This is a genomic window from Faecalibacter bovis, assembly GCF_017948305.1.
In the GTDB taxonomy this organism is placed as follows: domain Bacteria; phylum Bacteroidota; class Bacteroidia; order Flavobacteriales; family Weeksellaceae; genus Empedobacter; species Empedobacter bovis.
In genome coordinates this window covers 1,481,785-1,539,455 of record NZ_CP072842.1, presented here as the reverse complement: position 1 = coordinate 1,539,455, position 57,671 = coordinate 1,481,785, and the positions used below count along the sequence as shown (strand labels likewise).

General features: G+C 31.7%; 62 protein-coding genes and 1 other RNA gene (1 of these 63 running past the window's edge). 19 read left to right on the top strand and 44 right to left on the bottom strand.

Features of this window, described 5'->3' with window-relative positions:
• The first annotated feature begins 239 nt into the window (after positions 1 to 239).
• From J9309_RS07425 to J9309_RS07390, 8 genes are all read left to right on the top strand, one after another.
• On the top strand, positions 240 to 566 hold the full coding sequence (locus tag J9309_RS07425; protein ID WP_394369297.1) for a tRNA-binding protein: 327 nt from the start codon (positions 240 to 242) through the stop codon (positions 564 to 566).
• Between the two features lie 217 nt (positions 567 to 783).
• Positions 784 to 2,670: a molecular chaperone DnaK gene (gene dnaK / locus J9309_RS07420; protein WP_230475264.1), complete on the top strand. Its 1,887-nt coding sequence runs from the start codon at positions 784 to 786 to the stop codon at positions 2,668 to 2,670.
• A 99-nt stretch (positions 2,671 to 2,769) separates the two neighbouring features.
• Entirely contained in the window at positions 2,770 to 8,784 is a 6,015-nt protein-coding gene (locus J9309_RS07415; RefSeq protein WP_230475263.1) for an alpha-2-macroglobulin family protein, read from the top strand.
• 157 nt (positions 8,785 to 8,941) lie between these two features.
• A complete protein-coding gene (locus tag J9309_RS07410; protein ID WP_230475262.1) occupies positions 8,942 to 10,015 on the top strand; it encodes a DUF6263 family protein in 1,074 nt (357 codons plus the stop codon).
• Between the two features lie 4 nt (positions 10,016 to 10,019).
• Entirely contained in the window at positions 10,020 to 10,286 is a 267-nt protein-coding gene (locus J9309_RS07405; RefSeq protein WP_230475261.1) for a hypothetical protein, read from the top strand.
• On the top strand, positions 10,276 to 12,918 hold the full coding sequence (locus tag J9309_RS07400; RefSeq protein ID WP_230475260.1) for a YfhO family protein: 2,643 nt from the start codon (positions 10,276 to 10,278) through the stop codon (positions 12,916 to 12,918). The genes J9309_RS07405 and J9309_RS07400 overlap by 11 nt, the downstream gene beginning before the upstream one ends.
• 15 nt (positions 12,919 to 12,933) lie before the next feature.
• Positions 12,934 to 14,226, top strand: coding sequence for a glycosyltransferase (locus J9309_RS07395; protein ID WP_230475259.1), 1,293 nt, complete (start codon positions 12,934 to 12,936; stop codon positions 14,224 to 14,226).
• Between the two features lie 75 nt (positions 14,227 to 14,301).
• Entirely contained in the window at positions 14,302 to 15,219 is a 918-nt protein-coding gene (locus J9309_RS07390; RefSeq protein ID WP_230475258.1) for a T9SS type A sorting domain-containing protein, read from the top strand.
• A 65-nt stretch (positions 15,220 to 15,284) separates the two neighbouring features.
• Here the strand turns inward: J9309_RS07390 and rplQ are convergent, their stop codons facing one another.
• The 32 genes from rplQ to rpsL form a co-directional block, all read right to left on the bottom strand.
• Positions 15,285 to 15,758, bottom strand: a complete 474-nt coding sequence (gene rplQ, locus J9309_RS07385; RefSeq protein ID WP_230475257.1) for a 50S ribosomal protein L17 — start codon at positions 15,756 to 15,758, stop codon at positions 15,285 to 15,287.
• A 10-nt stretch (positions 15,759 to 15,768) separates the two neighbouring features.
• Positions 15,769 to 16,761 (bottom strand): DNA-directed RNA polymerase subunit alpha, encoded by a 993-nt coding sequence (locus J9309_RS07380; RefSeq protein WP_230475256.1) that lies wholly within the window; start codon positions 16,759 to 16,761, stop codon positions 15,769 to 15,771.
• Positions 16,762 to 16,783: 22 nt separating this feature from the next.
• Positions 16,784 to 17,386 carry a 30S ribosomal protein S4 gene (gene rpsD, locus J9309_RS07375; RefSeq protein ID WP_230475255.1) on the bottom strand — a complete coding sequence of 201 codons (603 nt, stop codon included), beginning with the start codon at positions 17,384 to 17,386 and terminating at the stop codon, positions 16,784 to 16,786.
• A 45-nt stretch (positions 17,387 to 17,431) separates the two neighbouring features.
• Positions 17,432 to 17,821 (bottom strand): 30S ribosomal protein S11, encoded by a 390-nt coding sequence (rpsK, locus tag J9309_RS07370; protein WP_072928707.1) that lies wholly within the window; start codon positions 17,819 to 17,821, stop codon positions 17,432 to 17,434.
• Positions 17,822 to 17,831: 10 nt separating this feature from the next.
• Positions 17,832 to 18,209 carry a 30S ribosomal protein S13 gene (gene rpsM, locus J9309_RS07365; RefSeq protein WP_230475254.1) on the bottom strand — a complete coding sequence of 126 codons (378 nt, stop codon included), beginning with the start codon at positions 18,207 to 18,209 and terminating at the stop codon, positions 17,832 to 17,834.
• A gap of 12 nt (positions 18,210 to 18,221) precedes the next feature.
• The gene (gene ykgO, locus J9309_RS07360; protein ID WP_013598490.1) at positions 18,222 to 18,338 is read right to left on the bottom strand and encodes a type B 50S ribosomal protein L36; all 117 of its coding nucleotides are present in this window, start codon (positions 18,336 to 18,338) and stop codon (positions 18,222 to 18,224) included.
• Positions 18,339 to 18,421: 83 nt separating this feature from the next.
• Complete coding sequence (gene infA, locus J9309_RS07355; RefSeq protein ID WP_121933354.1) at positions 18,422 to 18,637, bottom strand: translation initiation factor IF-1; 216 nt, start codon at positions 18,635 to 18,637, stop codon at positions 18,422 to 18,424.
• A 12-nt stretch (positions 18,638 to 18,649) separates the two neighbouring features.
• A complete protein-coding gene (gene secY, locus J9309_RS07350) occupies positions 18,650 to 20,023 on the bottom strand; it encodes a preprotein translocase subunit SecY (protein WP_230475253.1) in 1,374 nt (457 codons plus the stop codon).
• Between the two features lie 13 nt (positions 20,024 to 20,036).
• On the bottom strand, positions 20,037 to 20,495 hold the full coding sequence (gene rplO / locus J9309_RS07345; RefSeq protein ID WP_230475252.1) for a 50S ribosomal protein L15: 459 nt from the start codon (positions 20,493 to 20,495) through the stop codon (positions 20,037 to 20,039).
• 30 nt (positions 20,496 to 20,525) lie between these two features.
• On the bottom strand, positions 20,526 to 20,702 hold the full coding sequence (rpmD, locus tag J9309_RS07340) for a 50S ribosomal protein L30 (RefSeq protein ID WP_394338556.1): 177 nt from the start codon (positions 20,700 to 20,702) through the stop codon (positions 20,526 to 20,528).
• An 8-nt stretch (positions 20,703 to 20,710) separates the two neighbouring features.
• Complete coding sequence (rpsE, locus tag J9309_RS07335; protein WP_394369278.1) at positions 20,711 to 21,235, bottom strand: 30S ribosomal protein S5; 525 nt, start codon at positions 21,233 to 21,235, stop codon at positions 20,711 to 20,713.
• Positions 21,236 to 21,251: 16 nt separating this feature from the next.
• On the bottom strand, positions 21,252 to 21,599 hold the full coding sequence (rplR, locus tag J9309_RS07330) for a 50S ribosomal protein L18 (protein WP_230475251.1): 348 nt from the start codon (positions 21,597 to 21,599) through the stop codon (positions 21,252 to 21,254).
• Positions 21,600 to 21,612: 13 nt separating this feature from the next.
• Positions 21,613 to 22,158 carry a 50S ribosomal protein L6 gene (gene rplF, locus J9309_RS07325; RefSeq protein WP_230475250.1) on the bottom strand — a complete coding sequence of 182 codons (546 nt, stop codon included), beginning with the start codon at positions 22,156 to 22,158 and terminating at the stop codon, positions 21,613 to 21,615.
• A 19-nt stretch (positions 22,159 to 22,177) separates the two neighbouring features.
• A complete protein-coding gene (gene rpsH / locus J9309_RS07320; protein WP_230475249.1) occupies positions 22,178 to 22,579 on the bottom strand; it encodes a 30S ribosomal protein S8 in 402 nt (133 codons plus the stop codon).
• 239 nt (positions 22,580 to 22,818) lie between these two features.
• The gene (rpsN, locus tag J9309_RS07315; RefSeq protein ID WP_121933346.1) at positions 22,819 to 23,088 is read right to left on the bottom strand and encodes a 30S ribosomal protein S14; all 270 of its coding nucleotides are present in this window, start codon (positions 23,086 to 23,088) and stop codon (positions 22,819 to 22,821) included.
• 3 nt (positions 23,089 to 23,091) lie between these two features.
• Entirely contained in the window at positions 23,092 to 23,655 is a 564-nt protein-coding gene (gene rplE, locus J9309_RS07310) for a 50S ribosomal protein L5 (protein ID WP_230475248.1), read from the bottom strand.
• Between the two features lie 2 nt (positions 23,656 to 23,657).
• Positions 23,658 to 23,972, bottom strand: coding sequence for a 50S ribosomal protein L24 (gene rplX, locus J9309_RS07305; RefSeq protein WP_230475247.1), 315 nt, complete (start codon positions 23,970 to 23,972; stop codon positions 23,658 to 23,660).
• Between the two features lie 9 nt (positions 23,973 to 23,981).
• Positions 23,982 to 24,350: a 50S ribosomal protein L14 gene (gene rplN, locus J9309_RS07300; RefSeq protein WP_092907634.1), complete on the bottom strand. Its 369-nt coding sequence runs from the start codon at positions 24,348 to 24,350 to the stop codon at positions 23,982 to 23,984.
• Between the two features lie 8 nt (positions 24,351 to 24,358).
• Positions 24,359 to 24,613 carry a 30S ribosomal protein S17 gene (rpsQ, locus tag J9309_RS07295; protein ID WP_121933343.1) on the bottom strand — a complete coding sequence of 85 codons (255 nt, stop codon included), beginning with the start codon at positions 24,611 to 24,613 and terminating at the stop codon, positions 24,359 to 24,361.
• Between the two features lie 16 nt (positions 24,614 to 24,629).
• On the bottom strand, positions 24,630 to 24,818 hold the full coding sequence (gene rpmC / locus J9309_RS07290; protein ID WP_230475246.1) for a 50S ribosomal protein L29: 189 nt from the start codon (positions 24,816 to 24,818) through the stop codon (positions 24,630 to 24,632).
• A gap of 24 nt (positions 24,819 to 24,842) precedes the next feature.
• Positions 24,843 to 25,262 carry a 50S ribosomal protein L16 gene (gene rplP / locus J9309_RS07285; RefSeq protein WP_230475245.1) on the bottom strand — a complete coding sequence of 140 codons (420 nt, stop codon included), beginning with the start codon at positions 25,260 to 25,262 and terminating at the stop codon, positions 24,843 to 24,845.
• A 35-nt stretch (positions 25,263 to 25,297) separates the two neighbouring features.
• Positions 25,298 to 26,017, bottom strand: a complete 720-nt coding sequence (gene rpsC, locus J9309_RS07280; RefSeq protein ID WP_230475244.1) for a 30S ribosomal protein S3 — start codon at positions 26,015 to 26,017, stop codon at positions 25,298 to 25,300.
• A gap of 4 nt (positions 26,018 to 26,021) precedes the next feature.
• A complete protein-coding gene (rplV, locus tag J9309_RS07275; RefSeq protein ID WP_230475243.1) occupies positions 26,022 to 26,438 on the bottom strand; it encodes a 50S ribosomal protein L22 in 417 nt (138 codons plus the stop codon).
• 9 nt (positions 26,439 to 26,447) lie between these two features.
• A complete protein-coding gene (rpsS, locus tag J9309_RS07270; protein ID WP_121933338.1) occupies positions 26,448 to 26,726 on the bottom strand; it encodes a 30S ribosomal protein S19 in 279 nt (92 codons plus the stop codon).
• 3 nt (positions 26,727 to 26,729) lie between these two features.
• Positions 26,730 to 27,554: a 50S ribosomal protein L2 gene (gene rplB / locus J9309_RS07265; RefSeq protein ID WP_230475242.1), complete on the bottom strand. Its 825-nt coding sequence runs from the start codon at positions 27,552 to 27,554 to the stop codon at positions 26,730 to 26,732.
• Positions 27,555 to 27,569: 15 nt separating this feature from the next.
• Positions 27,570 to 27,854, bottom strand: a complete 285-nt coding sequence (rplW, locus tag J9309_RS07260) for a 50S ribosomal protein L23 (protein ID WP_177707791.1) — start codon at positions 27,852 to 27,854, stop codon at positions 27,570 to 27,572.
• A gap of 8 nt (positions 27,855 to 27,862) precedes the next feature.
• Positions 27,863 to 28,492, bottom strand: coding sequence for a 50S ribosomal protein L4 (gene rplD / locus J9309_RS07255; protein ID WP_230475241.1), 630 nt, complete (start codon positions 28,490 to 28,492; stop codon positions 27,863 to 27,865).
• Positions 28,492 to 29,121 carry a 50S ribosomal protein L3 gene (gene rplC, locus J9309_RS07250; protein WP_230475240.1) on the bottom strand — a complete coding sequence of 210 codons (630 nt, stop codon included), beginning with the start codon at positions 29,119 to 29,121 and terminating at the stop codon, positions 28,492 to 28,494. The genes rplD and rplC overlap by 1 nt, the downstream gene beginning before the upstream one ends.
• A 242-nt stretch (positions 29,122 to 29,363) precedes the next feature.
• Positions 29,364 to 29,669, bottom strand: coding sequence for a 30S ribosomal protein S10 (rpsJ, locus tag J9309_RS07245; protein ID WP_121933333.1), 306 nt, complete (start codon positions 29,667 to 29,669; stop codon positions 29,364 to 29,366).
• A 12-nt stretch (positions 29,670 to 29,681) separates the two neighbouring features.
• Positions 29,682 to 31,805 carry an elongation factor G gene (gene fusA / locus J9309_RS07240; RefSeq protein WP_230475239.1) on the bottom strand — a complete coding sequence of 708 codons (2,124 nt, stop codon included), beginning with the start codon at positions 31,803 to 31,805 and terminating at the stop codon, positions 29,682 to 29,684.
• Positions 31,806 to 31,811: 6 nt separating this feature from the next.
• Complete coding sequence (rpsG, locus tag J9309_RS07235) at positions 31,812 to 32,288, bottom strand: 30S ribosomal protein S7 (RefSeq protein ID WP_121933331.1); 477 nt, start codon at positions 32,286 to 32,288, stop codon at positions 31,812 to 31,814.
• An 8-nt stretch (positions 32,289 to 32,296) separates the two neighbouring features.
• Complete coding sequence (gene rpsL, locus J9309_RS07230) at positions 32,297 to 32,680, bottom strand: 30S ribosomal protein S12 (RefSeq protein ID WP_019974211.1); 384 nt, start codon at positions 32,678 to 32,680, stop codon at positions 32,297 to 32,299.
• A gap of 336 nt (positions 32,681 to 33,016) precedes the next feature.
• On the opposite strand from rpsL, the gene J9309_RS07225 reads away from it, so the two are divergent.
• The 3 genes from J9309_RS07225 (at position 33,017) to J9309_RS07215 (ending at position 35,996) form a co-directional block, all read left to right on the top strand.
• Positions 33,017 to 33,661 carry a DUF47 domain-containing protein gene (locus tag J9309_RS07225; RefSeq protein ID WP_230475238.1) on the top strand — a complete coding sequence of 215 codons (645 nt, stop codon included), beginning with the start codon at positions 33,017 to 33,019 and terminating at the stop codon, positions 33,659 to 33,661.
• A 26-nt stretch (positions 33,662 to 33,687) separates the two neighbouring features.
• Positions 33,688 to 34,800, top strand: a complete 1,113-nt coding sequence (locus tag J9309_RS07220) for an inorganic phosphate transporter (RefSeq protein WP_230477851.1) — start codon at positions 33,688 to 33,690, stop codon at positions 34,798 to 34,800.
• A gap of 98 nt (positions 34,801 to 34,898) precedes the next feature.
• Positions 34,899 to 35,996, top strand: a complete 1,098-nt coding sequence (locus J9309_RS07215; protein WP_230475237.1) for an inorganic phosphate transporter — start codon at positions 34,899 to 34,901, stop codon at positions 35,994 to 35,996.
• Positions 35,997 to 36,121: 125 nt separating this feature from the next.
• Here J9309_RS07215 and J9309_RS07210 read toward each other — a convergent pair whose 3' ends face one another.
• From J9309_RS07210 to J9309_RS07195, 4 genes are read right to left on the bottom strand one after another with little or no spacing between them, the layout of a single operon-like run.
• Entirely contained in the window at positions 36,122 to 37,837 is a 1,716-nt protein-coding gene (locus J9309_RS07210; RefSeq protein ID WP_230475236.1) for a phospho-sugar mutase, read from the bottom strand.
• An 8-nt stretch (positions 37,838 to 37,845) separates the two neighbouring features.
• A complete protein-coding gene (locus tag J9309_RS07205) occupies positions 37,846 to 38,550 on the bottom strand; it encodes a GIN domain-containing protein (RefSeq protein ID WP_230475235.1) in 705 nt (234 codons plus the stop codon).
• 24 nt (positions 38,551 to 38,574) lie between these two features.
• Positions 38,575 to 39,537: a glycosyltransferase family 2 protein gene (locus J9309_RS07200; RefSeq protein ID WP_230475234.1), complete on the bottom strand. Its 963-nt coding sequence runs from the start codon at positions 39,535 to 39,537 to the stop codon at positions 38,575 to 38,577.
• Positions 39,538 to 39,541: 4 nt separating this feature from the next.
• Positions 39,542 to 40,108: a DUF4199 domain-containing protein gene (locus J9309_RS07195; RefSeq protein ID WP_230475233.1), complete on the bottom strand. Its 567-nt coding sequence runs from the start codon at positions 40,106 to 40,108 to the stop codon at positions 39,542 to 39,544.
• Positions 40,109 to 40,357: 249 nt separating this feature from the next.
• On the opposite strand from J9309_RS07195, the gene ffs reads away from it, so the two are divergent.
• The 4 genes from ffs to J9309_RS07175 all read left to right on the top strand — a co-directional run bounded on the left by ffs (position 40,358) and on the right by J9309_RS07175 (position 44,851).
• An RNA gene (gene ffs, locus J9309_RS07190) (signal recognition particle sRNA small type) lies at positions 40,358 to 40,456 on the top strand.
• A 79-nt stretch (positions 40,457 to 40,535) separates the two neighbouring features.
• A complete protein-coding gene (locus J9309_RS07185; protein ID WP_230475232.1) occupies positions 40,536 to 42,188 on the top strand; it encodes a CTP synthase in 1,653 nt (550 codons plus the stop codon).
• Positions 42,166 to 44,007 carry a membrane protein insertase YidC gene (gene yidC / locus J9309_RS07180; RefSeq protein WP_230475231.1) on the top strand — a complete coding sequence of 614 codons (1,842 nt, stop codon included), beginning with the start codon at positions 42,166 to 42,168 and terminating at the stop codon, positions 44,005 to 44,007. The genes J9309_RS07185 and yidC overlap by 23 nt, the downstream gene beginning before the upstream one ends.
• Positions 44,008 to 44,281: 274 nt before the next feature.
• Entirely contained in the window at positions 44,282 to 44,851 is a 570-nt protein-coding gene (locus J9309_RS07175; RefSeq protein WP_230475230.1) for an acetate uptake transporter, read from the top strand.
• 63 nt (positions 44,852 to 44,914) lie between these two features.
• Here the strand turns inward: J9309_RS07175 and J9309_RS07170 are convergent, their stop codons facing one another.
• The gene (locus J9309_RS07170; protein ID WP_230475229.1) at positions 44,915 to 45,199 is read right to left on the bottom strand and encodes a GlsB/YeaQ/YmgE family stress response membrane protein; all 285 of its coding nucleotides are present in this window, start codon (positions 45,197 to 45,199) and stop codon (positions 44,915 to 44,917) included.
• Positions 45,200 to 45,326: 127 nt separating this feature from the next.
• Here J9309_RS07170 and glmM point away from each other — a divergent pair, with 127 nt between their 5' ends.
• The 4 genes from glmM (at position 45,327) to J9309_RS07150 (ending at position 50,489) form a co-directional block, all read left to right on the top strand.
• Positions 45,327 to 46,709, top strand: a complete 1,383-nt coding sequence (glmM, locus tag J9309_RS07165; protein ID WP_230475228.1) for a phosphoglucosamine mutase — start codon at positions 45,327 to 45,329, stop codon at positions 46,707 to 46,709.
• 86 nt (positions 46,710 to 46,795) lie between these two features.
• On the top strand, positions 46,796 to 48,160 hold the full coding sequence (locus J9309_RS07160) for a tetratricopeptide repeat protein (RefSeq protein WP_230475227.1): 1,365 nt from the start codon (positions 46,796 to 46,798) through the stop codon (positions 48,158 to 48,160).
• A gap of 59 nt (positions 48,161 to 48,219) precedes the next feature.
• Positions 48,220 to 48,804 carry an acyl carrier protein phosphodiesterase gene (locus J9309_RS07155; RefSeq protein ID WP_230475226.1) on the top strand — a complete coding sequence of 195 codons (585 nt, stop codon included), beginning with the start codon at positions 48,220 to 48,222 and terminating at the stop codon, positions 48,802 to 48,804.
• Between the two features lie 56 nt (positions 48,805 to 48,860).
• Positions 48,861 to 50,489: an acyl-CoA carboxylase subunit beta gene (locus tag J9309_RS07150; RefSeq protein ID WP_230475225.1), complete on the top strand. Its 1,629-nt coding sequence runs from the start codon at positions 48,861 to 48,863 to the stop codon at positions 50,487 to 50,489.
• Positions 50,490 to 50,523: 34 nt separating this feature from the next.
• Here J9309_RS07150 and J9309_RS07145 read toward each other — a convergent pair whose 3' ends face one another.
• The 7 genes in view from J9309_RS07145 to J9309_RS07115 are tightly spaced (at most 6 nt apart) and all read right to left on the bottom strand, a layout consistent with a single transcriptional unit that may run on beyond the window.
• Complete coding sequence (locus J9309_RS07145; RefSeq protein ID WP_230475224.1) at positions 50,524 to 51,093, bottom strand: sugar transferase; 570 nt, start codon at positions 51,091 to 51,093, stop codon at positions 50,524 to 50,526.
• A 1-nt stretch (position 51,094) separates the two neighbouring features.
• Positions 51,095 to 53,536 carry an exopolysaccharide transport family protein gene (locus J9309_RS07140; protein WP_230475223.1) on the bottom strand — a complete coding sequence of 814 codons (2,442 nt, stop codon included), beginning with the start codon at positions 53,534 to 53,536 and terminating at the stop codon, positions 51,095 to 51,097.
• Positions 53,536 to 54,321: a polysaccharide biosynthesis/export family protein gene (locus J9309_RS07135; protein ID WP_230475222.1), complete on the bottom strand. Its 786-nt coding sequence runs from the start codon at positions 54,319 to 54,321 to the stop codon at positions 53,536 to 53,538. Before J9309_RS07135 ends, J9309_RS07140 begins: the two co-directional genes overlap by 1 nt.
• A gap of 2 nt (positions 54,322 to 54,323) precedes the next feature.
• Positions 54,324 to 55,424 (bottom strand): glycosyltransferase family 4 protein, encoded by a 1,101-nt coding sequence (locus J9309_RS07130; RefSeq protein ID WP_230475221.1) that lies wholly within the window; start codon positions 55,422 to 55,424, stop codon positions 54,324 to 54,326.
• Positions 55,411 to 56,160 carry a glycosyltransferase family 2 protein gene (locus J9309_RS07125; protein WP_230475220.1) on the bottom strand — a complete coding sequence of 250 codons (750 nt, stop codon included), beginning with the start codon at positions 56,158 to 56,160 and terminating at the stop codon, positions 55,411 to 55,413. Before J9309_RS07125 ends, J9309_RS07130 begins: the two co-directional genes overlap by 14 nt.
• The gene (locus tag J9309_RS07120; RefSeq protein WP_230475219.1) at positions 56,148 to 57,263 is read right to left on the bottom strand and encodes an EpsG family protein; all 1,116 of its coding nucleotides are present in this window, start codon (positions 57,261 to 57,263) and stop codon (positions 56,148 to 56,150) included. Before J9309_RS07120 ends, J9309_RS07125 begins: the two co-directional genes overlap by 13 nt.
• A 6-nt stretch (positions 57,264 to 57,269) precedes the next feature.
• On the bottom strand, positions 57,270 to 57,671 hold the 3' portion of the coding sequence (locus tag J9309_RS07115) for a glycosyltransferase family 2 protein (protein ID WP_230475218.1). 588 nt of this gene lie beyond the right edge of the window; only the last 402 of its 990 coding nucleotides appear in the window; its start codon lies beyond the right edge, outside the window; its stop codon occupies positions 57,270 to 57,272.

Below are 57,671 nucleotides of genomic sequence, written 5' to 3'. Positions count from 1 at the left end.
TGCGAGATGAACGCGAATGGCAAGCTTATCATGAAATGATTTTCCACGAGAAATTTCCTCAGATTCCAGTTTTGAGTAATTTTTATATCAAGCAATTCGGTACAAAAGCAATAACTTATTATGACCGCATGTCCGATGATTTAAAATCGAAATATCAACATCAAAAAGAAAATATTGAGCAACTTTTAAAGGAAATTGAAAACAAAGAAATTACAAAAGATGTAAAAAACGATGCTACAATTTCTTGGCAAGATTTTGAGAAAATTGATATGCGTGTCGGTACAATTATAAAAGTGGAAGATTTTCCTGAAGCTCGAAATCCAGCTTACCAATTAACAATAGATTTTGGACCATTAGGTTTAAAAAAGAGTTCGGCACAAATTACTTCACTTTACACCAAAGAAGAATTAATCAATCAACAAATCATCGCGGTGGTTAATTTCCCACCCAAACAAATCGGAAAATTTATGAGCGAATGTTTGGTAATGGGTGTTTATGGTAATGACAAAGATGTAATTCTTTTAAACCCTCAACGTAAAGTAGAAAATGGTTGGAAGATTGGATAAACTTTCAAAAACACACCTTGTCAGTTATATCGTAAAAGCTGACTATTTAGCAACGAATTATTTAAGAAAATTATAGTTTTATGACAAGATGACATTTGATATTTATCTCATGTCATTTTTTTTGCCTTGGCACAAAGATTGTCTATATAGACACGAATTGTGCATACAATCATATAAAAGTAACTATCAAATTTAATTAAAGAAATAAAAAAATAATATGAGCAAAATTATTGGAATTGACTTAGGAACAACGAACTCTTGTGTATCTGTAATGGAAGGTAGCGAGCCAGTAGTTATCCCTAATGCAGAAGGTAAAAGAACTACTCCATCTATCGTAGCTTTCGTTGAAGGAGGTGAAAGAAAAGTTGGAGATTCAGCTAAACGTCAAGCAGTAACTAACCCTACAAAAACTATTTACTCTGTAAAACGTTTTATGGGTGCTAAATATGACGCTTCAGATGCAGAAGCAATGCCATATAAAGTAGTAAAAGGAGACAATGATACACCTCGTGTTGAAATCGATGGTCGTTTATACACTCCACAAGAAATCTCAGCAATGACATTACAAAAAATGAAAAAAACTGCTGAAGATTATTTAGGTCAAGAAGTAACAAGAGCCGTAATTACAGTTCCTGCTTACTTTAATGACGCACAACGTCAAGCAACTAAAGAAGCTGGTGAAATTGCAGGTTTAAAAGTTGAGCGTATCATCAATGAGCCAACTGCTGCTGCATTAGCATACGGATTAGATAAAGCTGATTCTGACAAAAAAATCGCAGTTTACGATTTAGGAGGAGGAACATTCGATATCTCTATCTTAGAATTAGGTGATGGTGTATTTGAAGTATTAGCAACTAACGGAGATACTCGTTTAGGAGGTGATGACTTTGATGATGCTATTATTGATTGGTTAGCTGACGAATTTAAAGCTGCTGAAAACGTAGATTTAAAGAAAGATCCTATGGCTTTACAACGTTTACGTGAGGCTGCTGAAAAAGCTAAAATTGAGTTATCTTCTTCTGCACAAACAGAAATTAACTTACCATATATTACAGCAAACGAAACAGGACCAAAACACTTAGTTCAGTCTTTATCTCGTGCAAAATTTGATCAATTAACTGCTGATTTAGTACGTCGTTCTATGGAACCATGTAAAAAAGCGTTAAGCGATGCTGGTTTATCAATTTCTGATATCGATGAAGTTATCTTAGTTGGTGGATCTACTCGTATCCCAAAAATCCAAGAAGAAGTAGAAAGTTTCTTCGGTAAAAAACCTTCTAAAGGTGTTAACCCAGACGAGGTTGTTGCTGTAGGAGCTGCTATCCAAGGAGGTGTATTAACAGGTGATGTAAAAGACGTATTATTATTAGACGTTACACCATTATCTTTAGGTATCGAAACTTTAGGTGGAGTTTTCACTAAATTAATCGAAGCTAATACAACTATCCCAACTAAAAAGTCTGAGGTTTTCTCTACAGCTGTAGATAATCAACCAGCAGTAACTTTAAGAATTGGTCAAGGAGAGCGTCCATTATTCAACGATAACAAAGAAATCGGACGTTTCGACTTAGTTGATATCCCACCAGCACAAAGAGGTGTTCCACAAATCGAGGTTACATTTGATATTGATGCGAATGGTATCTTAAATGTATCTGCTAAAGATAAAGGAACTGGAAAAGAGCAATCGATCAAAATCGAAGCATCTTCAGGTTTGTCTGACGCTGACATCGAAAGAATGAAAAAAGAAGCTCAGGAAAATGCTGCAAAAGACGAAGAAGCTAAAAATAAAATTGAGAAAATCAATGCTGCTGACTCTTTAATTTTCCAAACTGAAAAACAATTATCTGAGTACGGAGATAAAATTCCAGCTGAGAAAAAACAACCAATCGAAGAAGCATTAACTGAAGTTAAAGCTGCTCACCAAGCACAAGACGTTGCTGCTATTGACGCATCAATGGAAAAATTAAACAACGCTTGGAATGCTGCATCTGAAGAAATGTACGCTGCTATGAACCAAGGGCAACAAGGTGGTGCACAAGCACAACCTGGAGCTGACGCGAAAGCAGATGGTGTTGAAGATGTAGACTTCGAAGAAGTTAAATAATTAGATACATTCTTTTAAATATTATAAAAGCTGTCCAAATTTGGGCAGCTTTTTTTTGTATCGTTTAATTTCTTATTTTTAAGCAATTAAACACTACTAATGAAATTTAAAGCGCTCTTTTTTCTAATCTTATCGTTCTATACATTTGGGCAAAACTTTGACTACAAATCAAATTTTGATTCAATAAATTCAAACATCGCGAAAAAAAATTATGATAATGCCAATCGTTTTATACAACAAACAAAATCGATTGCTTTAAAAGAAAATAAACAACCTGAGTATTTATTAGCTTTTTTTAGAGAAATACATCTCTTAAGATTTAAACAAACTAATCAAGAATTCTTTATCAACAAGGTTTCTGAAACTTTAAACAACGAAATAAAAAAAGCTAATAAAATAGAAAAAGCTATACTTCATCAGTATTATGCAAATTTCTTATTTGATAGAATATATAGTAAACCAATTAAAGAAAATGATCAATCCAATTCGTATACGGATTGGTCAACCGTAAAAAAAATAAAATATATTGATTCGCTGCTGGTAGAATCTATCAAAGATTATAAAACTTTACAAAAAGAACCATCTGAAAAATGGAAGCTGCTTTTTACATCAAATGCTATCGATCAACCTCAACTTGAGGATGTAAAAACAAGTTTTGCTCACTACAATTCATTTACGATTGCTCCAACTTTGTTTCATATTTTGGGTAATATGTATTTAAATGGAATTGACAATCTTTATTCTAATAATATAAATGATGTAGAAAAAAGAAATCAAATCATCAACCATCGCATTACTACTATACAAAATGAACTTGAAATAATTAACCAAAAATCCCCTGAAGCCAAAGCGTATCAATATTATACGAATTTTGGACGAAAAAGAGATGAACTAAATTTTGATGACTTAATTCAAAATCTAAAGAAAATTCCAGCTGATTTTAATGCTCAGATTCTATATCGTACGATTAATAATATCAATTATACGTACAATTATAATCGTGATAAAATTCCAACTGCAATTAAGCAGCTTAATCAAGCAATAGAATTATATCCAAATACAATTTGGACTAAGAATTTAATCGAACTTAAAAAGAAAATTAGCAAACCATCTTTCAATCTTGATTTCCCAACCTCATATACTAAGAATGAATATATTCCTATCACAATTACTTCCGTAAAAACAGATCAACTTTACATCAGAATTTATAAAAACAGTCATCCTTTTGATAAAAAACAAGTTAATTTTTCATACGATACAATAGCTAATCGCTATGAAACTGATGCAAAATTGGTGTATGAAGAAAAGATCAAATTAAAACATTTTGAAGACTATTTAGATCATTCGACTTTATATAAAATTAATCCTTTGGAAGCTGGCGAATATTTTATCGTTGCTAGTAATCATCCTGACTTTGTAAATGATGATGAGACTAAAATTGTAAAAAGTTCAACGATTACTATTTCAGATTGGATTGTAAAAATGTTTGAAATTGATGAAACGAATAATGGTTACAAATACAAAGCTCAAATCATAAATCGAAACACAGGATTACCTTTATTAAATACTAGAATCCAACTCTATAATGATGGCGAGAAAAAGGATTATGATAAAATTAAATCATTAACGACCAATGAAGCGGGAGAATTTTTCTATCAATCAAACGATAATAGCGACAAATATGAGGATTTAGATTATTTGTACTTATATATTCCGAGTTCAAAAGAATTTATTGAATTAATGAATTTGGATGTTGATAATTATAACTACAATTTAGAAAACAATGCTTCTAAAATAAAAAACGCTGTGATATTAACCGATCGAGCGATTTATCGACCAAATCAAGAAGTATTTTTTAAAGCAATTGTATACGAAAAGAATCAAAAAACTGGTAATGTATTAGCTGGTATCGAATTGAAATCAATCTTATTTGATGCCAATCATCAAAAAATTGATAGTATAATTCTTAAAACAAATGAATTTGGTTCTATTAACGGAAAATTCAAGTTACCAGAAGAAACTTTAAATGGAAACTTTAGAATTTCAGTTTTTCATAAAAAAGAAAACATCGGGTATCAATATTTCCAAGTTGAAGAATACAAACGCCCGACTTTTAGAGTGAAATTGAATCAACCCAAAGAAAATTATCAATTGGGTGACACTGCTATTTTTAAAGGTTTTGTAGAATCACTTTCTGGTGCGAGATTAACTAATGTAAAAATTGAGTATGAAATAAAAAGTTCTTTAAGCAACATTAATTTTACCGATCATACCACTACAGATGAAAATGGTGAATTTACAATTACTCAAAAATTAGTAGGAAACCAAAAGTATAACGATCTAAATTTTTACATCAAAGCGATTAATGAAACTGGCGAATCTCAAATCACTTCGTTAAAATATTATTTCAGCGAAAATCCATACCAAATTAACCTTGCTCCAAGTAAATATTACATCAATAAAGATTGGAAAGATATTAACATCAACACTGAGAATTTGAATAAACAATTTACTCCATTAAAGGGACAAATTACAATTTATCAAATTCCTGAACCTGCTGGAATTTATGGAGAACATGAATACGATTTTGATTCGGATTATCATATTTTATCATCAGAAGCAAAGCATAAATATTTCGGGAAATATAATTTAAATGATGAAAATTTAGAGGAAGAAAAACGTTATTGGAAAAATTATAAAATTGTTCAAACCTCATCTTTTGATACTAACGAAAAGAAATTTGTAACTGTCAATCAACCTGAAAAATTATCTAAAGGAAAATATTTAGTTGAAGCAATTTCTATTATAAAAAATGATACAATTAGCGATTTTAAGGTTGTACATATTGCCGAAGATGAATCTTATCGTACGTCATCTAAAGAATTTTTAACCGTTAAATTTTCTAAAAATGATTATAACGTTGGAGATGAATTTAAGTTAGAATTTGAGACCGATTTTAAAGAAAAATCGAATATCTTCTTGTATTTGCAAGAAGAAAATAAATTCATAAAAACTATTGCACTTCCTTTCAAAAATGGTAAAGCAATTTATACAACAAAAATTACAAAGGAACTTGTAAATAATAATTTCAAAATAGATTATTTATTCATCAAAAACAACCAATACAAATCGGGAAATTTAAAAATTCCGATGCAAGTTGCTACGAAAGAACTTGAAATTAAAACAGCAGTTTTTAGAGATAAAATTCAACCCGGAAATCAAGAAACTTGGTCTTTAAAAATTGTTAATCCAAATCAGAAAAATGCAGATGCAGAAGTATTAGCTTCTATGTACGATGCCTCTTTGGATCAATTTAGAAATCATTCATTTTATAAAATCAATTGGAATCGTTGGGCTCAATATCCTTTCCAAGTAAATAATTTTATGACTGATTTATATGACACAAGTAACCTGATTTCAAAATACAAATCAAAATCTTACATTCCTTTACAATTTAATTATCCAGAATTTAAATGGGTAACTTATGAACCATTTCAAGAATTTGGAACAAATTACGATGTTGTAAAACAATCTATTTCTGTTGGTGCAAATACAAAATATGAAGAAAATTTTGAAACTTCAGTTGATCAAATGTTATCAGGTAAAGTTCCTGGAATTGATTTATCAGAAGTTGTCGGTATGGGATATGCTGTTGGAGCAACAAATTCAGTTACCATCCGTGGTGTTTCTTCGATTACTGCCAAAAATCCTTTAATTGTTGTAGATGGCGTAATACAAGAAGATACATTTGATGTATCTAAACTAAATATCACTTCCACAACTTTATTAAAAGATCAATCTGCGACTGCATTATATGGTAGCCGTGGAGCAAATGGTGTTATTGTAATTACAACTGACGGAAAAGCAAATTATAAAATTGATTTATCAACCGTAAAAACTCGAACTAACTTGCAAGAAACCGCTTTCTTCTATCCTACTTTACGTACAGATAAAGCTGGTTTAATTACGTTTGAATTTACTTCTCCTGAAGCGTTGTCCGAATGGAAATTATTAGTTTTTGCACATGACAAAGAATTAAATTCTGGAGTTGGAACTTTTACTACAAAAACGCAAAAAGATTTGATGGTTTCTCCGCATTTGCCTCGATTTTTAAGATCAGGCGACGAGATGGTTATTTCTGCACAAATTCAGAACATTAGCGAAAATGATATTAGTGGTTTAGCTAAAATAGAATTGATCAATCCACAAACAAATGAAGTTATTAACAATTTGTTCAATATTGTGAATAACAAAAAAACATTTGATACAAAATCAAAACAAAATTCTTTGATTGAATGGTCAATTAAAGTTCCTGATAATTTGGAGGATGTTATAATAAAAATTGTTGTGGGAAATAATCAATTTTCTGATGGTGAACAACAAGTTTTACCAATTCTTCCGAATAAAATCGAAATTTCAGAAGCGAATTCCTTCGTGGTTTTGCCAAACGAAGAGAAAGAAATTACGATCAATAATCAGAAAAATAATTTCAAACAAATTAAAATTGATATTGAATCAAATCAGTTGGTACAAGTTTTATCAATTCTTAACAATTTAGCTTTTTATCCTTACGAATGTACAGAGCAAACTACAAGTAAATGGTATGCTTATAAATTGTTAGAACAAATAAAAGCAACGCATCCAGAAGTTGTTACTTATTTACAAGAATTGTTGAAAACTGAAAAAATTGAAACATCATTTGATAATGAAATCAATAAAATAAAATCAAATTGGGTAAATAAAGCGAATTCTCAAAAAGAACAATTAATTCAGATTGCGAAACTATTTGAAGGAAAAAACATTTCGAAAGAAATTAAATCATTGGAAAGTAAAATTGTTAGTAGTCAATTAAAAGATGGAAGTTTCCCTTGGTTTGAAGGTGGTAAAACGAATCACGAAATCACGAAACAAATTTTAATTTACATGGGTCGAATGATTAAAAGTCAACCGAACGAAGTTTCAGATGGATTAAAAAACAGTTTCCAAAAAGGTGTAGAATATTTGATTCAATATAATTTAGATTTACAAAAATCAACAGAAAAAATTAAAAATATTAATCTTTCAAATTATATTGATCTGATTTATATCTATCAATTCAATCCTATTGAAAATCCTAAAATTGCAGAGGTTAAAAAATTATATCAAAAACAATATAATAACATTGAAACTGAAGTTGCTAAAAGTAATTTATCGTTACGAGCAAAAGCAGCAATCGTTACAAAATTTTTAGGTTCTGAAGTGTATGCGAAAAACATTCTTAAAAGTTTGGATGATGAAATGATTGTTGAAAAAGAAAATGGTTCTTATTGGAACGATCCACAACATTATTTTTTAGAAACTCCACTTTCTACACAAGCTGTTTTGGTAGAAGCTTTCTTAGCAAACGGAAAAGAAACACAGAATTTGGTGCAATGGATGTTGTTAAAGCACAAACAGAATGCATGGAACAATACTTTAAGTAACAATTATACCGTTTCAAGTTTATTAAACACTTTAAAATCTGATCAAAAAACTGAACCAAAAGTTGAAATTAAAGGTTTGGAAAACTTAGAAACAACTAAAGTTTTTGGACAAGAAATACTTCAATCAAAAAATATCAACCAAATTCCGGATTCATTCAAAGTAAAAAATAATCAAACGTTCAATTTGTATGGAACTGTTATTACAACACATCAAGTACCTTTTGAAGATGTAAAATCGCATCAAAGTAAATTAAGAATCGAACGAGAGATTTTAATCAAAGAGAAAGAGGTTTGGGTTCCGTTAAATCGAGATATTCGATTAGGTGAAAATTTAAAAATTAAATTAACATTGATTTCAGAAGAAGATGTAAGTTATATTCATCTAAAAGACAATCGTGCAGCAGGATTCGAGCCTGTTTACAAACCCTCTGGATACAAATGGATTGGTGGTACACCACATTATTTTGAAACAAAAGATACTGAAACTAATTTCTTTATCGACTATTTACCAAAAGGATTTCACGTTTTTGAATATGAAGTAAAAGCAAATAATTTAGGCACATATAATGCTGGTATTTCCCAAGCAGAAAGCATGTATAACACAAGTTATAAAACGCATTCAAAAAGTTCTAAAATTACAATTGTAAAATAACTTAAGCGACTCAAGATAGAGTCGCTTATTTTTTACATAATTATTCGATTCATAATCAATACATTTAAAATATCATCTTGTAATACCATCTAAAATCGTTATTTTTGGATTGATTTTAGTATGAATACTAAAACTCAAAACCGTATTTATAAAACATATGAAAAAAATATTCTTAGCAGTTGCTATAATTACAACAATCGTAGCTTGTAAAAATGATAGTAAAGACGAAAAAGTAGTTGGAACAAATGAAGCAGGACAAGAATTAATTATTGATAAAAAAGGCGATACAATTGTAAAAGTAGATGCTGCTGACACTATTGCTAAACCTTTGGAAATAACTGAAAATACTGCAATTCAAAAAAATGAAGATAATACATTTGATTTCAGATATAATTTAGAAAAAGGTAAAACTTACCCGATTACTTTAGCTGTAAAATCTGTAAACACAGCAACTGATGGAACTAAAAGCATCAAGATGACAAACGAAAGTAAAAAAACTATTCAATATACAGTAAAAGATGTAAAAGATGGTATTTATACTTTAGAAGTTGTTTCTAAACAATACAGCGAAAAAATGACTGATCCGGAAGGAAAAACAATGTCTTATGATACAAATGGAGCTAAACCAACAAACAAAGACATTGCATTTTCTTGGAGTATTTACAAAGGAATGATTGGAAAACCTTATACCATGAAGGTGGATCAAAAAGGTAAAGTAATTTCTGTAACTGGATTAGAAAAAATTAGACAGCAAATTGAAGCTTCAGTTAAAAGTCAATTATCTGCTGAAGAGCAAAAATTTATCAGCGAAATGTTGAAAAATTCTTTAAACGATAAAGCTATTTCAGCTCAATTCGAAGAAACGATGAACATTTACCCTGACAAAAAATTAAAATTAAATGAATCTTGGTCTGATACTCAAAACATCAACGAAGGTGGACTGAAAGGTAATTCGAACTTAACTCGTACATTAACAAATGTGGATTCTAAGAACACAAAAATCGCTGTAAAAGGTGGTCAAAAATTAAGTGGATCAGATGCACAACAAGGTATGAAAATGAGTGTGAATATGGATGCAGATGTAACGGGTTCAATCGTGTTAGATACACAATCTGGTTGGATCAATAATGTAAGTTTAACTAAAAAAGAAACGTCGAAACGTACAATGGAAATGAATGGTCAAAAACAAACCATGACTGAAACTGCTATGACAACGACAACCGTAAATTAATAACATGAAAACTATAGTTTGGATCATAATTTTAGGTATTATTTTCCTTTTTGTTTTTCGCTTTGTTCGTAAAATTTTAATGATAAAAAAAGCATTTAAAGATGCGATCAATCAAAGTCAACAATTTGGTGGACAATATCAACAAAATAATACTTACGATACAGGAAACTCAAATCAAAGAAAATCCAATACACCTATTGAACAATCTAAATATAACATTGAGGCAGAAACTGTTGATTTCGAAATAATCGAAGAAAAGAATGAAAAATAATAAGAATTTACTCTACATCTTAGGCTCTTTAATTTTCTTTGCTCTTGTAGCATTGTTTTATTGTGCGCCTGTACTTTCAGGAAAAGCAATTATTCAACCCGACATTATCAACTATCGTGGTAGTGCCGAAGAAATGCTAACTTATCAAGAACAATCAAATGAACATGTGTATTGGTCGAATGCAATGTTTGGTGGTATGCCAACTTACCAAACGGGTGCGCAATACGATTTTGATTTAATCAAAGGCATTGACAAAGTCATTCGATTTTTACCAAGACCTGCAGATTATATTTTCTTATTATTTTCTGGATTTTTTATCCTTGGATTAACTTTGTTCAAGAAATGGAAATACGCTCTAACAGGATCAATTTTCTTTGCTGTAGGTGCATATTTCTTTATCATTATCGCTGCTGGACACAACGCCAAAGTGCATACCATTGCTTACTTTGCGCCTTTAGTGGCTGGTATTTTATTACTTTATAGAAAAAAATACATCGCTGGTTTTGTTTTAACTACCCTATTCATGGGATTACAGTTACAAGCGAACCATATCCAGATGACTTTTTATCTATTCTTAGCAATGATGATTTTTGCAATCGTACAATTTATTTATGATTTCAAAGCAAAAGAATTACCATCTTTTTTCAAGGCGTCTGGTTTAGTAGTTGTTGCAACAATTATTGCTTTGGGATTAAATGCATCACGATTATTAGCTACTTACGAATATTCGAAAGAAACTACGCGTGGAAAATCTGAAATGTCTTTATTAAAATCTAATACAGATGGTTTAGACCACGATTATATTACACAATGGAGTTATGGTAAATTAGAAACCTTAAACTTATTTATTCCAAACTTAATGGGTGGATCATCAATGAGTGCGGAAGACGATTTACAAAACTACTTTGGACAATTACAAACTACTGCGACTGCAGTTGGTGAAGACGAGTTTAATCAACAAGTTTTCCAAGCATTAGCACAACAACCTCGTTCTACATATTGGGGTGAACAACCAGGAACTTCTGGTCCTGCATACCAAGGAGCAATTGTCGTGTTTTTATTTATCCTTGGATTATTTTTAGTTCGTGGTAAATATGCTCAGTACAAATGGTGGTTATTAGGAGCTACAATTTTAAGTATTGTATTAGCTTGGGGTAAAAACTTACAATGGTTAACAGATTTATTTGTTGATTACTTCCCAATGTACGACAAATTCCGAGCTGTATCTTCTATCTTAGTAATTGCAGAATTCACAATGCCTTTACTTGCAATTATTACTTTATATTATTTTATAAAAGACGAAGAATCTGAAGCATTCAAGACAAAAACATTAACTTATGTAGGTGGAGCAACTGTTGCAATTTTAGCAATTTTATATGTTGGAGCTGGATCTATTTTCTCTTTCCAATCCTCATCAGATGCATACACAACAACAGAGTTTTTAAAATTAATTGGAGAAGCTAATCCAAATGCTATTGGTTTTTGGGAATCTATGTTAAGAGATTTAGATCAAGCTTTAATTCAGGATCGTATCGACATGTTCAAAGGTGATACAATCCGTACATTAATTTTCGTATTAGCTACAATTTGTTTATTATATGCATATCAAAAGAAATTCATTAAAAACTCAACTGTAATTGTTTTAGCAATCGGAGCGTTAGCTTTAATTGATGGTTTAACAGTAAACAAACGTTATTTTAATGATGATAATTTTGTTTCGGATTATATCGTAGAAAATCCATTCCCTACAGAATTGTCTGTTAAATTAGAATCTGAAGCTAATACAAATAACAACGTAGCTCAAATTGCATATAAAGTTCCAATGAATTTTGCTTTATCTGAATTAGCGAAACAAGATAAATCACAATACAGAGTTTACAATACAACTCAAAGTACATTTAACGAGGCCGGAACTTCTTTCTTTGTAAATTCTATTGGAGGATATCACGCGGCCAAATTAGGTAAATACCAAGATGTAATTGATTTATATTTCTCTGGAAATCCAGCAGCGAAGCAATACGGAATTAAAGACGAAAGCGGAATGATCAATGTATTAAACATGTTAAACACGAAATACATCGTTCATGGTTCTATGCAAGAACCAAAAATTGAAATGAATCCTACTGCTTTTGGTAATGCATGGTTTGTTGGTGATGTAAAAGTTGTTAATAACGCAAATGAAGAAATTTTAGCTTTAAACGATACATTTTTAGAAGATCAAGTTATCCTAAGAAATGAAGTAGTAAAAACGCTACCTAAAACTATTGCTCAAGATTCTACAGCTGTAATCAAATTAGAGTCGTATACACCAACTAAAATGGTTTACAAAGCTTCTACTAATACAGATCAAATTGCAGTTTTCTCAGAAATTTATTATCCACATGGATGGAAAGCTACAGTTGATGGTAAAGATGTTGAAATTTTAAAAGCAAATTATATTTTACGCGCTTTACCAATTTCCAAAGGAAATCACGAAATTGTATTTACATACGAACCTCAAGTAATTGAAACTGGAAAAACAGTCATGATTGCATCTAATATAATCCTGATCGCTGTTATTTTGGGTGGAATTTTCTTAGGTTATAAGAATTGTAAAAAAGAAAATGATAATTTCAAAAACGAGGACAAATAAGTTGCTTAATTTGAAATGAAAAAAATATTAATTATCACCTATTACTGGCCTCCTGCGGGAGGCCCTGGTGTTCAAAGATGGTTGAAATTTACAAAATATCTTCCTCAATTTGGATACGAACCTCATGTTTATATTCCAGAAAATCCATCTTACCCAATTATCGACGAAACTTTAGCTAAAGACATTAATCCTGAAGTTAAAATTGTTAAAAATAAAATCTGGGAACCTTATCAGCTGGCTGAAAAATTAAATCCAAAAAATAAAGCGTACAAAGGCGGACATTTTGAGAAAAAAGAATCTCAATCGTTCATGTCAAAACTTTCGGTATTTATCCGAGGAAACTTCTTTATTCCAGACGCACGTAAATTTTGGATCAATCCTTCTATTGATTTTCTAAAAGATTATATCCAAAAAGAAAATATCGATACTATTGTAACTTCTGGTCCTCCACACAGCATGCATTTAATTGGTTTAGGTTTAAAAAAATTAAACCCAAATCTAAAATGGATTGCTGATTTTCGTGATCCATGGACGCAAATTAGTTATCATAAAGAATTAAAATTAACTAATTGGGCTGCAAAAAAACACGAAGATTTAGAATTAGAAGTCCTTTCTAATGCAAATTTAGTTTTAGCTACAAGTTATACCGATGGAGATAATTTTAAAAAAATTGGTGCAAAACGAGTTGAAGTTATTACGAATGGTTTTGAGGAAGTAAAACAAGAAACCGAAAAAGACCAAAAGTATTTCCATATTACTTACTCTGGAGGTTTAGAAATGCTTCGTAATCCTATTTCGTTATGGAAAGCGATTCATAACTTAACTAGGACGAATTCGTCGTTTAAAAGCGATTTAAAACTTAATTTCTATGGTTCTTTGGCTGATGATGTAAAACAAACTATTATTGATGAAAATCTAAAATCTAATTTAGTCATTCATGGATATGTTTCGCATCAAGAATCTTTAGATGCAATTAATAAAGCCAACATATTATTATTAACAAATTTTGATAATGTTGCATCAAAAGGAATCATTCCAGGAAAGTTATTTGAATATATGGCCACAGGTAATCCAATTATAGCTGTTGGCCCAAAAGACGCGGATGTTGAAAAGATTTTAAATAAAACAAATGCTGGCGAATATTTCAATCATCAGGAAGTGGATAAAATCCAAAAATTGATTCTAAATATTTATAATCAATGGTTAGCAAATCCAGAAGTAAGATTTAATACGAACGAAAAAGAAGTTCAGGAATTCAATCGTAAAAACTTAACGAAACATTTAGCAAATAATATTCAAACCTTATAATCACAAATCCTTCAATGCGAAGGATTTTTTTATTCCTTATTGTATTTGTATTTTTATCGGCTTAATACATTAAATATGAATAAAAATTTTTACTACTCATTAGGTCTTTTAATGGCACAAACATTCGTTTTTGGACAAGAATACATCTCTTTTGAAGCTCACGAAGGATATACATTAGGATCTTTAAATACTCAAAATAATTGGGAAATTACAGATGATAATCAAGGAAACTTTTTATCTAATCAGATTGTAACAAATGAACAAAAGAAAGATGGAGATAACTCTTATAAAAATGGACATCAAGACGATTACAATCCTCAATGGTTTCCTATTTTCGGAGCGAGTAAAACATTTGATACTCCTTACGATTACAATAATTTCACTATCTCTTATGATATCTTTATAACGCAAAGAAATGGTGCTGATTTCGAGTTTAACTTATACGGAATTGATGCGGAAGCAAATTACGTTCCAGTTGTAGGAATTGGTTTTGAAAATCGTGGTTATGTTTATGTAACGACAAGCGTTGATTACGATTTTGAATATGCAGATGATGCAGCAAACTTTGCTTTAAACACGTGGCATAATGTTAAAATAGAAGTTTCTTCTGAGGAAATTAAATACTATTTTAATAATCAATTAGTATATACTACTGATAATTTCACTCAGACTGAAATTAAAGGAATTACAATGTTACATAATAACTATGGTGGTAGTGCTTACTACGATAATTTCAAAATAAATGATCATTTATCAACTAATGACATTGTAGCTAATCAATTATTAATTACTCCAAATCCAGTTAAAGATCAATTAAATATTAATTTTAACGGTGAAGTTTCTTCAATAGAAATCATGGATTTACTTGGTAGATCAGTGGCTAAACAAGAAAACACAACTATTGATTTAAAACATCTGACTAAAGGTAATTATATAGCTAAAATTACTTTAAAAGATGGAAAAGTAATTACACGAAAATTCATCAAAAAATAATCTTACAGCTATAAAAAAAGGACTCCAAATGGAGTCCTTTTTTATTATCTATAATCTGATTAAGATTAAGCTTCTTCAGTAGCTTCTGGAGTTGCAGGAGTTTCCTCTACAGTCTCAGTTGCTTTCTTACGTCCACGACGTGTTGTAGCTTTCTTCTCAACTTTCGCGTTAGTGTAGATTTCGTTGAAATCAACTAACTCGATCATAGCCATATCAGCAGAGTCACCTAAACGGAAACCAGTCTTGATGATACGAGTGTATCCACCTGGACGGTTAGCGATTTTAGGAGCTACAGTTCTGAATAATTCAGTAACGGCTTCTTTGTTTTGTAAGTATGAGAAAACAACACGACGGTTGTTTGTATCGTCTGTTTTAGACTTTGTTAATAAAGGCTCGATATACGTTTGTAACGCTTTAGCCTTTGCTACTGTAGTGTTGATACGTTTGTGAGTAATCAACGATATAGCTAAATTAGATAATAACGCTCTTCTGTGAGAAGCTGTTCTACCTAAATGGTTAAATTTTTTTCCGTGTCTCATTGTAATAAAATTATTCTACGTCTAACTTATATTTTGCGATGTCCATACCAAAGTTTAAACCTTTGCTGTCCACCAATTCTTCTAATTCAGTAAGTGATTTCTTACCGAAGTTTCTGAATTTCATTAAGTCAGATTTTGCGAAAGAAACTAATTCGCCTAATGTTTCAACTTCAGCTGCTTTTAAACAATTTAATGCTCTTACTGATAAGTCCATATCTACCAATTTCGTTTTTAATAATTGGCGCATATGTAATGCTTCTTCATCGTAAGTCTCACCAGATGCTACTTCTTCTGCTTCAAGAGTGATTCTTTCATCAGAGAATAACATAAAGTGGTGAATTAAGATTTTAGCTGTTTCAGTTAAAGCATCTTGTGGAGTTATAGAACCATCTGTAGTAATTTCTAAAACTAATTTTTCATAATCAGTTTTTTGTTCTACACGATAGTTTTCAATTGCATATTTTACATTCTTTATAGGAGTGTAAATTGAATCGATTGCTATAGTACCAATTGGCGCAGAAGCCTTTTTATTCTCTTCAGCTGGTACGTATCCTCTACCTTTCTCAATTGTGAAAGTGATAGTCAAGTTCACTTTTGAATCTAAGTTAGCGATTACTAATTCAGGGTTTAATACTTGGAATCCCGAGATAAACTTACCTAAATCACCTGCTGTTAATTGATCTTGCCCTGAGATAGTAGCAGTTACAGTTTCAGCATCTGATTCATCAATTTGTTTCTTAAAACGAACCTTTTTCAGATTTAAAATGATCTCTGTAACATCTTCCACTACTCCTGGAATTGTTGAAAATTCGTGCTCTACTCCTTCAATTTTAATTGAAGTAATTGCGAAACCTTCTAATGAAGAAAGTAATACTCTACGAAGAGCATTTCCAACAGTAATCCCGTATCCTGGCTCTAATGGACGGAATTCAAATTGTCCAAAGTTAGAATCAGATTCTACTAAGATTACCTTGTCAGGTTTGATGAAATTTAAAATAGTCATTTTATTAGTCTGATTTTAAGGTTTATTTAGAATATAACTCGACGATTAATTGCTCTTTAATATCTTCTGGGATTTGAACTCTTTCTGGAGCTTTTGTGAAAGTTCCTGATAATTGCTCATCATTCCAAACTAACCAATCATATTCTTTACGTGCGTGTAAAGAGTTAGTGATAGGAGTTAAAGATTTAGATTTTTCTCTAACTGCAATAACATCACCAGCTTTTAATTGGTAAGATGGTATATTTACAACTTCACCGTTAACAGTAACGTGTTTGTGAGAAACTAATTGACGAGCGAAAGCACGAGAATTAGCAATACCTAAACGGTAAACTACATTGTCTAAACGAGACTCACATAATTGTAATAAAACATCACCTGTAATACCTTTAGATGCATTTGCTTTCTTGTATAAGTTAGCGAATTGACGCTCTAAGATACCGTATGTATATTTAGCTTTTTGTTTTTCTGCTAATTGGATAGCATACTCAGATTTTTTAGCTCTTCTTTTGTTTGGCCCGTGTTGCCCTGGAGCGTATTTCTTTTTCTCAAAAGATTTATCATCTCCGAAAATTGGTTGTCCAAATTTTCTTGCAATTTTAGTTTTTGGTCCTGTATATCTTGCCATGATTTTTTACTATTAAAATTAAATGTTTAAATAAAGAAAAATAAATTATACTCTTCTCTTTTTAGGAGGACGACATCCATTGTGTGGTAATGGAGTAACGTCAACGATTTCAGAAACTTCAATCCCTCCGTTGTGAATAGTTCTAATAGCAGACTCACGACCTTGACCTGGTCCTTTAACAAATACCTTAACTCTTCTTAAACCTGCTTCGTATGCTACTGTTGCAGCATCTTGAGCAGCTACTTGAGCAGCGTATGGAGTGTTCTTTTTAGAACCACGGAATCCCATTTTACCTGCAGAAGACCAAGAGATTACTTCACCGTTTTTGTTAGTTAATGTAACAATAACATTGTTGAACGATGCTTGAATATGAGCTTGTCCAGTAGCTTCAACAACTACTTTTCTTTTCTTAACTACTTTTTGATTTTTTGCCATGATCTACTTATTATTTAGTGGCTTTTTTCTTGTTAGCAACTGTTTTCTTTTTACCTTTTCTTGTACGTGAGTTGTTTTTAGTTCTTTGACCACGTAAAGGTAAACCTAATCTGTGACGAATACCTCTTTGACATCCGATGTCCATTAAACGTTTGATGTTTAATTGGATTTCTGAACGTAATTCCCCTTCAACTTTAACGTTGTCGTTGATTGACGTACGGATACCATTGATTTCCTCGTCAGTCCATTCGCTAACTTTTGTATCTTCTGAGATATTATTCTCAGCTAAAATTTTAGAAGCTGTACTTCTACCAATACCGTAAATGTATGTAAGTCCGATTACCCCTCTTTTGTTTTTAGGTAAATCTACACCTGAAATTCTTGCCATAATTCTAAATAATTAACCTTGTCTTTGTTTAAACTTAGGATTCTTTTTGTTGATCACATACAAACGTCCTTTACGACGTACAATTTTACAGTCAGCGCTTCTCTTTTTAATGGATGCTCTAATTTTCATCTTTATAAAATTTATCTATAATCCGATAGAGCTAATATCGCCTATTAACTCTATCTCCAGTCATTATTAATATCTTTAATTTATTAGTAACGATATGAAATGCGCCCTTTACTTAAATCATACGGAGACATCTCGATTTTCACTCGGTCTCCTGGTAATAATTTAATATAGTGCATACGCATCTTACCAGAAATATTACATGTCACGACATGCCCATTTTCTAATTCAACACGGAACATTGCATTTGACAATGATTCTGTAATAGTTCCGTCTTGTTCTATATGTTTTGTTTTAGCCATTTTTTATATAAATTAAGCCATATCACTTGACGTTCTACCTGATGACATTAATCCATCGTAGCGACGATTTAATAAATATGTATTGATTTGTTGCACAGTATCAAGAATAACACCAACCATAATTAACATTGATGTACCTCCGAAGAACATAGCTAAATTTTGATCAACACCTAATAATTTTACGATCGCTGGTAAAACAGCAAGCAAAGTTAATAAAATTGCTCCAGGTAACGTAATTTTTGATAAAATTTCATCTAAAAAATCTGCAGTTTCTTTACCTGGGCGGATTCCTGGGATAATTCCCCCGTTACGTTTAAGGTCTTCAGCCATTTGGTTTACAGGAATTGTAATCGCTGTATAGAAATATGTGAAGATAATAATTAAGAATCCGAAGATTAAATTATACTCTAACGTAAATGGATCTGCCATTTTGGTAAAAAATTGTTTTAGTGCACTGTCGTCCTCTAAAACATAACTTGCTAGCGTACCAGGTAAAAACATAATTGCTTGTGCAAAGATAATAGGCATTACACCAGCAGCATTCACTTTTAAAGGAATGTAAGAACGTACAGAATCTGTAACAGATCTCATATACGAACTACTTGATGTTTGAGCTCTTCTTACGTATTGTACAGGTACTTTACGCACAGCTGCAACAATCATAATACATAATGCAATAACAATGATTAAACCTAACATTTCTAACAAGAAGAAGATTCCTCCACTTGCATCAGTTTCGAATGCATTTAAAATAGCACGAGGTAAATCAGCTAAGATACCAACCATAATTAAGATTGAAATCCCGTTACCAATTCCCTTGTCTGTAATTTTTTCTCCCATCCACATCGAAAAGACTGTTCCTGTAATTAAAATGATTACTGAAGGAAACCAGAACCAAAAGTTCGATGGTGGAACTAAATAAAATGCATACTGTGATGAAGGGTCATAAGGTAAAATTTGCGATGTAACTAATGTTAGATAAGCTGGTGCCTGTACTAAACAGATCCCGATTGTTAACCAACGAGTAATTTGATTTACTTTGTTTCTACCGCTTTCCCCCTCTTTTTGTAGTTTTTGTATATAAGGTACAGCTAATCCCATTAATTGCACTACAATTGATGCAGAGATATATGGCATTATACCTAACGCCAAAACGGAAGCTCTACTAAAAGAACCTCCGGTAAAAGAGTTTAATAATCCTAAAATTCCAGAACTTGCACTTGCTTGGTCTGCAACATAACGATTTACTTCGTTAATATCGACACCTGGAAGCGGAATATAAGAACCAAATCTATAAACCAGAATTAAAAGAAAAGTTAATAATAACTTTTCCTTTAATTCTTTTATGCTCCAGATATTTTTTATGGTCTGAATAAACCCTTTCATCTATAAAAAAATATTACTTAGCGTTAATTAATTCAACTTTACCACCAACTTTCTCAATAGCTTCTTGAGCTGTTTGAGTAAATTTATCAGCAGTAATAGTAACAGCAGCAGTTAATTCACCACGACCTAAGATTTTAACTAAGTCGTTTTTGTGAGCTAATCCTAACTCTACTAAAGTTTCTTTGTTTAATGTATCCGTAATTTTGTTGTTATCAACTAAAGTTTGGATAGTATCTAAATTGATTCCTTTGTACTCAACACGGTTGATGTTTTTGAAACCAAATTTTGGTAAACGTCTTTGTAAAGGCATTTGTCCACCCTCGAATCCGATTTTTCTTGAATAACCAGAACGAGATTTAGCACCTTTGTGTCCACGACCTGCAGTTAAACCGTTTCCACTACCTTCACCTCTACCTTTACGGAATTTATTTTTTACTGAACCAGCTGCTGGTTTTAAATTACTTAAATTCATTTTTAAAAATGTTTTAAAAGGTTAAAGCGATTAAGCTCTTTCTACAACTACTAAGTGTTGAATTTTACGGATCATCCCTTCAATTTGAGGTGTAGATTCGTGTTCAACTACTTGATTCAACTTCTTTAATCCTAAAGCTACTAAAGTTGCTTTTTGTGATTTATCACGGTTGATAGCACTACGTGTTTGTTTTACTCTTACTTTCATGATAATAATTATTGACCGTTGAACACTTTACTTACAGAAATACCTCTTTGACGAGCGATAGTTTCAGCTGAACGTAAACTTAATAAAGTACGCATAGATGCTTTAACCGCATTGTGAGGGTTAGAAGAACCTTTAGATTTAGATAATACATCTTTAACACCTACTGATTCTAATACCGCACGTACAGTTCCACCTGCAATTACCCCAGTACCTTTTGCTGCTGGACGGATGAATACTTGCGCACCACCGAAACGAGCTTCTTGTTCGTGAGGGATTGTGTTACCTGCTAATGGAATACGTACTAAGTTTTTCTTAGCGTCTTCGATTGCTTTAGCGATAGCTGAAGCTACATCTTTAGATTTACCTAAACCGTAACCTACTACTCCGTTACCATCTCCTACAACTACGATTGCAGAGAAACCAAATGCTCTACCTCCTTTTGTTACTTTAGTAACACGTTGAACTCCAACTAAACGATCTTTTAAATCTAAACCTGTTGGTTTTACTCTTTCTACGTTTTTAAATCCTAACATAATTTCTTTTCTTTTTTTAGAATTTTAAACCACCTTCTCTAGCACCTTCAGCTAAAGCTTTGATTCTACCATGATATACGAAACCGTTACGATCAAAAACAACAGTTTCAATTCCTTTAGCGATTGCTTTCGCAGCTAAAGCTTTACCAACAGTTGTTGATTGTTCAGTTTTTGCTCCTTCAACACCTGCTTCACGAGATGAAGCTGAAGCTAAAGTTACACCTGAGTTATCGTCGATGATTTGAGCGTAAATTTCTTTGTTTGAACGGTAAACTGATAAACGAGGTTTTTCAGCTGTACCAAAAATATTACGACGAACGCGTCTTTTTATTTTTTGTCTTTTTTCTGTCTTAGATAATGCCATTTTTCAATGATTTTTATGCAGATTTACCTGCTTTTCTTCTAATAATTTCTCCTACGAACTTGATACCTTTTCCTTTGTATGGTTCTGGCTTACGGAAACCTCTAATTTTCGCAACGATCATACCTAATAATTGGTTGTCGTGAGAAGATAATGTAATGATTGGGTTTTTACCTTTTTCAGTTAAAGTTTCAACTTTTACTTCAGCAGGAATTTCCATTAAGATGTTGTGAGAGAAACCTAAAGATAAATCTAATTTCTGACCTTGGTTTGATGCTCTGTATCCAACCCCTACTAATTCTAATTGTTTTTTGAATCCTTCAGTTACACCGATAATCATGTTATTGATTAATGCGCGGTATAATCCGTGTAAAGATCTATCTTCTTTAGAATCAGATGGACGAACTACTGATAAAACTCCTTCCTCGATAGTAACTTCGAATCCTTGTTTTAAAGTTTGAGTCATCTCAATATTGTTTCCTTTTACAGTTACAACATTGTTAGCAAATTCTACAGTTGCAGAAGTTGGGATATTTATTGTTGCTTTTCCTATTCTTGACATAATTACTTGCTTTTAAATATTAGTAAACAAAACATAATACCTCACCACCTACATTCTCTTGACGAGCTTGTTTGTCAGTCATTACTCCTTTAGAAGTAGAAACAATAGCAATACCTAAACCGTTTAATACACGAGGTAATTCTTTTGCTCCTGCGTACTGACGTAAACCTGGAGTAGAAGCTCTCTTGATTTTACGAATAGCTGGCTCTTTAGATACTTTGTCGTACTTTAAAGCGATTTTGATTGTTCCTTGAGGTTGATCTTGTCCTTCAAATTTGTAGTTTAAGATGTAACCTTGTTCAAATAAGATCTTAGTGATCTCTTTTTTAATTTTTGATGCTGGGATTTCAACAACTTTGTGTCCCGCCATCATTGCATTTCTAACACGAGTTAGAAAATCTGAAATTGGATCTGTATACATAAAATAATTCTATAGTATAGAGCTTAAAGCCCTACTTTTAAAATTAAACTTGACCAAAATGCACTATGCATTTGGGTTGCAAATATATATCTTTTTTTTAAATAAAACTATATCAACCAATAAAATAATTATTTTGGTTTGTAGTAACCGTTTTACAGTCAAAAAAATACAAAACTGTATAAATAAAAAAATCCTTACTCTTGCGAGTAAGGATTTATATTTATAAAACTATTGGTAGATTACCAAGAAGCTTTTTTAACACCTGGGATTAACCCTTCGTTAGCCATCTCACGGAAAGTTACACGAGAGATCCCGAAAGTTCTCATGTATCCTCTTGGACGTCCAGTTAATTTACAACGGTTGTGTAAACGTACTGGTGAAGCGTTTTTAGGTAATTTTTGTAAAGCATCGTAGTCACCAGCTTCTAATAAAGCTTGACGTTTAGCAGCATATTTAGCTACCAATGCCTCTCTTTTGCGCTCACGCGCTTTCATTGATTCTTTAGCCATAGCTTAATTTTCTTTAGTAAATGGTAAACCGAACTTAGTTAATAAAGATTTAGCTTCCTTATCTGTGTTAGCAGATGTTACGAAAGTAATATCTAAACCTTGAATTTTCTTGATTTTATCAATATTAATCTCAGGGAAGATGATTTGTTCTTTGATACCTAAGTTATAGTTACCTCTACCATCAAAACCTGTAGCTGAAATACCGCTAAAGTCACGTACACGAGGTAAAGATGCTGAAACTAAACGCTCTAAAAATTCGTACATTTTCTCACCACGTAAAGTAACTTTTGCCCCAATTGGCATTCCTTTACGTAATTTGAAAGCTGCCTCATCTTTCTTAGAGATAGTTCCAACTGCTTTTTGACCTGTGATTAATTCTAACTCTTCGATAGCGTAATCAACGATTTTTTTATCAGCTGTTGCAGCACCTAAACCTTGAGATAAAACAATTTTCTCTAATTTAGGAACTTGCATAATAGATTTGTATCCAAACTCTTCCATTAAAGCAGATACAATCTCTTCTTTATATTTAACCTGCGGACGAGGTGTGTATTTAGTTGTACTCATGATTAGATAGCTTTACCTGATTTTTTAGCAATTCTTACTTTTTTATCACCTTCAACTTTGACAGCAACTTTCGTTGGTTTTCCAGTTTCTGGATCAACTAAAGCCAATTTACATAAATAGATTTGAGCTTCTTTCTCTACAACTCCACCTTGTGGATTTTGTGCGCTTGGCTTTACACGTTTTTTTGCAATATTAACCCCTTCAACGATAGCTTTAGCTTTGTCAGGGAATACGCGTAACACAGTACCAGTTTGTCCTTTAGAAGAACCTGATAATACGACTACTTTGTCTCCTTTTTTAATTTTTAACTTTGCCATGTTGTTATATTATAATACCTCTGGGGCTAATGATACAATTTTCATATACTCTTTATCACGTAATTCACGAGCTACTGGACCGAATACACGAGTACCACGCATCTCACCTTGAGTATTTAATAATACACAAGCATTATCGTCGAAACGGATATATGAACCGTCTTTTCTACGAACTTCTTTCTTAGTTCTAACTACAACAGCTTTAGATACAGCACCCTTCTTAACGTTTCCGTTTGGAGTTGCATCTTTAATAGCAACTACGATTTTGTCACCAACTGATGCGTATCTTCTCTTAGTACCACCTAAAACGCGGATTACTAATGCTTCACGAGCTCCTGTGTTATCTGCAACTTTTAATCTAGATTCTTGTTGTAACATAACTTATATTATTTAGCTCTTTCAATAATTTCTACTAATCTCCATCTTTTGTTTTTAGACAAAGGACGAGTTTCCATGATACGCACAGTGTCACCTTCGTTACACTCGTTAGATTCGTCGTGCGCTGTATATTTTTTCGTTTTTACAACGAATTTCCCATAGAATGGGTGCTTTTGCTTTTTAGTTTCAGCTACTACAATGGTTTTATCCATTTTGTTTGAAGTAACTAAACCAATTCTTTCTTTTCTTAAATTTCTTTCCATCAGTTACAGATTACTGTTATGATTGTTTTTCGTTTAATACAGTTTGAAGACGTGCAATTGTTCTGCGTAAGTCTCTAATACCGATTGGATTTCCTACAGGAGAAACTGCGTTTGTTAATTTTAACGAATCGTAGTTTGCTTGTTCTTCAGCTAATTTAGCTTTAATCTCCTCTACGCTTAGATTTCTGATATCTGCTGCTTTCATTTTTTCTTAATTTTTTTTAATTAATTAATTTTGGAAATCACGTGCAACGATAAACTTAGTCTTAACAGGTAATTTCTGAGCCGCTAAACGCAATGCTTCAGTAGCAACCTCTAATGGCACACCTCCTACTTCGAAAATAATACGTCCTGGTTGAACTGGAGCTACCCAATATTCTGGAGCACCTTTACCTTTACCCATACGTACCTCTGCTGGTTTCTTAGTAATTGGTTTATCTGGAAATATTTTAATCCATAATTGACCCTCTCTCTTCATGAAACGAGTAGCTGCAATACGAGCTGCCTCGATTTGACGAGCTGTAATAAACGCTTCGTCTAAAGATTTGATCCCGAAAGTCCCGTAAGCTAATTCTGTTCCTCTGTGAGAAACACCTTTCATCTTACCTTTTTGGGTTTTTCTAAATTTTACTCTTCTCGGTGATAACATATCTACTTAATTCTTTATGTTAGTTTAAAACTAAATTATCGCTTTCTATTATTAGATCTTTCACCTCCTTTTCTGTTGTCAGATTTCTTTTGTTTCTTTTGTAATCCAACTAATGGAGATAATTCTCTCTTACCATATACCTCTCCTTTCATGATCCACACTTTGATCCCTAAACGACCGTAAGTTGTGTGAGCTTCTGAAATGTGGTAGTCAATATCTGCACGGAATGTAGATAAAGGAATACGTCCATCTTTGTAAGTTTCAGAACGTGCCATTTCAGCTCCGTTTAAACGTCCAGAGATTTGAACTTTGATACCTTCAGCGTTCATTCTCATTGCAGAAGTGATTGCCATTTTAATTGCACGACGGTAAGAAATACGATTCTCAATTTGACGAGCGATACTATCACCTACTAAGATTGCATCTAATTCTGGTCTCTTAATTTCGAAGATATTAATTTGAACCTCTTTACCAGTGATTTTCTTTAACTCTTCTTTTAATTTATCAACCTCTTGTCCACCTTTACCAATAATGATACCTGGACGAGCAGTAGTTACAGTTACAGTAACTAATTTTAAAGTACGATCAATGTAAATACGAGAAACTCCGGCTTTAGATAAACGTGCTCTTAAGTAAGTACGAATTTTCGCATCTTCAGCAATTTTATCACCATAGTCGTTTCCACCGTACCAGTTAGAATCCCATCCTCTGATGATTCCTAAACGATTTCCGATTGGATTAGTCTTTTGTCCCATATTCTTAATCTTGTACTTTTTGTTTATCTTCCTTAGTTCCTAAAACCAAAGTTACGTGGTTTGAACGTTTTCTGATTCTGTGTGCTCTACCTTGAGGTGCAGTACGAATTCTTTTTAATTGGCGTGCACTATCAACAGAGATAGTTTTTACATATAAACCAGCTTCTTCAATATCAGCTCCTTCGTTTTTAACTTGCCAGTTAGCGATTGCGCTTAATAACAATTTCTCTAAACGGATAGATGCGTGATTTTTAGTGTATTTTAAAATACCTAAAGCTTTTTGAATTTCAACCCCACGGATGATATCAGTAACTAATCTCATCTTACGAGGAGATGTAGGAACATTATTTAATTTCGCAGAAGCTATTTCTTTTTTAGCTTCTTTGATTTTTTCATTACTTAATCTCTTTCTAGATCCCATGGCCTTTTACTATTTTTTTCCTTTGTTTTTAGCTCCGGCATGACCTCTAAAAGTACGTGTTGGAGCGAACTCACCTAATTTATGACCTACCATATTCTCAGTAACAAAAACTGGAATAAATTGTTTCCCGTTGTGAACTGCGATCGTTTGACCTACGAAATCTGGAGAAATCATTGATGCTCTCGACCAAGTTTTGATAACGTTTTTGCTTCCTGATTCAACATTAGCAAGAACTTTCTTTTCTAATTTATAGTGGATGAATGGTCCTTTTTTTAATGAACGTGCCATAAATTATTTTTTTCTTCTTTCAACAATATATTTGTTAGACGCTTTTTTCTTGTCGCGAGTTTTGTAACCTTTCGCTGGAATTCCGTTACGAGAACGAGGAATACCTCCTGTCGCACGACCTTCACCACCACCCATTGGGTGATCTACTGGGTTCATAACCATTGGACGAGTTCTTGGACGACGACCTTGCCATCTAGAACGTCCCGCTTTACCAGAAACTTCTAACTGATGATCTGTGTTAGATACAACACCTACTGTTGCTTTACACTCCACTAAAATCATTCTCACTTCACCACTTGGTAACTTAACGATAGCATATTTACCATCACGTGCAACTAATTGCGCATAAGTACCAGCACTACGTGCCATAACAGCTCCTTGTCCTGGACGTAACTCAATACAAGAGATTACAGTTCCTAAAGGAATGTTTTTTAATTTCATTGCGTTACCTACCTCTGGCTCTGCAGAATCAGCTGAAACAATTACTTGTCCTGCTTTTAATCCGTTTTGCGCGATAATGTAACGTTTTTCACCATCCTCGTAAGATAATAAAGCGATGAATGCAGTTCTGTTTGGATCGTATTGTACAGATTCTACAGTTGCAGCACCTTCTTTATCACGTTTGAAATCGATGATACGGTATTTTTGTTTGTGTCCACCACCGATATAACGCATTGTCATTTTACCAGTGTTGTTACGTCCACCCGATTTAGATTTTCCTTCTAATAATGTTTTCTCAGGCTTAGCGTTTTTATCAACAGCTGCGAAATCATTAACGACTCTAAAACGTTGTCCTGGGGTGATAGGTTTTAATTTTCTTACTGACATTTTTTAATTCTTAAATTATCCGAACAACTCAATTTCTTGACCTTCAGCTAAGCTAACGATCGCTTTTTTCAATTTATTTGTTTTTCCAGTTTGAAAACCTGTTTTAGTGTAACGAGTTTTCACTTTTGGAGCAGAAACTAAAGTACTAACTGAAACTACATTCACACCGTAAGCTGCTTCAATAGCTTTTTTGATTTCAATCTTGTTAGCTTTTGTATCTACATAAAACGAATATTGCCCTAATACTTCACTGTTATTAGTAGCTTTTTCTGAAATTACTGGTTTAATTAATACTCCCATTTTTCGTTTTATTTACTTAAATTTTCTTGTACAGACGCTAAAGAACCTTCTAAAAATACAATTTCAGAAGCGTTGATTAAATCGAAAACATTTAATTCAGAAGTAGTTACAACTTTAGTTCTTTGTAAATTGCGAGATGACAAATATACATTATTATTTGCTTCACCCATTACGAATAAAGATTTTTTACCTTCTAATCCTAAGTTAGATAAGATAGATTTGAATTCTTTAGTCTTAGGCGCTTCGAATGTAAAGTTTTCAACAACTTTAATTTCGTTATCAGCTAATTTCTGAGATAATACAGATTTTTTAGCTAATCTCTTTTGAGCTTTGTTTAACTTGAAAGAGTAGTTTCTTGGACGTGGTCCGAAAACTCTACCTCCTCCACGGAAAACAGGAGATTTGATAGATCCCGCACGTGCAGTACCAGTACCTTTTTGTTTTTTGATTTTACGAGTAGATCCCGCAATTTCAGCTCTTTCTTTTGCTTTGTGAGTTCCTTGACGTTGAGCAGCTAAGTATTGCTTAACTTCTAAATACACAGTATGTGCAGATGGCTCAATTCCAAAAACTGTCTCGTCTAAAGAAACTGTTCTTCCAGTCTCTTGACCGTTTATGTTTAATACTACTACTTCCATTACTTGAATCTTCTAACGATTACGTATGAACTTTTTGGACCTGGGATAGCACCTTTAACAATTAAAAGGTTTTGTTCCGTATCCACTTTTAAAACTTGTAAGTTCTGAACAGTAACTTGTTTACCACCCATTCTTCCAGCCATACGCATTCCTTTGAATACACGAGAAGGATCAGAACCAGCACCGATAGAACCTGGAGCTCTTAAACGGTTATGTTGACCGTGTGTAGCTTGACCTACTCCACCGAAACCATGACGTTTAACAACACCTTGGAAACCTTTACCTTTAGAAGTACCTGTAACACTTACAAATTCCCCTTCGTTGATTAAATCAACTCCTACAACATCTCCTAAGTTTAAAGACTCAACCCATTCGTTCCCGTAAAACTCAACTAACTTACGTTTTGGAGTTGTACCAGCTTTCTTGAAGTGACCTTTTAAAGCATTAGTCGTGTTTTTTTCTTTTGCGTCATCGAAACCAAGTTGAGCAGAAACATACCCATCTTTCTCTAAGGTTCTGACTTGAGTAACCACACATGGTCCAGCTTGTACGATAGTCACAGGAATGTTTTTCCCGTTCTCATCAAATAAACTAGTCATAGCGATCTTTTTACCAATGATACCTGACATTTGATTAATTTATGTTATTATTTATTAAATATTTTAGAGAATGTAGTCTTCCGACTACTAGAGACCTTCCCTGAAATCAGTTTGCAAATGTATGAATTATTTCACAAATCACAAATAAATTGCTAAATATTTTTAAATCAGTGATTTTACTAAGTAAGAAACCTGATTTTAAAACAAATAAAAAAACCTCGAGATGTGCACTTCTCGAGGTTTATAATATATTTTAATTAATGTGCAATTAACTACACTTTAATTTCAACTTCAACACCACTAGGTAATTCTAACTTCATTAATGCATCAACAGTTTTTGCAGATGAAGAGTAGATGTCTAATAATCTTTTGTGAGCTGATAATTGAAATTGCTCACGAGATTTTTTGTTTACGTGTGGAGATCTTAAAACTGTAAAGATTCTTTTGTGAGTTGGTAATGGAATTGGCCCATTAACAACAGCTCCTGTAGCTTTAACAGTTTTTACGATTTTTTCAGCTGATTTGTCAACTAAAGAATAATCGTAAGATTTTAATTTTATTCTGATTTTTTGACTCATTTCTTAATTTAATTAAGCGTTACCTTTTGCTTTAGCGATTACAGCTTCAGACACGTTTGAAGGTGCTGGAGCGTAGTGATCGAATTCCATAGTCGATGTAGCACGACCAGAAGATAAAGTACGTAAAGAAGTTACATACCCGAACATCTCTGCTAATGGTACCATAGCTTTAATAACTTTTGCGTTATTTCTATCGTCCATACCAGAAACTTGTCCACGTCTTCTGTTTAAGTCACCTACGATATCTCCCATGTTCTCCTCTGGAGTTAAAACCTCTAACTTCATGATAGGCTCTAAAATTTGAGCACCAGCAGCTTTAGCAGCAGCTTTGTAACCCATTTGAGCAGCTAACTCGAAAGATAATTGGTCAGAATCCACAGGGTGGAAAGATCCATCTTTTAAAATAACTTTTAATGAATCCATTTCGAAACCTGCTAAAGGTCCGTTTTTCATCGCAGCTTTAAATCCTTTCTCAATTGAAGGTACAAATTCTTTAGGAACGTTACCACCTTTAATTTCAGAAATGAATTCTAATCCTGTTTTACCTTCATCTGCTGGTCCCATTTCGAAAACGATATCAGCAAATTTACCACGTCCACCAGATTGTTTTTTGTAAACCTCACGGTGGTTAGCTGGTCTTGAGAATGACTCTTTGTATTCTACTTGAGGCTCACCTTGATTAACTTCAACTTTGAATTCACGTTTTAAACGGTCAACGATGATATCTAAGTGTAACTCACCCATACCAGAAATAACTGTTTGACCTGAAGCCTCATCAGTTTTTACTTGGAATGTTGGATCTTCTTCAGCTAATTTAGCTAAAGCCATACCTAATTTATCAACGTCTGCTTTAGTTTTAGGCTCAACCGCGATACCAATTACTGGATCTGGGAAGTCCATAGACTCTAATACGATAGGTGCTTTTTCATCACATAAAGTATCTCCTGTTTTGATATCTTTAAATCCTACTGCAGCTCCAATATCACCAGCTTCGATACGATCGATTGGCTCTTGTTTGTTCGCGTGCATTTGGAAGATACGTGAAATACGCTCTTTGTTACCAGAACGAGTATTTAACACATAAGAACCTGCGTCTAAACCTCCTGAGTAAGCACGGAAGAATGCTAAACGACCTACGAATGGGTCAGTAGCAATTTTAAATGCTAATGCTGAGAATGGCTCATCAACTGAAGGCTTTCTTGAAGTAGGCTCGTCAGTTTTTGGGTCAGTTCCTGGAATCGCTTCTTTGTCCATTGGAGATGGTAAGTAACGACATACAGCATCTAACATGAATTGTACACCTTTGTTTTTGAACGAAGATCCACAAGTCATTGGGATGATAGACATATCTAATGTTGCAGCACGTAAAGCAGCGTGAATTTCTTCTTCAGTAATAGAGTTTTCGTCCTCCATGTACTTCTCTAATAAATTCTCGTCGTATGCAGCAACTTCTTCGATTAATTGACCACGGTATTGTTTTACATCATCAACCATATCAGCTGGGATTTCAACAACGTCGAAAGTCGAACCATAATTATCATCATGCCATACAATAGCACGGTTTTTAATTAAATCTACAACCCCTTTAAAGTCAGCTTCTTCACCAATTGGTAAAACGATAGGAACAGCGTTTGATCCTAACATTTCACGTACTTGACGACAAACATTTAAGAAGTCAGATCCTTGACGGTCCATTTTATTAACGAATCCTAAACGAGGAACTTTATAGTTATCAGCTAAACGCCAGTTTGTTTCAGACTGAGGCTCAACTCCATCAACTGCTGAGAATAAGAAAACTAAACCATCTAAAACACGTAAAGAACGGTTTACCTCTACTGTAAAGTCAACGTGACCAGGAGTGTCGATAATATTAAAGTGGTACCCTTTAGCGTCTGGTAATGGTTTACCTTGTTCTGTAGGGAAAGTCCAAGCAACTGTAACAGCTGCTGAAGTAATTGTAATACCACGTTCTGCTTCTTGCTCCATCCAGTCAGTAGTTGAAGACCCTTCGTGAGTTTCTCCAATTTTGTGATTTTTACCTGAATAGAATAAGATACGCTCTGTAGTAGTAGTTTTTCCTGCATCAATGTGAGCAGCAATACCAATGTTTCTAGTGTATAATAAGTCTCTTGCCATCGTTTACTAGAATCTAAAGTGTGAGAACGCTTTATTAGCTTCTGCCATTTTGTGAGTATCCTGACGTTTTTTAACAGCAGAACCTTCTTCTTTAGCAGCAGCGATGATTTCACCTGCTAATTTTTGTGCCATAGATTTCTCATTACGCTTACGTGAATAAGAAATTAACCACTTCATTGCAGTAGAGATCTTACGATCTGGACGGATTTCCATTGGAATTTGGAATGTAGCTCCACCAACACGGCGAGAACGTACTTCTACGTGAGGCATTACATTTGATAATGCTTCTTTCCAAATATCTAACGAAGTTTTTTCAGCATCTTCTTTACGAGAATCAACGATTTCTAATGCATCATAAAAAATTTTGAATGCAACAGATTTCTTACCATCGTACATTAAGTTGTTTACGAAACGTGTAACTAACTGATCGTTAAATTTAGGATCTGGAAGTAAAGGTCTTTTTTTAGCTCTTGTCTTTCTCATTTCTTAAATTATTTTTTAGCGTCTTTAGGACGTTTCGCTCCATACTTACTTCTACGCTGAGTACGTCCGTTTACTCCTGCTGTGTCTAATGCTCCACGTACAATGTGGTAACGAACACCTGGTAAGTCTTTAACTCTTCCTCCTCTAACCAATACTATCGAGTGCTCTTGTAAGTTATGCCCCTCACCACCGATGTACGCGTTAACTTCTTTTCCATTTGTTAATCTAACACGAGCAACTTTACGCATTGCTGAGTTAGGTTTCTTTGGAGTAGTTGTGTAAACACGTGTACAAACACCGCGGCGTTGTGGACATGACTCTAAAGCAGCCGATTTACTCTTCTTAGTTAGTTTTTTTCTACCTTTTCGAACTAATTGTTGAATTGTTGGCATACTAATTTACCTTTTTAAAAATTAATTTAAACCCATTTTGGGGTCTGCAAAACTACGAAAAATATTAAACCTGCAAACTATAAACGAATTATTTTTTTGATTTTCTTATATTTAAGAAAATATTCACAATCAAATCACCTTAGTAATATCTAACATTTAGCTTTGATTTTTAGATATTAATTATCAAAATTAAATATTTTAAAAAAAATAATTATTTAGCTTTACTGCAAACATCAATCTTAAAACAGTATTAATGATTTATAAAATAATTCTATAAAAAGTTTACATTAAGTTTACATTAGATGATTTACTTTTGCATCACAAAAACATTTTTAGATGTCAGTAAATTCATTTTTTAAATTATTTACACCAAGGGATAAAACTTTCTTCCCTTTGTTTGAAGAATCTTCTAAATCATTAGTTGAATTAGCAGAATTATTACATGAATGTGTTAACGCACCTTTAGAGGAGCGTGAAGACTATTTCGCTCAAATTGCTAATTTAGAAAGTAAAATTGAGTTCTTAACTCAAAAAACAAATTTAGAATTAGGAAGAAACTTTATCACTCCATTTGACAGAGAAGATATTTACTCTTTAATAAAAGCAATTGATTATGTTGCTGACAACTTAAATGGAGCAGCTAACCGTATTAAAATTTACCAAGTAGAGAAAATTACAAAATCTATCCGTAAAATTACAGCTGTTAATTTAGAAGCTTGTCAATTAATCGTTGAAGGTATTGATAACATTAAAGACTTTAAAGACTTGAACAGAGTTTTTGAAATCTGTGAGCGTATCAATAAATTAGAAAACAAATCTGATCGTATTTTTGATAAAGCAGTTCAAGAAATTTTCGAAAACGAAACTGATGCTAAAAACATCATTAAATATAAAGAAGTTTTATCTTCATTAGAGTCTGCAACTGACAAATGTAAAAGTGTTGCAAACGTTTTAGAAGCTGTGGCTGTTAAACATTCTTAATCTTTTAAATTTATTTCAAAATGGAAATGATTAATGATGTTATAGAAATCATTAGCGGTATGATGAATTCTAAAGCTGGTTGGTTTTTATTAGTAATTATCTTCTTAGCTTTCGTATTCGATTACATCAATGGATTTCACGATGCTGCTAACTCCATTGCAACAATTGTTGCAACAAAAGTTTTAACTCCTTTCCAAGCTGTATTATGGGCTGCTGCATTTAACTTTGCTGCTTATTTTATATCAGTTTATTGGATTGGTGAATTTAAAATTGGTAACACAATTGCAAAATCCGTTAATGAAAACTTCATTACACTTGAAGTTATTTTAGCTGGTATTATTGCTGCCATTACTTGGAACTTGATTACATGGAAATTTGGTATTCCGTCATCATCATCACATACTTTAATCGGTGGATTTATTGGAGCTGCATTAACGCACTCATTCATGAATCCAGATTTAGGTTCAATTATGGATGTTGTTGTCTACAATAAAGTATTACCAATTTTCGCATTCATTTTCCTAGCACCATTTATCGGAATGGTCTTATCTAGTATTTTAACTATTATCATCCTTCACATTTGCAAGAATGCTAAACCAGCTGTTGCTGAATGGTGGTTCAAAAAATTACAATTAGTTTCTTCTGCCTTATTCTCTTTAGGACATGGTATGAATGATGCACAAAAAGTAATGGGTATCATTGGTGCTGCAGTTATCTTCTACCACTTAAATGTAGATTTTGATCAAGCATATGTAGATGCTGAAGATAAATTTGGATACTTTGTTGATCATTGGGGATGGGTACCAATTACATCTTTCATCATTATCGGTTTAGGTACGATGGCAGGTGGTTGGAAAATCATCAAAACGATGGGATCTAAAATTACAAAAGTAACTCCATTAGAAGGTGTAGCTTCTGAAACTGCTGGAGCGATGACTTTATACATCTCTGAACACTTCGGAATTCCTGTTTCTACAACACATACAATTACTGGTTCTATCATCGGTGTTGGTATGACGAAACGTGTCTCTGCGGTACGATGGGGAGTAACAATTAGTTTATTATGGGCTTGGATTTTAACAATTCCTGTTTCAGCCATAATCGCTGGATTAGTTTACTTAGTAATTGGAATTTTCTAAAAATTAATCATCATTATAATAAATTTTAATAGGCCTATCATTGATAGGCCTATTTTATTTTTTACATTTGCGGCACTTTTAATATTTTTTTCCATTAAATGGGCCTTACAATTTTATTCATAGTCATCGCATTAGCCATTATCTTTGACTTTATCAATGGTTTTCACGATGCCGCAAACTCTATTGCAACTGTAGTTACAACTAAAGTTTTATCCCCTATTCAGGCAATTATTTGGGCTGCCTTCTTTAATTTCGTTGCATTTTTTATTGCAAAATTTATAATTGGTGAATTTGGAGTTGCCGATACTATTTCCAAAATTATCAAAGAAGATATTGTAACATCCTTTGGAGCGAATCCTTCAGTAGTTATAATGGCAGCATTACTTGCAGCTATTACATGGAACTTATTAACATGGAAATTAGGAATTCCGTCATCATCATCTCATACATTAATTGGTGGATTAGCTGGTGGAGCATTAGCATCAACAGGCTTTGATTTTTCATCCATTAATATCGAAATCATTCTCACAATTGTGGCGTTTATATTCGTTGCTCCAGTAATTGGATTATTAGCAGGAAATATCATTAGTATAATTACTCTTAATATTTGTCGTAATGCAAAACCGCATAATGCAGATACTTGGTTCAAAAGGCTACAATTAGTCTCATCAGCATTATTAAGTATTGGTCATGGATTAAATGATTCACAGAAAGTGATGGGTGTTATTACATTTGCTCTTTTAGCTAACCAATCGGCAATTATAGATACTGATATGAGTTCTTGGTACTTGAATGATGTATTCAATTGGAAAGAATGGTTTATAACAGAGAATAGCACTGATATTCACGATTGGGTTCCGATTGTATGTTTTTCTGCCATTGCAATTGGAACATTAGGTGGAGGAATGAAAATCTTAAAAACTATGGGTAATAAGATCACTAAAATTACACCTATCGAAGGGTTTACAGCTCAAACTGCATCTGCTGTTACTTTATTCTTCACAGAACATATTAAAATGCCTGTTTCAACTACACACGTTATTACGGGGTCGATTATTGGTGTAGGAATGGTAAAACGTTTTTCAGCCGTGCGTTGGGGTGTAACAATAAGTTTATTGTGGGCTTGGGTATTAACTATTCCGATCTCTGCATTAATAGCAACTGCATTTTATTATTTCTTAATCCTATTCTTTTAAAAAAAAATAGAAAAACCGTATATGTATAAAGTTAAACTAAATCAGAGAACTTTTTTAGTTTTGACTTTACACCATAAAAAAATGCATCGAAAATTTCGATGCATTTTTTATATATTCAATTCAAACTATTTACTAAAATCAACTTTTAATTGATCAATTTTAGCTAATAAAATATCTTGTACATTTTTATACTCTTCTTTAGCTCTTAAAGGTGCGTTTACAGAAAAGTAATATTTAATTTTAGGTTCAGTTCCAGAAGGACGACAAGCTACTTTACTTCCATCTTCCGTGTAAAAAATTAAAACGTTAGATTTTGGTATATCAATAGTTTTTTCTTCACCAGAAACTAAATCTTTTTCAATCGAAGATTGGAAATCTTTTACTCGGATTACAGGAGATCCAGCTAATTCTTTAGGCGAATTAGCACGGAAATCAACCATCATATTTGCGATTAATTCTGCTCCTTCTTTCCCTGGTTTAACAATCGAAATTAGATCTTCTTGATAAGCCTTACCTAAAGCAATATAGATATCCACTAATTTATTGTACAACGTACTTCCTTTAGCTTTTTCTACGGCAGCAATTTCAGATACTAATAAAGCAGTTGTTACTGAATCTTTATCACGAATAAAATCACCAACCATAAATCCGAATGACTCTTCACCTCCACCAATGAATTTTTGTTCACCTTCGTGTGTACGAATCATATCAGCGATCCATTTAAATCCTGTTAATCCAACTTTACAATCAACACTAAATTTAGCTGCTATATCATAAAAAATATCAGATGTTACAATTGTAGAACCAATAAATTCTTTACCAGTTAATTTACCAGCTTCTTGCCATTTTTCTAATAAATAGTAAGCTAAAACGGTATTCATTTGATTCCCGTTTAATAATACCATATTCCCCTCGTTGTCACGAGCAGCAACACCAACACGATCAGCATCCGGATCAGTTCCGATTACTATATCTGCATTGATTTCATTAGCCAAATCAACAGCCATTGTTAAAGCTTCTGGCTCTTCAGGATTTGGAGATTTAACAGTTGGGAAATCACCACTTGGAATTGCTTGTTCTGCCACTTGATGAACTTGTGTAAAACCAGCTTGTTCAAAAGCTTTTGGAGTAATCACAACAGATGTTCCGTGGATAGATGTAAAAACTATTTTAACATCTTCTTTCCCTTCGTTTGTAAAACTACCGTTTTCAACAGCCGCATTAATAAATGCTTCGTCAATTTCTTTACCTATATATGTAATTAAATCGTCGTTCCCTTCGAATTTAATTTCATCAACTTTTACATTTTCTACCTCTGATATAATTGCTTTATCGTGTGGTGGAACAATTTGAGCACCATCATTCCAATACACTTTATATCCATTGTATATTGGTGGATTATGCGAAGCCGTTAAAACGATTCCTGCATCACAACCTAAATGACGAACTGTGAATGATAATTCTGGTGTAGGACGAAAAGAATCGAATAAATAAACTTTGATTCCATTAGCCGTTAAAACATCCGCAACCATTTTGGCAAAAGTGTCTGAATTATGACGCACGTCAAATGCAATTGCAACTGATTTTTCTTTATTAGGAAATTGTTCATTGATATAATTAGACAATCCTTGCGTAGCTGCACCTAATGTATATTTGTTTAAACGATTAGTTCCAACTCCCATAATACCACGCATACCACCAGTTCCAAACTCTAGGTCGCGGTAAAATGAATCATCTAATTCTGTTGGATTATTATCAATTAAATCTTGTACGGCGTTTCTTGTTTCTGCATCATATGCATCAGAAAGCCATAATTGAGCTCTTTCTAAACTTGTACTCATTAAAGAATTTATTTTTTTACTACTTGTGCATTATCAGCAATTTTGGTATCCTTTGATGGTTCACCTATATAAGTTATAACCGAATTACCTTTTGCCGAACCTGTAATAGATTTTCTTGAATTAATATTTAAAATAGCATTATCTGAAGTGTATGCTTGAGCATCATTTGTTTCGAAATCAAACAACTCAGCTTTTGATTGACTTTCGCCATTATAAATTAATGAGATTGATGTCCCTTTTAAAGTTACAGCAGCTTGATCATGAACTGAAAGTTTGAAATTGTTTGTAATCAAATACGCATCTTCAATTTTAACTTGATCATTCACATCCATCTCTAAATCATCAACGTTTAAAGTTCCGGAAACTTTAACTGTAGCTTGATTAGAAAATTCGGCTTGTTTTAAATCTCTTGTAACGTAAACGAAAACATCGTAAGCACTGTATTTATCAACAGGTGAATTTTCTTTAATAGTTAATGAGCCATTTTTAGCTTCAACCATTAAATTATCTACAATATTCTGATGACTTTCAACTTTTACACCAACTTCATTTCCTGGTATAAGCGTTACATTACAGTTACATGATAGATTCAATTTTGTAATTTGATCTACTGTGAAATTTTTCTGTGCAGTAGCAACTCCTTCTCCATCAACAGAGGAAGAACAACTCGCTAGCACTAATCCCGTAAATAAAAGTGTTAGTAATTTTTTCATATAGTTTGGTTGTAATATTTCGGTCTAATTCAGATTCAATTCTTTTTGAATACTGTATATTTTGCGATCTCTACTATTTCTAACAATCAATTCACCTAAGAAACCAGCTAAAAATAACTGCGTTCCTAAAACCATTGAAGTTAGAGAGATATAAAAATAAGGATTATCTGTTATTAAACGTGCTGGTTTATCTAAAATAAATACCTTAATTAATTTATCTATACCTAAATAGAACGTAGCTAAAAATCCTAGAGCAAACATGATTGTTCCGATTAAACCAAAAATATGCATTGGTCTATTTCCAAACTTTGCTGTAAAATAAAGCGTAATTAAATCTAAGAAACCATTCACAAAACGGCTAGGTCCAAATTTAGATACTCCATATTTACGCGCTTGGTGACGAACTTGCTTTTCTAAAATCCTGTGATAACCTGCGTTTTTAGCTAATACAGGAATATATCGGTGCATGTCGCCATACAATTCGATATTCTGTGTCACTTCCCAACGGTAGGCTTTTAAACCACAATTAAAATCGTGTAATTCTACACCAGAAGTTTTACGAGCAACTGCATTAAATAATTTAGATGGTAAGTTTTTAGTTAACTTATTATCTTGGCGGTTTTGTTTCCAACCTGAAACTATATCAGCTTTCTTATTAATTAATGTATTATATAAAGCTGGTATTTCCTCGGGAAAATCTTGTAAATCTGCATCCATAGTAATCACGACTTTACCTTTTACTTCTTTAAAAGCAGCGCTTAAAGCTGGTGACTTACCATAATTTTTACGGAATTTAATTCCTTTTACCTCTTGGTGAAATTTAGATAAATATTCTATTATTTGCCAAGAATCATCCGTACTACCATCATCAATAAACAAAACTTCAAAAGAATATCCATTCTGATGACAGACAGTTTTAATACGTGTAAATAATTCTTCTAAAGAATCTTGTTCGTTAAGTAAAGGAACAACTATTGATAAATCCATTGTGTTAATAAGTACGTTTTTTTAAGAACTGTGCAAAAATTGCAGAAACAGCCATGTAGAATGATAGAAACATAGAAAGTAATCCAAAATAATGTTTAAATGAAAATAGATTAATATTCATTATTTCTGGTTCTTTTCTCGATTTTTCAATTTCAGCAGCCATTTTAGGGTCCATGTTACCCATAAAAGTTTCTAAAATACCATTTTTAAGAGCCTCTTGCGCCCATTCTCCACTTGTATTAAAGAAAATAAATATGACAGCTAAACTAACTACACCGGCAATAAACATGGTATAAAATCCAATTTTAAAGGCGTCTTTAAATGTTAATAACTCTTCGTAAGTCGTTGCTATTTTAGCTTTGGCTTTAGAAACATTCAGCATCGTGAAGAATGAAAAACCTGCAAATAAAGGCACTAAAATAAAGCAACAAATAAGCATTGTGTATTTGTAATAATCTTTGGCATCAATAGTTCCATTTGTAGAATATGAAATATATAATCCAAAAAACAATACTAACACGATCGCTGTTAATATAAATGCGCTTCTTAAAACTTTATTAAGTGTATCCATTCGGCAAAGATAATATATCAAAGTATTTAATAGTATGAATTTAGTAATGTTTATACGTTAATTTCATACTAAATTTTGATAATATCTTACATGCAAAGATACCGATTTGATTAAAATTAAAATATATTTCAAAAAAAATCAATAATTATTTATTTCATTATCAATCGCTTTTACAATTAACAGCCCTTTTACGAGATTTTTTTTCTAAAATTTTCTTTGATTTTTTAAAAGTATTCTTACCTTTGCATCAGGCAAGTCCTACACAACCAGCTCCTGTTGAATCCTCCAGGACGGGAACGTAGCAAAGGTATACGGTCGTAGCGGTGTGATGTAGGTCGCTTGCCTTTTTTATTTTCTAAAGTTTTACTTTCACTTTTTTTACCCCACATTTTATTCGTAATTTTGCAACCATTGATTTAAAGATTCAATGGAAACAAACAAAACAACAAAGTACATTTTCGTTACCGGAGGAGTAACATCATCGTTAGGAAAAGGAATCGTAGCATCTTCTTTAGGAATGCTATTAGAAGCGAGAGGATATCGAGTAACCATTCAAAAACTTGATCCATATATTAATATCGATCCAGGTACACTAAATCCGTACGAACACGGTGAGTGTTATGTTACCGAAGATGGTGCTGAAACTGATTTAGATTTAGGTCACTACGAAAGATATTTAAATCGTCCAACTTCAAAAGCAAATTCTGTTACTACAGGACGTATTTACCAAACAGTTATTGAAAAAGAACGTCGTGGAGATTATTTAGGAAAAACTGTTCAAGTTATTCCGCATATCACAAACGAAATTAAACGTCGTATCAAATTATTAGGTAACACTGGTGATTATGATATAGTAATTACTGAAATTGGTGGTACAGTTGGAGATATTGAGTCTTTACCTTACATCGAAACAATCCGACAGTTAATTTGGGAATTAGGTGATAATAATTCATCTGTAATTCATTTAACATTAGTTCCATATTTAGCTGCTTCAGGTGAGTTAAAAACAAAACCTACACAACATTCAGTTCGTACATTAATGGAAAGCGGAATTAACGCTAACATTTTAGTAACCAGAACTGAACACAATTTATCAAAAGAAGTAAAAGCTAAATTAGCTCAATTTTGTAATGTTCGTAAAGAAAACGTGATTCAAAGTATCGATGCTGATACAATTTATGACGTTCCATTCTTATTACACGAACAGAATTTTGATGAAGTTGTTTTAAAAGGTTTAGACTTACCATACGATCAAGAACCAGATTTTACGGTTTGGAAAAAATTCTTAAACAGTCATAAAAATCCAAAAAATAAAGTAGAGATTGCATTAGTTGGTAAATATGTATCTTTGCACGATTCTTATAAATCAATTACGGAAGCATTTACACACGCCGGAGCTGCTGCAGAAACAGAAGTTAAGGTTAGATGGGTTTATTCTGGCGATCTTACAGAAGAAAATATTGCTGAAAAATTAGCAGGTGTTTCTGGTGTTTTAATCGCTCCTGGTTTTGGTGATAGAGGAATTTTAGGTAAAATAATCGCAGCAAATTATGCAAGAAGAAATAACATTCCGACTTTAGGAATTTGTTTAGGAATGCAAATTATGGCGATTGAATTTGCTCGTAATGTATTAGGTTACGAAAAAGCTGATTCTGCCGAAATGGATTTAACAACTCCACATCCAGTTATTAGTTTAATGGAAGATCAGAAAGATGTTTCTGATAAAGGAGGAACGATGCGTTTAGGAAATTGGAAATGTACATTAGTTGAAGGTTCTAAAATCAGAAACATATATGGGTCTGAAGATATTTTAGAGCGTCATCGTCACAGATACGAATTCAATAATGAATATTATGATGAATTTGTAAACAATGGATTACTTCCTGTTGGGAAAAATCCAGAAACTGAATTAGTAGAAATTTTAGAACATAAAGAACATCCATATTATATTGGTGTTCAATTCCATCCGGAATATAAAAGTACTGTTGCTTCGCCACATCCGCTTTTTATAAGCTTTATAGAAGCAGCTTTGTCAAATAAACAAATTGAAACGATAAATGCAACAAGAGAAAAAATTTGATTTTAACCAAATCATTGCCTTTGTTTTAATGGGTCTTCTATTATTTGGTGTTATGTATTGGAATACACCATCTGAAGAGGAAATTGAAAAACAAAAGCAAGAGTTAGTTCAAAAAGAAAAAAACGCAGAAGCTAAAAAAGCTGCAAACGTTCAACAAGCGCAAAATGTTTTTCAACCAGTTACTGGTGAAGCAAAAGACATTGAAGTGTCTAATGAAAAATTGAATGTTAAATTTGCTTCTAAAGGTGGACAAATTGATGCCGTACAATTAAAAGATTATACATCTTATGATAAAAACGACAAAAACAAACCTTTATTTTTAGCGAAAGATGGTTCAAACTCTTTCAATCTTTATTTTAAAGCTAAAAATGGTGTAGAAATCAACACTAAAGATTTAGTTTTCTTACCGGTAGTACAGAAAAATAGTGCAAACACAATTGTTACTATGACTGCACAATCGCAAGGAGGACAAATCCAGTACATCTATACATTAGGAAATTCTTATGGAATTGACTTAGAAGTTAAATCTCAAGGATTATCAAACATAACGAGCGACAACAAAGTTGGATTAAACTGGTTAATGGATGGATTTAGTACTGAAAAAGGAAAAGATCAAGAAAAATATTGGGCACACACTTATTTCCAATTCAAGGAATCGAAAGATATCGAGTATGAATTATTTGGTTCTGACGAATGGGAAGAAACTGAAGCAATTTCTTGGGTAGCTAATAAACAACAGTTCTTTTCTACAATTTTATCTTCTGATGAAGGTTTTAAAAACACTAAAGGTGGATCTTTAAACGCAGATGAAGAAGAATCAAAATTTAGTAAACATTATTCTTTTACTTCTGAATTAGAATTAAAAAACGCAGAATTAAATCATAAGTTAACTTTTGATTTTGTACCATTAGATTATAATCTATTAAAGGATTATAACGATAAAGGATTTCAAAATTTAATTGACTTTGGATGGGGAATTTTTGGATGGTTAAACAAATTCTTTTTCTTACCAGTATTCCAATTCCTTGCAAATTTTGGTATTGAATTAGGTTGGGCGATTTTCTTATTAACAATTGTTGTTAAATTAGTATTATCACCAATTATGTACAAGCAATATCGTCAATCAGCATTAATGAAGGTTTTACGACCTGAATTGAATGAGATTAACGAAAAATTCAAAGATCCCAAAGATGCCATGAAGAAACAACAAGCTACGATGGAAATTTATCGTAATGCTGGTGTAAATCCATTAGCTGGATGTTTACCTGCATTATTACAAATTCCTATTTTCTATGCTTTGTTCCGTTTTTTCCCAAACTTAATTGACTTAAGAGGTATTCCTTTCTTATTTGCAGAAGATTTAACAGCATTTGATGATATTATTCAAATTCCTGATTGGATTCCATTATTAAACGGTCACTTATCCATTTTCGCAATGTTATATATCGTTGCAATGATGGTTTACTTTAAAGTATCTGGATCTATGGATAATTTCCAAATGCCACAACAAGAAGGTATGCCGAATATGGAGTTTATGAAATACATGATGTATATTATGCCTATTTTCTTCTTCGTATTCCTTAACAATTATGCTTCTGGTTTATCTTGGTATTATTTAGTTTCTAATGCACTTAACGTCTTTATTGTATTATACATTAAGAAAGTTATGATTAACGAAACTAAAGTTCATCAAATATTAGAATCAAATAAAGCAAAACCTAAAAAAGAAGGTAAGTTTGCTTCACGCATGCAAAATATGATGAAAAAAGCTCAAGAAATGCAAGAACAACAAGAGCAAATGAAAAAGAATCGTAAGTAATCTACATACTATTTTATATAAAAAAATCCGTTAATCTATTAACGGATTTTTTTATTTCAGTAAATCTTCAAACACTTAATATGTATCATCTGTTTTAGATAATTTTAACATTATTTATCTTATTAAGTCATTAATTTTTAAACAAATAATTTACTGATTTTAAAACGTTTAATTTAAAAATAAAAAATTAATAGTGTATACTGTACACATTTATTGATAAATAATTTGTATTTTATTATTTTAGTCTTATTATTGTCTCATATTAATAAGTATTATGGAAAATATTTACACAATTACAGACAAAACTGCCAATCCTGGACCATTAGGTTTATATGGTTTTGCCATGACTACTATTTTATTAAACATCCACAACGCTGGATTTTTTCCTGTAAATAGTATGATCATGGGTATGGGTGTTTTCTTTGGTGGAGGAGCGCAATTTATTGCTGGAGTAATGGAATGGAAAAAAGGAAACAATTTTGGAAGTATAGCTTTTATGGCTTATGGGGCTTTCTGGTTAACTTTAGTTTTCACTTGGTTAGCACCTGGAGTTTTTGGAGCAGAAAAACCTGATGGAAATTCAATGGGATGTTATTTAGGAATTTGGGGATTATTTACTTTAGTAAATTTCTTACAAACTTTAAAAGGACATACTGTTGGTAAATTATTATTTGGTTCATTAACGTTATTATTTTTCTTATTAGCTGCAAGTAACTTTGCTGATAGCGAACAAATTTTAAATGTTGCTGGATGGGTAGGAATCGTGTGTGGATTCATTGCCTTTTATGAAGCGTCTGCTATTATGATTAATAGAACTTACGAAAAAAACATTCTTCCTCTTTAAAATATTTTGAATTAATGAAAAAGCCTTAATCATGTATGATTAAGGCTTTTTTTATATCAATTTTTATCTTGAAGCAACTTTTCTGTAAATAAATAAAAGTAATAAAGCTCCAAGTACTGCTACTATAAATCCACCAAAAGACCAATTGTTTGGATCATAGTTTAAAACAAGTGTAGAGATAAAACCTCCCAACATAGCTCCAATAATTCCAATAATCATTGTAACCCAAAATCCTCCTGGATCTTTACCTGGCATAATTGCTTTAGCTATTGCCCCAGCAATAACACCAAAAATCCCCCATGATATCCAATTCCAAAGAAAAGAAAAAATCAAAACAGATGTAATCATAAATAATTCGTTTTTAAAGTTATAGCATTGTTTATTTGTTAAATAATTCTTAACTAAAATCATACCAATCTAATAAGCAAAATCTAAAATTTGTTTTTTGTACATTTGTTATTAAAATAAAAACACTATGTCTTTAATTAAATCAATTTCAGGTTTCAGAGGAACTATCGGAGGTAATCCAGGTGATAATTTGACGCCTATTGATGCTGTAAAATTCGCTGCAGCTTACGGAACTTGGTTAAAAAAACAATCAGATAAAAATTCATATAAAGTTGTAATTGGTAGAGATGCACGTATCTCTGGTCAAATGGTTTCACAATTAGTTTGTTCAACATTACATGGTTTAGGAATTAATGTAATCGATTTAGGATTATCAACTACTCCAACAGTTGAGGTAATGGTAACACATTTAGAAGCTGACGGAGGTATCATTTTAACAGCTTCACATAATCCAAAAGAATGGAATGCTTTAAAATTGTTAAACGCGAAAGGCGAATTTGTTTCATCGGAAGATGGCGCACAAATTTTAGCAACTGTTGATGCTGATGACTATAATTTTGCCCAAGTTGATGATTTAGGTTCATATGAAACTTTTGAAGGTGCTATTGATCTACATATCGATAAAATCTTAGCTTTACCATTAGTTAATGTTGAAGCGATCAAAGCAAAGAAATTTAAAGTAGCTATTGATGCTGTTAATTCAACTGGTGGAATTTCAATTCCAAATCTATTAGATAAATTAGGTGTGGAATACATCAAAATGTACTGCGAACCAACTGGTCATTTCCCGCATAATCCAGAGCCTTTAAAAGAGCATTTAGGAGATATTTGTGCTAAAGTTATCGAAGAAAAAGCTGATTTCGGAATTGTTGTAGATCCAGATGTCGATCGTTTAGCAATAATTGACGAAAAAGGTAACATGTTTGGTGAAGAATATACTTTGGTAGCTGTTGCTGATTATGTTTTAGGAAAAACTCCGTCTGCAACTGTTTCAAACTTATCATCTTCTCGCGCTTTAAGAGATATCGCTGCAAAACATGGACAAACTTACTCTCCTTCTGCTGTTGGAGAAGTAAATGTTGTGATCGAGATGAAAGAAACTGGTGCATTAATTGGTGGTGAAGGAAACGGTGGAATTATCTATCCAGAATTACACTACGGTCGCGATTCTTTAGTTGGTATTGCTTTATTTTTATCTCATTTAGCAGAACAAAATTTGACTGTTTCTGAATTAAGAGCTTCTTACCCAGCCTATTTTATGGCTAAAAAGAAAATTGAATTAACTCCTGAAATCAACGTTGATGAATTGTTAGTTAAAATTCAAGAGATCTATAAAGATGAACAAATCAATACGGTTGATGGTGTAAAAATTGATTTTGAGACAGAATGGGTTCACTTACGTAAATCAAATACAGAACCAATCATTCGTATATATACAGAAAGTACATCAGAAGAAAACGCTGACTTATTAGCTGATAAAATGATAGAAAGTATAAAAGCTATCATTTAAAAAACGATGTTAATTAGTTGTGCAAAACTATAAATTATGAAAAATGCTTTTTTATAAAAGCATTTTTCTATTTTAGATAGGTATTTATGGAGGATGAGTTTTTAAACAACGAATTGATTGAACAATTCGAACATATGTTGGATCATAAGGAGCAAATCTATTTTGACTCTGAACAATTACAAGAAATCATAACATTTTATTTAGATGTTAGCGATTTTGAATATGCAAAGAAAGCATTAGACTACGCTTTTGCTTTGCATCCGGACAACTATGAATTAAAAATTAAATTGATAGAATACCATATTTCTTTGACTCAGTTAAAGAAAGCTTCAATATTAATTCAAGAAATTAAAGAATTTGCATCCGAAGATTTAGAATATCAATTGGTTGTTGCAAGATATTGGGGTATAAAAAATATGCCACGAAAAGCAATTCAGTTCTATGAAAAAGCTTTAGAACATGGCGAAGATTTAGACTTTATTTTTAATTGTATTGGAAATGAGTATCTGAATTTAGATGAAATTAGTACAGCCTTAGTTTATTTTAAACAAGCTTTGCAACATGGCGATGAAAACGATTATTCATTCTACTCTATCTTGCAATGTTATGAAGAATTACATGCTACAAATGAATGTATCGAGTTTTTAAAAGAATACATTGATGATAATCCATATTCAGAAGTTGCATGGTCACAATTGGGTCAATTGTACGAAAAAACAGGAAATTTAGAAAAATCATTAGAAGCTTTTGATTATGTAACTGTTATTAATCCGACGAGTATTTCAGGATTAAATCAAAAAGCAATTATTTTAGAAAAACTAAAACGTTACGAAGAAGCAATCGAAACATTCGAAGAAACATTAGAGCTTGAGGATTCTGCGTCTATCACATATTTACGCATTGGAGAATGTTATGAAAAGTTAGAACAACCTTATAAAGCGTTAAAATCGTATCATTTATCTATTAAAGAAGATCCTCAATTGGATAAAGTTTGGGGCAAAACAGCAAATTTATATTCCAAATTAGGTAATTTTCAAGAAGGATTATTTTATATCAATCGAGCTTTAGATTTAGATGATTTAAATGTTGAATACTGGAAAACACATTGTTATCTTTTAATCAAAATTGGTAAATACGAAGAAGCAATAGAAAGTTATCGTCGTATAGTTGAAATTGAGCCTTTACGCTTAAATAATTGGATTGCTTTGATTGAGGCTAATATTGTCATGGAAGAATATGACACGGCTATCAAAGAAGCTTTATTAGCGATGATTCATTTTAACCGCGCCGAAATTTATTATCAATTATCATATTGCTATTATTTAGTTGGCGAAGTTAATTTAGCTATAAAAGCATTTCAGAACGCTACAGAACTCGACGAAAGTCTAAAAGAAGAATATTTAGAACGTTACCCTGAATTAAAATTACTTGAGGACAAATCAAAAAGTTAATGAATTGTAAATAATATTTCTAAAAAAATAAGCTATATTTAATTGCAAATAAACTGTTTATGAATCTAGTTGCTCATCAGTATTTATCATTCAATAATCCATCTCTACAACTTGGTAATTTTCTTGGCGAAGTTGTAAAAGGGAATAAATACAATGATTATCCTGATGATATAAAACTAGGAATTCTATTGCATCGTGAAATTGATTCGTTTACCGATTCTCACGATGTTGTTAAAAGAAGTTCAACTTATTTTCATTCCACTCAACATAAATATTCGCCTATTGTTGTCGATTTAGTTTATGATTATTTTTTAATTAAACATTGGCGAAAATACCATCCTACATCCTTCCAGTTATTTAAAGAAAACTGCTACGAATTATTTAGTTACAATACTGAGAATTTTCCTACCAATCTTCAGGAAATGTTGAATCATTTATTAAAAAATGATTGGTTCGAAAATTATAGCACAATAGAAGGAATTCAAAAAACACTGACCGGAATTAGTAAAAGAGTAAACTTCGATAACAATCTTACTAATACTGCATCTACTATATATCAATACGAAACTGAATTGGAGAAAGATTTTCTACAATTTTTCCCAGAATTGGTGCAGTTTAGTAAAGATTTTATACAATCAAAATAACAAAATATACTATCTTTCAACTTCAAACAAAGATTAGACTTCAAACAAAAACCACAATGGATCTAACATTTAATAAAAGAGAGGATTATAATAAATTACAACTATCTAAATTAAAACATAAACTTAATGAAGTTTATTTAGGTGGTGGACAAAAAAAAATTGACGCGCATAAAAGCAAAGGAAAATTAACAGCAAGGGAACGTATTGATTATTTATTTGACGATAATACAGATTCTATTGAAATCGGAGCCTTAGTTGGAGACGAAATGTACAAAGAACATGGAGGTTGCCCTTCTGGAGGTGTTGTTATTAAAATTGGATACGTTTCTAGAAAACAATGTATCGTTGTTGCAAATGATGCAACTGTAAAAGCAGGTGCTTGGTTCCCAATAACAGGTAAAAAGAATTTGCGCGCACAAGAAATTGCGATGGAAAATAAATTACCTATTATCTATTTAGTAGATAGTGCGGGTGTTTACTTACCTATGCAAGATGAAATTTTCCCAGATAAAGAACATTTTGGACGCATTTTTAGAAACAATGCAAAAATGTCGTCGATGGGAATTATTCAAATTTCTGCTGTAATGGGAAGTTGTGTTGCTGGTGGTGCATATTTACCTATTATGAGTGATGAAGCTTTGATTGTTGATAAAACAGGATCAATATTCTTGGCTGGAAGTTATTTAGTTAAAGCAGCAATTGGTGAAGATATTGATAACGAAACTTTAGGTGGAGCTACAACACATTGCGAAATTTCTGGAGTAACAGATTATAAAGCGAAAGACGATTACGATTGTTTAGATCGCATTAAATCTGTTATGTCTAAAATTGGTGATTATGAAAAAGCTGGGTTTAATAGAATTGAGCCTGCAAAACCAGCATTAGATGAAAAGGAAATTTACGGAATTTTACCTGAATCTAGAGCTGAACAATATGATATGTATGAAATCATAAAACGTTTAGTAGATAATTCTGAATTTGATGAATACAAAGCTGACTACGGAAAAACTATTATTTGTGCATACGCTCGTATCGATGGTTGGGCTGTCGGAATAGTTGCAAACCAAAGAAAAATTGTTAAATCGACAAAAGACGGGATGCAATTTGGAGGTGTGATTTATTCTGATTCAGCTGATAAAGCAACTCGTTTTATTGCGAATTGTAATCAAAAGAAAATCCCTTTAGTATTCTTACAAGATGTAACTGGATTTATGGTTGGATCTAAATCAGAACATGGAGGAATTATCAAAGATGGAGCAAAAATGGTTAATGCCGTTTCAAATTCTGTTGTACCTAAGTTTACAATTGTTGTAGGAAATTCTTACGGTGCTGGTAATTATGCAATGTGCGGAAAAGCTTATGATCCAAGATTAATTGCTGCTTGGCCTTCAGCTCAATTAGCAGTGATGGGTGGTGAACAAGCTGCAAAAGTTTTATTACAAATTCAAGAAGCAACTTTAAAAAGTAAAGGTGTAGAAATTGATGATACTAAAAAAGAAGAATTATTAAAAGAGATTACGGATAAATATAACTATCAAACAAGTCCTTATTATGCGGCTTCACGCTTATGGACTGATGGGATTATTGATCCATTAGATACACGTAAATGGATTTCATTAGGAATTGAAGCTGCAGACCATGCACCGATTGAAACTCCTTTTAATTTAGGTGTTATCCAAGTATAAAAAAAGAGAGCTTATTAGCTCTCTTTTTTATTAATTAAACTATTGTTTTAATAATGTAATTGATGTCTTTAAGAAATGACCAATTTTTTACATACTCTTTATTAATCGCAACTTTATCTGGCCAAAGTACATTGTTGTTATACCAAATTGGATCTTGAACAGATGAAAGTATTTCTTCTTCATTTTTATATTTTAGTTGCGCAGGACCTGTAATTCCTGGTTTAATAGTTAAAATGATTCGATCTTCACCTTGTAGTTCATCTGCATAACCAATTACATCAGGTCTAGGACCTACAAAGCTCATATCCCCTTTCAAGATGTTAATAAGCTGTGGTATTTCGTCTAATTTATAATCTCTAAGAAATTTTCCGATTTTAGTAATGCGATGACTTGAAGTTGTTATCGTATTTTTTTGAATTCCTTTCATGGTACGAATTTTATAAATCTTGAAAATTTTACCATCCAACCCTACTCTTTTCTGAGAAAATAAACCAAATTCTTTTGTATCTATGGTAGATATCAAAATCATAGAAATGATTAATCCTACTAAAAAAATTAGTAGGATTAATGCTAGTATATAATCGAATATCTTCTTATTCAACATATTAGAATAATTGCTCTTTAATACGTATGAATAACCTTTTTAATTTACCTTTTAATGAATCATCAAAATTTTGATCTTCGTCAAAATATCCATATCCATATCCGTAACCGTAACCATATCCATAACCGTATCCTGACCCTGCTTTAAATCCATTCAGGATGATTCCAATATTTGAAACTTCTCCTTCATCATATTTATTAGAAATAGTATTGATAAAATTTTTCTCCGAATAGTTGTAACGTGACACGTATAAAGTACAGTCTGCAAATTTCATTAAATCATAAGAATCTGCAACCAAACCAATTGGAGGTGAATCAATAATTATGAAATCATATTTATCCTTTAATACTGATAAAAAGGATTCCATTTTCTTACTCAAAATTAATTCCGATGGATTGGGTGGAATTGGACCAGCTGTAATAATATCTAAATTCGGTAAAACAGTTTTCTGAATTACTTCTTCTAATTCTGCATTTCCTGTAATGTAATTAACAACACCTAATTTATTACTGATCTTAAAATCATCAAAAATCTTAGGTTTACGTAAATCCATTCCTATTAATACAGCTTTTTTATCGGTAGAACCTAAAACTGTAGCAATATTCATAGAATTAAACGTTTTACCCTCACCACCAATAAACGAAGTCATTAATATCGTTTTATTGTTTGGATGTAAAGGATCTGTTTTATATAAAAACTTTAAATTAGAACGAATTGCTCGGAATGATTCTGCAAGTCCAGATTTAGGACTATTTAAAACGATTAGAGGTGAATTATCTCCTAGATCACCAACCGTTCCGATTAATGGAATATGTGTTCTTGAAGTAATATCTTTAATTACTTTTACTTTAAAGTCTAACAACTCTTTTACAACTACATATAAGAATGGTAAGAATAAACCTGCTGCTAAAGCTATTAAATAATTTCTTTTAGTATCAGGTCCAATCGAACCTTGCCCTTGATTTTTAGCAGGATCTATAATTGTAATATCAGAAACATTTGAAGCTAAGGTTAAACTAGTTGCATTTAATTGAGTAATTAAATTAAAATATAACTCATTATTCATTTCAAATGCTCTATTAGCCTCTAAAAATTCTATTTCTTGAAATGGTAATTTCGCAACTTGAAATTCAACTTCATCAATTTTTTCTTGTACTTGAGCTAAATCAGTATTTAATTTCGATTTATGTGCATTAACAATGTTATCAATATCGCGACGAGCTTGTGCGATCTTTTGATCAATTTCACGAATTTCTGTTGTATTTTTTTGATATATCTTTAATAGTTCGTTTTTTTGATCCTCAAGTGATTCTATTTTTGAAACATTTTGCATGAAATACGATACATCTAATCCAGCAATATTTAATGCAATTAAATTACTAACACTACTATTTGATCTTGGTGTTAATCTAGTTAATGCTTCTATTTGTTCTTCAATTTCTAACTTTTTAGAATCTAATTGAACTAATTTTGATAATATTTCAGATTTTTTTGAATCAAAATTTGTAATACCTGTTTGTTTCTGAAGCTCTTGTAAATTATCTGTTGCACTATCAAGCTTAAATCTAACTTTTTCAATCTGTTTTTCTAAATAATTTTTTGTTTTAACTGTTGATATATTTTTTTCAGCTAATTCTGTATCAATTAAAACTTTGATAGAATTATTTAATAAATCAACAGATTCATTTAAACTTTTAGAGTTTTTGGTTACAGATATAATACTTGCAATTTTAGAAGCTTGTGCTACATTAAAGTTTTGCATCACTCTTCTAGTAGCTTCAGGTATCGTAACTAAAGAAAAAGAATATTTAGAAGTATGATAATTTAAATGATTTTTATTAACTCTGAATTTATAATTATTCCCAACAATCCACTGACCATAACGCGCTGTTTTAGGTAATGCAATTGTTTCATTGCGAATAATACTATCCTTCATGTAATTATAAACCTTACCTTCTGGTACAATAACATTTATCGCAAAAGAATTTTGATCAATTCCTTCGATTTGAATTTCTGATTTAATGATTTGATTGTAAGTCGTATCAATTTCTACAATAAAAGGAGCATCTAATTTATATATATCAGACTTTTTAATTTTACCTTGTTCATAGTAAAATACATATGATGCTGATTTTTTAACTACTTTTTCATTATGAATACGAGATGATAATGTATAAGATAATGCATCTACTTTATTGGTGTTACCACCCCAAATAAAGTTAATAGAATTATTTGCTAATGCATTACTTGATGAACTATTATTAATTTTAAAAGTTGTAGTAGCGCTATAAATTTTATCTAATTTCCAAGTATTAAAATAAAATGCAATTAACATAAATATTAATACTGTAATAATATATAGTGGCCAAGCTGAAATTAATCGTGGAATTAATCTTTCAATATCAAGAATATCACCAGTCTTTTTTTTCTTCGTATTCTCCATTAAAATCTATCAAAAAATAAATAAACGCCTAATATAGTTCCAATTACCCCCATAGTAGTCGTAACTACTGATAATGGATTAAGACCTACACCCCAAATTTTCTCTTTACGAGGATTTACAACAATTATATCATTATTCTGAATCCAATAATATTCTGAATTCATAATTGATTCTTTTGTCAAATCTACATGAACTTGTTTAGTGCCATCAGGTGTTGTACGAATAATTCTGACGTTCTTCAAATCTGCATAAATATTATCACCGCCAGATCTTGCGAAAGCTTCTAATATTGTCATGTCTCTTTTATCAGCTCTAAAAACGCCTCTATTGGCTTCACCGATCATTGTATATTCAATTCCAGTAAGATTAACATCTATAAAAGTACCTTCGGGTGTATATATTTTATAAAATTCTTCTTGAATTTTTTCTCTAGCTTGTTTTATAGTCAAACCTTCAACTTCTATTTTACCTATCCTTGGTAATTCTATTTTACCATCATCTCTGACCCAAACTCCCTGATTTTGACCAGTAGCAAAAGTTCTATTACCCGAAGTTGTAAAATCACTTAAAATTCCAAGAGTGGAAGGGTTTGTAGAAGATACATTAATTAATAACATATCGTTTTTTTGGATATAATATTCAGGAACACTATAATCAATCATTCCTTTATTATCTAATTTCAATTTTTCATCTGGCTGAATAAGCTGAATATCCTTCAACGAAATACATGATGCGAGCATTGAAAAAATTATGAAAACTAAAGCTCTATTAATAATTCTTTTCATATTTAATTTAAAGTCAGTTTATTTTTATAATGAGTAATATACCTCAAAATCACAACAAAACTAGTTGAAAGTAATATAAAAATCAAAAAAAGTTTATTGATTTCTAAATATCTAAGAAAATATCCAACAGCAATAAAAATGATATTGATTGTAACTAAAATTATTGATGTCTGAATATGATTTAATCCCAACTTTAACAATTGATGATGTAAGTGATTTTTATCTGGATGCAATGGGTGTTTTTTAATTAACAATCTAATAATGAACACATTTAATGTGTCAATAACAGGAATACAAAAAATAAATAATAAGATAACAGGTGCGGATTCTATTTTATAATTTGGCAATCCAGCCATATATAGAAATCGTATAGCCATGAATGTAATGATAAAACCAATTACCATTGATCCAGTGTCACCCATAAAAATTTTATTAGATTTTGATAAATTATATTTTAAAAAACCAATTAATACTGCTACAACAGATATTGCTAAAATTCCGATACTGTAATCAAAAATTCTATAAAAAATAAAAATGAATGCAAATGATATGACTATCCCAATTCCTGATGCTAATCCATCGATTCCATCAATTAAATTGTATGCATTAATTAAAATTATAAATACAAAATAAGTTAACAGCACACCTATCCAATAAGGTATTTCGTTGATTCCTAACAAGCCATACAATGAATTAATCATAATACCCGAACCAAAAACAATTAAAGTAATACTAATTATTTGTGCATATAATTTTTTGTCTGGAGCAACCACTAACAGATCGTCCATTAACCCGACAAAAAATAATATTGTAATAGCGGATAAAAAGAACGCGTAATTTGAACCAAGTTCTGTTGCGAAAATTGATGTTGAAACAACAATTCCAAAAAAAAGTGCGACACCTCCTAAAGTTGGTACTTTAAAAACATGTGAACTTCTCTCATTAGGTGCATCCATAAGCCCCTTTTTATGAGAAATTCTAATAATTTTTGGAATCGAAACCAATGTAATTACAAAAGCTGAAATAAATGCACCAACAATATTTACATATATTGGAGAAATTTTTAATTGATATAAAAATTCTAATATTTTAAAGTTTTCCATATTTTTTTAATCCATTAAATCCCCAATTAATCGTATAATAAAATGACTTAAATATATTCATATTCAAATATTTATAATATAAGTCAAACTGTTTTTTTGCTATTTTAATTTTATTTCTAGAGACTGAGTTATCTCTCATCCTATAAATTCCCAAAGGTTGTTTTATTGCCCTAGCATGTTTTACCTTTTTTAATAACTGTATCCACATGGCATGATCTTCTCTCAGCTCTACATCAGGAAAATAAATTTTACCAATTCGCTTCGAGTCATACATTGACGTAAGCATAGGTATTGGACAATTATATAAAATCCTTTCTGAATCAATATAATCTTCTGCAATAAAATCATTGAGTAGAGGTTCTAATTCTTCATTAACTCTTTTATAAGATGAATAAACTAATTCCTCCTTATTATTTTGTAAAAAATTAATCGATTCTTCTAAAAATTTTTCCTCCCATAAATCATCACTATCAATAAATGTAATATATCTTCCCTTTGCTTGATTTAAAGCAGTATTTCTAGCGTTTGCTGCACCTTTATTTTCGTTATTAACGAATAATTTTATTCTTTTATCATTTATAGACTTTAAAATTTCGACAGATTGATCTGAAGATTTATCATCTACAATAATCCATTCCCAATTTTCAAAAGTTTGATTCTTGATAGATTCATAAGTATCCTTAATGAATTTTTCAGAATTGTAACAAGGTGTTATAATCGATACTAATACTTCCATAATCCATATACTGCCCCTGGCGTAAAAAAAGTTTTATAATTTGCGAAATTCGATTTATGACCTTGCTTTACTTGGAACCAAAAAATCAATAATAATGTGTACGACACGAAACTTAAATAAATAAAGTTTCTTTTAAAATTAGCTCCATTGAAAGAATATAACATTCTACCTAAAGTTAATCCTAAGAACACTAAATAAAATCCTGGAAGCCTAATCCCAAAAATACCTTTACCTAAAAAGAAATACAATAATACTCCCATGATAAATAAATTTCTAAACATACAGTATAATTTATCATGAGCTGCGTATTTGTTATAAATCAAAATTGATATGACAGATATAATTTTTACAATATCTCCAATGGCAACATCAGATTCTGTATATAACTGACTTTGATAATCTTCAAACTTATCTTGACCAATTGGCATAAATTGCATAATAACTTCAATAATAGAATTTAAACCAGTATAGTTACCAATGATTGCGATTGTTACTAACCAACCAATTGTGACTTCGTTAAACTTCATTATTGCAATCCAATATGCTAGTATAAATACAATAATTGATTCGTGAAATTGAAAACCAATCGCTATACAAATCAAAAACTTTAATAATTTTCTATCTATTATATATCTTACAGAAAATATTGCGAAAGCATTTGCCATTCCTTGCCTAATATGTACATGCTCTTCGAACATGAAATTTGGCATTGCATATATAAACAATACTAAAAACGGAACGCCACCATATTTATAAAAAGTAGATGCCTTTAAAGTTAATGCTCCAATGGCCATTACTAAGGTTAACATTCCGAACCCAAAACCAAAGTCGCCTAAAATTTTATTCAATGATAAAAATCCTTTTTCCATTGAAGCCATCTCTGAAAACCTATCTAATTCAGACCATTCAATATCACCAACAAGTAAAAATGTCTTATGATATGCAATCCAATCTGGACTTAATGCATATCCTAATCCTGCAGTAAACATCATCAGTATTACAATTGCATAATACCATTGTTTACTTCCTTTTTCGTTCTTGGAGAATTCGAAATAAGATGTAACTACTAATAGAAAAAATATTAAATAATAAATTAAACTCATGAGCTTTTAAATTCTTGCTAAAAGTTTAAGATTAAGTAATGATATGGCATAAAAAAATTTCTTTTTAATGGGTAATGTTGAAAAATAAACCTCTCCAAACCTTTTATAATTTTTTATCTCTTTTTTGCTAATTAAATTACTAATTAAAAAATCATTTAACTTATTAATCATTTCAACCTTTAAAGATTTATCCTTTACATAGGCCAGATAAGCCAAAAAAGAATAATATCCTTGTATTATTTGAAAACGTTTTAATTCATTATTTTTCTGAAAAAATTCCGATTTTTTAAAATATTTCGTAACTTCTTCTACAGCAATAAACATATCTAAACCTTTCTCTGTATGAGTTTTAGAAATAGAATCTTGCCGTTCAAAATATTTATAAAAAGGCTGATTAATTTTTGAAAT

Coding starts and splice junctions, on each gene's coding strand:
- rpmD (WP_394338556.1), bottom strand. CDS start 20,702: ATGAAAGTAAGAGTAAAACAAACACGTAGTGCTATCAACCGTGATAAA.
- J9309_RS07200 (WP_230475234.1), bottom strand. CDS start 39,537: ATGGATTTATCAATAGTTGTTCCTTTACTTAACGAACAAGATTCTTTA.
- J9309_RS07125 (WP_230475220.1), bottom strand. CDS start 56,160: ATGGAAGTATTAGTATCGATTATAACACCTTGTTACAATTCTGAAAAA.
- rpmC (WP_230475246.1), bottom strand. CDS start 24,818: ATGAAAGCAGCAGATATCAGAAATCTAAGCGTAGAGGAGATTAAAGCT.
- rpsC (WP_230475244.1), bottom strand. CDS start 26,017: ATGGGACAAAAGACTAATCCAATCGGAAATCGTTTAGGAATCATCAGA.
- J9309_RS07210 (WP_230475236.1), bottom strand. CDS start 37,837: ATGAGTACAAGTTTAGAAAGAGCTCAATTATGGCTTTCTGATGCATAT.
- ykgO (WP_013598490.1), bottom strand. CDS start 18,338: ATGAAAATTAGAGCATCCATTAAAAAGAGAAGCGCTGACTGTAAAATT.
- J9309_RS07175 (WP_230475230.1), top strand. CDS start 44,282: ATGGAAAATATTTACACAATTACAGACAAAACTGCCAATCCTGGACCA.
- J9309_RS07220 (WP_230477851.1), top strand. CDS start 33,688: ATGATTAATGATGTTATAGAAATCATTAGCGGTATGATGAATTCTAAA.
- J9309_RS07215 (WP_230475237.1), top strand. CDS start 34,899: ATGGGCCTTACAATTTTATTCATAGTCATCGCATTAGCCATTATCTTT.
- J9309_RS07390 (WP_230475258.1), top strand. CDS start 14,302: ATGAATAAAAATTTTTACTACTCATTAGGTCTTTTAATGGCACAAACA.
- J9309_RS07185 (WP_230475232.1), top strand. CDS start 40,536: ATGGAAACAAACAAAACAACAAAGTACATTTTCGTTACCGGAGGAGTA.
- rplV (WP_230475243.1), bottom strand. CDS start 26,438: ATGGGATCTAGAAAGAGATTAAGTAATGAAAAAATCAAAGAAGCTAAA.
- rplF (WP_230475250.1), bottom strand. CDS start 22,158: ATGTCAAGAATAGGAAAAGCAACAATAAATATCCCAACTTCTGCAACT.
- J9309_RS07170 (WP_230475229.1), bottom strand. CDS start 45,199: ATGATTACATCTGTTTTGATTTTTTCTTTTCTTTGGAATTGGATATCA.
- rpsM (WP_230475254.1), bottom strand. CDS start 18,209: ATGGCAAGAATTTCAGGTGTAGATTTACCTAAAAACAAAAGAGGGGTA.
- J9309_RS07150 (WP_230475225.1), top strand. CDS start 48,861: ATGGATCTAACATTTAATAAAAGAGAGGATTATAATAAATTACAACTA.
- J9309_RS07130 (WP_230475221.1), bottom strand. CDS start 55,424: ATGGAAAACTTTAAAATATTAGAATTTTTATATCAATTAAAAATTTCT.
- J9309_RS07195 (WP_230475233.1), bottom strand. CDS start 40,108: ATGGATACACTTAATAAAGTTTTAAGAAGCGCATTTATATTAACAGCG.
- J9309_RS07405 (WP_230475261.1), top strand. CDS start 10,020: ATGAAAACTATAGTTTGGATCATAATTTTAGGTATTATTTTCCTTTTT.
- glmM (WP_230475228.1), top strand. CDS start 45,327: ATGTCTTTAATTAAATCAATTTCAGGTTTCAGAGGAACTATCGGAGGT.
- J9309_RS07160 (WP_230475227.1), top strand. CDS start 46,796: ATGGAGGATGAGTTTTTAAACAACGAATTGATTGAACAATTCGAACAT.
- J9309_RS07140 (WP_230475223.1), bottom strand. CDS start 53,536: ATGGAGAATACGAAGAAAAAAAAGACTGGTGATATTCTTGATATTGAA.
- rplX (WP_230475247.1), bottom strand. CDS start 23,972: ATGGCAAAGTTAAAAATTAAAAAAGGAGACAAAGTAGTCGTATTATCA.
- rpsK (WP_072928707.1), bottom strand. CDS start 17,821: ATGGCAAAAAATCAAAAAGTAGTTAAGAAAAGAAAAGTAGTTGTTGAA.
- rpsL (WP_019974211.1), bottom strand. CDS start 32,680: ATGCCAACAATTCAACAATTAGTTCGAAAAGGTAGAAAAAAACTAACT.
- rpsJ (WP_121933333.1), bottom strand. CDS start 29,669: ATGAGTCAAAAAATCAGAATAAAATTAAAATCTTACGATTATTCTTTA.
- J9309_RS07395 (WP_230475259.1), top strand. CDS start 12,934: ATGAAAAAAATATTAATTATCACCTATTACTGGCCTCCTGCGGGAGGC.
- J9309_RS07120 (WP_230475219.1), bottom strand. CDS start 57,263: ATGAGTTTAATTTATTATTTAATATTTTTTCTATTAGTAGTTACATCT.
- rpsH (WP_230475249.1), bottom strand. CDS start 22,579: ATGTATACAGATCCAATTTCAGATTTTCTAACTCGTGTTAGAAATGCA.
- J9309_RS07225 (WP_230475238.1), top strand. CDS start 33,017: ATGTCAGTAAATTCATTTTTTAAATTATTTACACCAAGGGATAAAACT.
- rplR (WP_230475251.1), bottom strand. CDS start 21,599: ATGGCATTATCTAAGACAGAAAAAAGACAAAAAATAAAAAGACGCGTT.
- rplB (WP_230475242.1), bottom strand. CDS start 27,554: ATGTCAGTAAGAAAATTAAAACCTATCACCCCAGGACAACGTTTTAGA.
- rplD (WP_230475241.1), bottom strand. CDS start 28,492: ATGGAAGTAGTAGTATTAAACATAAACGGTCAAGAGACTGGAAGAACA.
- J9309_RS07410 (WP_230475262.1), top strand. CDS start 8,942: ATGAAAAAAATATTCTTAGCAGTTGCTATAATTACAACAATCGTAGCT.
- J9309_RS07415 (WP_230475263.1), top strand. CDS start 2,770: ATGAAATTTAAAGCGCTCTTTTTTCTAATCTTATCGTTCTATACATTT.
- rpsG (WP_121933331.1), bottom strand. CDS start 32,288: ATGAGAAAGACAAGAGCTAAAAAAAGACCTTTACTTCCAGATCCTAAA.
- rplC (WP_230475240.1), bottom strand. CDS start 29,121: ATGTCAGGTATCATTGGTAAAAAGATCGCTATGACTAGTTTATTTGAT.
- rplO (WP_230475252.1), bottom strand. CDS start 20,495: ATGAATTTAAGTAATTTAAAACCAGCAGCTGGTTCAGTAAAAAATAAA.
- rpsS (WP_121933338.1), bottom strand. CDS start 26,726: ATGGCACGTTCATTAAAAAAAGGACCATTCATCCACTATAAATTAGAA.
- fusA (WP_230475239.1), bottom strand. CDS start 31,805: ATGGCAAGAGACTTATTATACACTAGAAACATTGGTATTGCTGCTCAC.
- rplP (WP_230475245.1), bottom strand. CDS start 25,262: ATGTTATCACCGAGAAGAGTAAAATTTAGAAAAACCCAAAAAGGTAAG.
- rplE (WP_230475248.1), bottom strand. CDS start 23,655: ATGAGTACAACTAAATACACACCTCGTCCGCAGGTTAAATATAAAGAA.
- rplW (WP_177707791.1), bottom strand. CDS start 27,854: ATGGGAGTATTAATTAAACCAGTAATTTCAGAAAAAGCTACTAATAAC.
- J9309_RS07145 (WP_230475224.1), bottom strand. CDS start 51,093: ATGTTGAATAAGAAGATATTCGATTATATACTAGCATTAATCCTACTA.
- rpsE (WP_394369278.1), bottom strand. CDS start 21,235: ATGTTAGGATTTAAAAACGTAGAAAGAGTAAAACCAACAGGTTTAGAT.
- J9309_RS07155 (WP_230475226.1), top strand. CDS start 48,220: ATGAATCTAGTTGCTCATCAGTATTTATCATTCAATAATCCATCTCTA.
- dnaK (WP_230475264.1), top strand. CDS start 784: ATGAGCAAAATTATTGGAATTGACTTAGGAACAACGAACTCTTGTGTA.
- J9309_RS07135 (WP_230475222.1), bottom strand. CDS start 54,321: ATGAAAAGAATTATTAATAGAGCTTTAGTTTTCATAATTTTTTCAATG.
- J9309_RS07205 (WP_230475235.1), bottom strand. CDS start 38,550: ATGAAAAAATTACTAACACTTTTATTTACGGGATTAGTGCTAGCGAGT.
- J9309_RS07380 (WP_230475256.1), bottom strand. CDS start 16,761: ATGACTATTTTAAATTTCATCAAACCTGACAAGGTAATCTTAGTAGAA.
- rplN (WP_092907634.1), bottom strand. CDS start 24,350: ATGTTACAACAAGAATCTAGATTAAAAGTTGCAGATAACACAGGAGCT.
- rplQ (WP_230475257.1), bottom strand. CDS start 15,758: ATGAGACACGGAAAAAAATTTAACCATTTAGGTAGAACAGCTTCTCAC.
- secY (WP_230475253.1), bottom strand. CDS start 20,023: ATGAAAGGGTTTATTCAGACCATAAAAAATATCTGGAGCATAAAAGAA.
- rpsN (WP_121933346.1), bottom strand. CDS start 23,088: ATGGCTAAAGAATCAATGAAAGCGCGTGAGCGCAAAAGAGAGGCATTG.
- infA (WP_121933354.1), bottom strand. CDS start 18,637: ATGGCTAAAACAAAACATATAGAACAAGACGGAACTATTACAGAATCA.
- J9309_RS07400 (WP_230475260.1), top strand. CDS start 10,276: ATGAAAAATAATAAGAATTTACTCTACATCTTAGGCTCTTTAATTTTC.
- yidC (WP_230475231.1), top strand. CDS start 42,166: ATGCAACAAGAGAAAAAATTTGATTTTAACCAAATCATTGCCTTTGTT.
- rpsQ (WP_121933343.1), bottom strand. CDS start 24,613: ATGGAAAGAAATTTAAGAAAAGAAAGAATTGGTTTAGTTACTTCAAAC.
- rpsD (WP_230475255.1), bottom strand. CDS start 17,386: ATGGCAAGATATACAGGACCAAAAACTAAAATTGCAAGAAAATTTGGA.